This is a genomic window from Ruegeria sp. ABM4_193, from assembly GCF_056158705.1.
On the sequence record NZ_JBSWTT010000003.1, the window covers coordinates 288357 to 346027 of the forward strand.

Annotated in this window: 54 protein-coding genes (2 of these 54 cut by a window edge); 19 read left to right on the forward strand and 35 right to left on the reverse strand. The window is 56.3% G+C overall.

Translation table 11 applies throughout. The annotated features are described in order from the left end of the window. Positions 1–27, reverse strand: partial view of a xylulokinase gene (gene xylB / locus ACXADZ_RS19580; protein ID WP_475199094.1) — the start only. It extends 1410 nt beyond the left edge of the window; 27 of the gene's 1437 nt are visible here — the first part of the coding sequence; the start codon lies at positions 25–27; its stop codon lies beyond the left edge, outside the window. A gap of 108 nt (positions 28–135) precedes the next feature. On the opposite strand from xylB, the gene ACXADZ_RS19585 reads away from it, so the two are divergent. From ACXADZ_RS19585 to ACXADZ_RS19615, 7 genes are all read left to right on the forward strand, one after another. Continuing rightward, on the forward strand, positions 136–1161 hold the full coding sequence (locus tag ACXADZ_RS19585) for a LacI family DNA-binding transcriptional regulator (RefSeq protein WP_171095549.1): 1026 nt from the start codon (positions 136–138) through the stop codon (positions 1159–1161). 95 nt (positions 1162–1256) lie between these two features. Beyond that, positions 1257–2561: an ABC transporter substrate-binding protein gene (locus ACXADZ_RS19590; protein WP_475199096.1), complete on the forward strand. Its 1305-nt coding sequence runs from the start codon at positions 1257–1259 to the stop codon at positions 2559–2561. Positions 2562–2669: 108 nt separating this feature from the next. Further along, positions 2670–3536, forward strand: a complete 867-nt coding sequence (locus tag ACXADZ_RS19595; protein ID WP_170534370.1) for a carbohydrate ABC transporter permease — start codon at positions 2670–2672, stop codon at positions 3534–3536. Between the two features lie 12 nt (positions 3537–3548). After that, the gene (locus tag ACXADZ_RS19600) at positions 3549–4379 is read left to right on the forward strand and encodes a carbohydrate ABC transporter permease (RefSeq protein ID WP_171095543.1); all 831 of its coding nucleotides are present in this window, start codon (positions 3549–3551) and stop codon (positions 4377–4379) included. Between the two features lie 12 nt (positions 4380–4391). After that, entirely contained in the window at positions 4392–5396 is a 1005-nt protein-coding gene (locus tag ACXADZ_RS19605) for an ABC transporter ATP-binding protein (RefSeq protein ID WP_475199103.1), read from the forward strand. Beyond that, positions 5393–6166, forward strand: a complete 774-nt coding sequence (locus ACXADZ_RS19610; protein ID WP_475199105.1) for an L-iditol 2-dehydrogenase — start codon at positions 5393–5395, stop codon at positions 6164–6166. The genes ACXADZ_RS19605 and ACXADZ_RS19610 overlap by 4 nt, the downstream gene beginning before the upstream one ends. Beyond that, positions 6166–7659 (forward strand): mannitol dehydrogenase family protein, encoded by a 1494-nt coding sequence (locus ACXADZ_RS19615; protein ID WP_475199107.1) that lies wholly within the window; start codon positions 6166–6168, stop codon positions 7657–7659. Before ACXADZ_RS19610 ends, ACXADZ_RS19615 begins: the two co-directional genes overlap by 1 nt. A gap of 134 nt (positions 7660–7793) precedes the next feature. Here the strand turns inward: ACXADZ_RS19615 and ACXADZ_RS19620 are convergent, their stop codons facing one another. The 8 genes from ACXADZ_RS19620 to ACXADZ_RS19655 all read right to left on the reverse strand — a co-directional run bounded on the left by ACXADZ_RS19620 (position 7794) and on the right by ACXADZ_RS19655 (position 16996). Beyond that, positions 7794–9407: an FGGY-family carbohydrate kinase gene (locus ACXADZ_RS19620; RefSeq protein ID WP_475199110.1), complete on the reverse strand. Its 1614-nt coding sequence runs from the start codon at positions 9405–9407 to the stop codon at positions 7794–7796. Positions 9408–9439: 32 nt separating this feature from the next. Then, positions 9440–10120 carry a class II aldolase/adducin family protein gene (locus ACXADZ_RS19625; RefSeq protein ID WP_475199114.1) on the reverse strand — a complete coding sequence of 227 codons (681 nt, stop codon included), beginning with the start codon at positions 10118–10120 and terminating at the stop codon, positions 9440–9442. Continuing rightward, on the reverse strand, positions 10113–11540 hold the full coding sequence (locus tag ACXADZ_RS19630) for an FGGY family carbohydrate kinase (protein WP_475199117.1): 1428 nt from the start codon (positions 11538–11540) through the stop codon (positions 10113–10115). Before ACXADZ_RS19630 ends, ACXADZ_RS19625 begins: the two co-directional genes overlap by 8 nt. 61 nt (positions 11541–11601) lie before the next feature. Next, positions 11602–12450, reverse strand: coding sequence for a sugar phosphate isomerase/epimerase family protein (locus ACXADZ_RS19635; RefSeq protein WP_475199119.1), 849 nt, complete (start codon positions 12448–12450; stop codon positions 11602–11604). Between the two features lie 2 nt (positions 12451–12452). Next, the gene (locus ACXADZ_RS19640) at positions 12453–13445 is read right to left on the reverse strand and encodes an ABC transporter permease (protein ID WP_171187363.1); all 993 of its coding nucleotides are present in this window, start codon (positions 13443–13445) and stop codon (positions 12453–12455) included. Then, on the reverse strand, positions 13442–14449 hold the full coding sequence (locus tag ACXADZ_RS19645) for an ABC transporter permease (RefSeq protein WP_171095523.1): 1008 nt from the start codon (positions 14447–14449) through the stop codon (positions 13442–13444). The genes ACXADZ_RS19640 and ACXADZ_RS19645 overlap by 4 nt, the downstream gene beginning before the upstream one ends. Then, positions 14442–15947, reverse strand: coding sequence for a sugar ABC transporter ATP-binding protein (locus ACXADZ_RS19650; protein WP_475199123.1), 1506 nt, complete (start codon positions 15945–15947; stop codon positions 14442–14444). Before ACXADZ_RS19650 ends, ACXADZ_RS19645 begins: the two co-directional genes overlap by 8 nt. Before the next feature lie 62 nt (positions 15948–16009). After that, positions 16010–16996 carry a substrate-binding domain-containing protein gene (locus ACXADZ_RS19655; protein WP_171187358.1) on the reverse strand — a complete coding sequence of 329 codons (987 nt, stop codon included), beginning with the start codon at positions 16994–16996 and terminating at the stop codon, positions 16010–16012. A 137-nt stretch (positions 16997–17133) separates the two neighbouring features. Here ACXADZ_RS19655 and ACXADZ_RS19660 point away from each other — a divergent pair, with 137 nt between their 5' ends. Further along, a complete protein-coding gene (locus tag ACXADZ_RS19660; protein WP_475199127.1) occupies positions 17134–18162 on the forward strand; it encodes a substrate-binding domain-containing protein in 1029 nt (342 codons plus the stop codon). Positions 18163–18378: 216 nt separating this feature from the next. Here the strand turns inward: ACXADZ_RS19660 and ACXADZ_RS19665 are convergent, their stop codons facing one another. The 4 genes from ACXADZ_RS19665 to ACXADZ_RS19680 form a co-directional block, all read right to left on the reverse strand. After that, positions 18379–21498: an efflux RND transporter permease subunit gene (locus ACXADZ_RS19665; protein WP_475199130.1), complete on the reverse strand. Its 3120-nt coding sequence runs from the start codon at positions 21496–21498 to the stop codon at positions 18379–18381. A gap of 8 nt (positions 21499–21506) precedes the next feature. Continuing rightward, positions 21507–22607, reverse strand: a complete 1101-nt coding sequence (locus tag ACXADZ_RS19670; protein WP_171187352.1) for an efflux RND transporter periplasmic adaptor subunit — start codon at positions 22605–22607, stop codon at positions 21507–21509. A 116-nt stretch (positions 22608–22723) separates the two neighbouring features. Beyond that, a complete protein-coding gene (locus tag ACXADZ_RS19675) occupies positions 22724–23329 on the reverse strand; it encodes a TetR/AcrR family transcriptional regulator (RefSeq protein ID WP_475199131.1) in 606 nt (201 codons plus the stop codon). Positions 23330–23388: 59 nt separating this feature from the next. Next, positions 23389–25110: a GMC family oxidoreductase gene (locus tag ACXADZ_RS19680; RefSeq protein ID WP_475199133.1), complete on the reverse strand. Its 1722-nt coding sequence runs from the start codon at positions 25108–25110 to the stop codon at positions 23389–23391. A 458-nt stretch (positions 25111–25568) separates the two neighbouring features. On the opposite strand from ACXADZ_RS19680, the gene ACXADZ_RS19685 reads away from it, so the two are divergent. Next, complete coding sequence (locus ACXADZ_RS19685; protein WP_475199136.1) at positions 25569–27491, forward strand: DUF3604 domain-containing protein; 1923 nt, start codon at positions 25569–25571, stop codon at positions 27489–27491. A gap of 188 nt (positions 27492–27679) precedes the next feature. Here the strand turns inward: ACXADZ_RS19685 and ACXADZ_RS19690 are convergent, their stop codons facing one another. The 4 genes from ACXADZ_RS19690 to ACXADZ_RS19705 all read right to left on the reverse strand — a co-directional run bounded on the left by ACXADZ_RS19690 (position 27680) and on the right by ACXADZ_RS19705 (position 30172). Beyond that, entirely contained in the window at positions 27680–28432 is a 753-nt protein-coding gene (locus ACXADZ_RS19690) for a sulfotransferase-like domain-containing protein (protein WP_475199140.1), read from the reverse strand. 3 nt (positions 28433–28435) lie between these two features. Beyond that, positions 28436–28858 carry a hypothetical protein gene (locus tag ACXADZ_RS19695; RefSeq protein ID WP_475199144.1) on the reverse strand — a complete coding sequence of 141 codons (423 nt, stop codon included), beginning with the start codon at positions 28856–28858 and terminating at the stop codon, positions 28436–28438. Then, positions 28849–29271 (reverse strand): hypothetical protein, encoded by a 423-nt coding sequence (locus tag ACXADZ_RS19700; protein WP_475199146.1) that lies wholly within the window; start codon positions 29269–29271, stop codon positions 28849–28851. Before ACXADZ_RS19700 ends, ACXADZ_RS19695 begins: the two co-directional genes overlap by 10 nt. A 139-nt stretch (positions 29272–29410) precedes the next feature. Continuing rightward, the gene (locus ACXADZ_RS19705) at positions 29411–30172 is read right to left on the reverse strand and encodes a sulfotransferase-like domain-containing protein (RefSeq protein WP_475199148.1); all 762 of its coding nucleotides are present in this window, start codon (positions 30170–30172) and stop codon (positions 29411–29413) included. Positions 30173–30307: 135 nt separating this feature from the next. Here ACXADZ_RS19705 and ACXADZ_RS19710 point away from each other — a divergent pair, with 135 nt between their 5' ends. Continuing rightward, entirely contained in the window at positions 30308–31222 is a 915-nt protein-coding gene (locus ACXADZ_RS19710; RefSeq protein WP_475199149.1) for a LysR family transcriptional regulator, read from the forward strand. Between the two features lie 16 nt (positions 31223–31238). Here ACXADZ_RS19710 and ACXADZ_RS19715 read toward each other — a convergent pair whose 3' ends face one another. The 6 genes from ACXADZ_RS19715 to ACXADZ_RS19740 all read right to left on the reverse strand — a co-directional run bounded on the left by ACXADZ_RS19715 (position 31239) and on the right by ACXADZ_RS19740 (position 38632). Beyond that, positions 31239–32357: a CaiB/BaiF CoA transferase family protein gene (locus ACXADZ_RS19715; protein ID WP_475199153.1), complete on the reverse strand. Its 1119-nt coding sequence runs from the start codon at positions 32355–32357 to the stop codon at positions 31239–31241. A gap of 209 nt (positions 32358–32566) precedes the next feature. Next, positions 32567–33013, reverse strand: a complete 447-nt coding sequence (locus ACXADZ_RS19720; RefSeq protein WP_475199155.1) for an aminotransferase class III-fold pyridoxal phosphate-dependent enzyme — start codon at positions 33011–33013, stop codon at positions 32567–32569. Positions 33014–33346: 333 nt separating this feature from the next. Further along, positions 33347–33679: an aminotransferase class III-fold pyridoxal phosphate-dependent enzyme gene (locus tag ACXADZ_RS19725; protein WP_475199157.1), complete on the reverse strand. Its 333-nt coding sequence runs from the start codon at positions 33677–33679 to the stop codon at positions 33347–33349. Positions 33680–33842: 163 nt separating this feature from the next. After that, on the reverse strand, positions 33843–34952 hold the full coding sequence (locus ACXADZ_RS19730; protein ID WP_475199158.1) for an alcohol dehydrogenase family protein: 1110 nt from the start codon (positions 34950–34952) through the stop codon (positions 33843–33845). A 30-nt stretch (positions 34953–34982) separates the two neighbouring features. Then, complete coding sequence (locus tag ACXADZ_RS19735; RefSeq protein ID WP_475199160.1) at positions 34983–36194, reverse strand: M24 family metallopeptidase; 1212 nt, start codon at positions 36192–36194, stop codon at positions 34983–34985. After that, complete coding sequence (locus ACXADZ_RS19740; protein ID WP_475199161.1) at positions 36194–38632, reverse strand: FAD-dependent oxidoreductase; 2439 nt, start codon at positions 38630–38632, stop codon at positions 36194–36196. The genes ACXADZ_RS19735 and ACXADZ_RS19740 overlap by 1 nt, the downstream gene beginning before the upstream one ends. A gap of 110 nt (positions 38633–38742) precedes the next feature. On the opposite strand from ACXADZ_RS19740, the gene ACXADZ_RS19745 reads away from it, so the two are divergent. Then, positions 38743–39939, forward strand: a complete 1197-nt coding sequence (locus ACXADZ_RS19745; RefSeq protein ID WP_475199163.1) for an aromatic ring-hydroxylating oxygenase subunit alpha — start codon at positions 38743–38745, stop codon at positions 39937–39939. On the opposite strand, the gene ACXADZ_RS19750 is transcribed toward ACXADZ_RS19745, so the two are convergent. The 3 genes from ACXADZ_RS19750 to ACXADZ_RS19760 all read right to left on the reverse strand — a co-directional run bounded on the left by ACXADZ_RS19750 (position 39936) and on the right by ACXADZ_RS19760 (position 42559). Next, positions 39936–40574, reverse strand: a complete 639-nt coding sequence (locus ACXADZ_RS19750; RefSeq protein WP_171095493.1) for a cupin domain-containing protein — start codon at positions 40572–40574, stop codon at positions 39936–39938. The two genes, ACXADZ_RS19745 and ACXADZ_RS19750, sit on opposite strands and share 4 nt — an antisense overlap. 216 nt (positions 40575–40790) lie before the next feature. Continuing rightward, complete coding sequence (locus ACXADZ_RS19755; RefSeq protein ID WP_475199165.1) at positions 40791–41438, reverse strand: glycine-rich domain-containing protein; 648 nt, start codon at positions 41436–41438, stop codon at positions 40791–40793. A gap of 359 nt (positions 41439–41797) precedes the next feature. Further along, entirely contained in the window at positions 41798–42559 is a 762-nt protein-coding gene (locus tag ACXADZ_RS19760) for an IclR family transcriptional regulator (protein ID WP_475199167.1), read from the reverse strand. 106 nt (positions 42560–42665) lie between these two features. Here ACXADZ_RS19760 and ACXADZ_RS19765 point away from each other — a divergent pair, with 106 nt between their 5' ends. Together ACXADZ_RS19765 and ACXADZ_RS19770 are read left to right on the forward strand one after the other, a co-directional pair. Further along, positions 42666–43196, forward strand: coding sequence for a 2,4'-dihydroxyacetophenone dioxygenase family protein (locus ACXADZ_RS19765; RefSeq protein ID WP_171187328.1), 531 nt, complete (start codon positions 42666–42668; stop codon positions 43194–43196). 5 nt (positions 43197–43201) lie between these two features. Further along, positions 43202–43936, forward strand: a complete 735-nt coding sequence (locus ACXADZ_RS19770) for an SDR family NAD(P)-dependent oxidoreductase (protein ID WP_475199169.1) — start codon at positions 43202–43204, stop codon at positions 43934–43936. Positions 43937–44201: 265 nt separating this feature from the next. On the opposite strand, the gene ACXADZ_RS19775 is transcribed toward ACXADZ_RS19770, so the two are convergent. Both ACXADZ_RS19775 and ACXADZ_RS19780 read right to left on the reverse strand, forming a co-directional pair. Then, a complete protein-coding gene (locus ACXADZ_RS19775) occupies positions 44202–44942 on the reverse strand; it encodes an SDR family oxidoreductase (protein WP_475199170.1) in 741 nt (246 codons plus the stop codon). Positions 44943–44979: 37 nt separating this feature from the next. Beyond that, positions 44980–45975 carry a quinone oxidoreductase family protein gene (locus tag ACXADZ_RS19780; RefSeq protein ID WP_475199171.1) on the reverse strand — a complete coding sequence of 332 codons (996 nt, stop codon included), beginning with the start codon at positions 45973–45975 and terminating at the stop codon, positions 44980–44982. A 91-nt stretch (positions 45976–46066) separates the two neighbouring features. Between ACXADZ_RS19780 and ACXADZ_RS19785 the strand changes: the two genes are divergently transcribed. After that, positions 46067–46903: a LysR family transcriptional regulator gene (locus ACXADZ_RS19785; RefSeq protein WP_475199173.1), complete on the forward strand. Its 837-nt coding sequence runs from the start codon at positions 46067–46069 to the stop codon at positions 46901–46903. A gap of 3 nt (positions 46904–46906) precedes the next feature. Here ACXADZ_RS19785 and ACXADZ_RS19790 read toward each other — a convergent pair whose 3' ends face one another. The 3 genes from ACXADZ_RS19790 to ACXADZ_RS19800 form a co-directional block, all read right to left on the reverse strand. Next, entirely contained in the window at positions 46907–47602 is a 696-nt protein-coding gene (locus ACXADZ_RS19790; RefSeq protein WP_475199175.1) for an SDR family oxidoreductase, read from the reverse strand. Between the two features lie 110 nt (positions 47603–47712). Continuing rightward, positions 47713–48222, reverse strand: coding sequence for a nuclear transport factor 2 family protein (locus ACXADZ_RS19795; RefSeq protein ID WP_171647943.1), 510 nt, complete (start codon positions 48220–48222; stop codon positions 47713–47715). A gap of 59 nt (positions 48223–48281) precedes the next feature. Next, positions 48282–49235: an alpha/beta hydrolase gene (locus ACXADZ_RS19800; RefSeq protein ID WP_475199177.1), complete on the reverse strand. Its 954-nt coding sequence runs from the start codon at positions 49233–49235 to the stop codon at positions 48282–48284. Here ACXADZ_RS19800 and ACXADZ_RS19805 point away from each other — a divergent pair. The 3 genes from ACXADZ_RS19805 to ACXADZ_RS19815 all read left to right on the forward strand — a co-directional run bounded on the left by ACXADZ_RS19805 (position 49234) and on the right by ACXADZ_RS19815 (position 51227). Continuing rightward, entirely contained in the window at positions 49234–49449 is a 216-nt protein-coding gene (locus ACXADZ_RS19805) for a hypothetical protein (protein ID WP_475199179.1), read from the forward strand. The genes ACXADZ_RS19800 and ACXADZ_RS19805 overlap by 2 nt on opposite strands. Positions 49450–49601: 152 nt before the next feature. Continuing rightward, positions 49602–50519, forward strand: coding sequence for a sugar kinase (locus ACXADZ_RS19810; RefSeq protein WP_475199181.1), 918 nt, complete (start codon positions 49602–49604; stop codon positions 50517–50519). Positions 50520–50522: 3 nt separating this feature from the next. After that, positions 50523–51227, forward strand: coding sequence for an SDR family NAD(P)-dependent oxidoreductase (locus ACXADZ_RS19815; protein WP_171095469.1), 705 nt, complete (start codon positions 50523–50525; stop codon positions 51225–51227). A 153-nt stretch (positions 51228–51380) separates the two neighbouring features. On the opposite strand, the gene ACXADZ_RS19820 is transcribed toward ACXADZ_RS19815, so the two are convergent. From ACXADZ_RS19820 to ACXADZ_RS19835, 4 genes are read right to left on the reverse strand one after another with little or no spacing between them, the layout of a single operon-like run. Then, positions 51381–52325, reverse strand: coding sequence for an ABC transporter substrate-binding protein (locus tag ACXADZ_RS19820; RefSeq protein ID WP_171187307.1), 945 nt, complete (start codon positions 52323–52325; stop codon positions 51381–51383). A 47-nt stretch (positions 52326–52372) separates the two neighbouring features. Further along, positions 52373–53380: an ABC transporter permease gene (locus tag ACXADZ_RS19825; protein ID WP_475199184.1), complete on the reverse strand. Its 1008-nt coding sequence runs from the start codon at positions 53378–53380 to the stop codon at positions 52373–52375. Next, positions 53377–54903 (reverse strand): sugar ABC transporter ATP-binding protein, encoded by a 1527-nt coding sequence (locus ACXADZ_RS19830; RefSeq protein ID WP_475199186.1) that lies wholly within the window; start codon positions 54901–54903, stop codon positions 53377–53379. Before ACXADZ_RS19830 ends, ACXADZ_RS19825 begins: the two co-directional genes overlap by 4 nt. A 41-nt stretch (positions 54904–54944) precedes the next feature. After that, complete coding sequence (locus tag ACXADZ_RS19835; protein ID WP_475200131.1) at positions 54945–56498, reverse strand: UxaA family hydrolase; 1554 nt, start codon at positions 56496–56498, stop codon at positions 54945–54947. 84 nt (positions 56499–56582) lie between these two features. Here ACXADZ_RS19835 and ACXADZ_RS19840 point away from each other — a divergent pair, with 84 nt between their 5' ends. Next, positions 56583–57320, forward strand: a complete 738-nt coding sequence (locus tag ACXADZ_RS19840) for a GntR family transcriptional regulator (RefSeq protein WP_171095461.1) — start codon at positions 56583–56585, stop codon at positions 57318–57320. Beyond that, positions 57317–57671, forward strand: partial view of an aldo/keto reductase gene (locus ACXADZ_RS19845; protein ID WP_475199188.1) — the 5' end (the start) only. It continues 698 nt past the right edge of the window; the window shows 355 of its 1053 coding nt (coding positions 1–355); the start codon lies at positions 57317–57319; its stop codon lies off the right edge, out of view. The genes ACXADZ_RS19840 and ACXADZ_RS19845 overlap by 4 nt, the downstream gene beginning before the upstream one ends.

Here is a 57671-nt window from a genome sequence, read left to right on the forward strand (position 1 = left end):
TGTTCCGATATCAATCCCGAGATACATTCAGACCTCTTGCACCGCTCATGTCTGGCTATTGATTTTTTGTCGCGCGCAAAGAATATGTAAAAATATGATAAGATCAAGGCGGCTGGAATCCTCAGGCAGACTGGAATGACCAAGATAAAAAACATGGAAGAGTTCGCGGCCCTCAGCGGGATCTCGCGACCCACAGTGTCCAAGTATTTCCACGACCCCGACAGCGTACGCCCGACAACAAGGGCGCGCATCGAAGAGGCGCTGGAACGGTTTGACTACCGCCCGAATATCTATGCTGTGAACCAGAACCGGAAACTGACGAAGAACATTGGCATCGTCGTGCCCTATCTTGCCGATCCGTTCTTCGCTGAAATTGCCAGGTATCTGGAACAATCCTGCATTGCGGCGGGCTACCGACCGTCCCTGTTCAGCTCACACGGGGAACAAAAACTAGAAAACGAAATTCTGGACGGGCTGCAATCCATGAAACCCGCAGGGGTTTTGCTGGCACCATTGGGGCGCATCTCGGACCGATCCGCAGTCGAAAAATTCTGTGCCAATGTGCCAACCGTCCTGTTCGACAGTAATCTTGATGGTCTGGGGGCAGCTTTTGTTGGTTCGGACAATTTCAGCTTTGTTTCGCAGACCGTGGAATACATGACACGGACAGGCGAGCCGCCTTCATTCTTTGAAATGCGCACACCTGCAAACCCAAACGCCAACAAACGACGGAAAGCCTATATTGAGGTTATGGAACGCCTGGGGTTCGAGCCTCATATCATCAAAGTCGATGGCAAAGGCTGGGCTTTTGAAGAGATTGGGCATCGGGGCGCTTTAAAAGTTCTGGCAGAGCGTGGGCTGAAGACAAACTCGGTTTTGTGCAGCAATGACCGGCTGGCGATTGGCTTTCTTGCGGCCTGTTTTGAACAGGGGATTCGGGTGGGGCGCAAAGATGATTGCACGCTGCGCGTGGCCTCGAATGACGATCATCCCTTTGCAAAATTTACATGCCCGTCTCTGACGACTGCTGCACATGACTACGACAACGTTGCCGGGCGCAGCGTAGAGACATTGTTCGAACTCATTGAAAATGGTGGAGAATTTGAGACACGCAGTGAAACCCTTTTTCCCGCAAGGCTGGTTCTGAGGGATTCTGCATAAGCGAATTATTTTAACGCGCGTAAAGTTTTTATTGACGTCGCGACAATTTACGATCTAGGCTCCCTGCACGACATCCAAGCTCAGGGAGGACAGGGATGTATCTGAAGCACGCACTTCGTGCGGCGACTGCATTGACTTTCGTCGCCACGGCAGCGGCCCACGCGCAATCCATTACCATCGCCACTGTGAACAACGGCGACATGATCCGGATGCAGGGCTATACCGACAAATTTACCGAAGCGACCGGCATTGATGTGGAATGGGTGACACTGGAAGAAAACGTGCTACGCCAGCGCGTGACCACCGACATCACCACCAAGGGCGGTCAGTTCGACATCATGACCATCGGCATGTACGAAACGCCAATCTGGGGCGCGAATGGCTGGCTGGTCCCGTTAGAAGGCATGTCCCCCGAATATGACGTGGACGACATCCTGCCCGCGATGCGTAACGGCCTCAGCAACGACGGCACACTGTATGCAGCCCCGTTCTACGGCGAAAGCTCGATGGTGATGTACCGCACCGACCTGATGGAACAGGCCGGGCTGGAGATGCCTGATGCGCCGACGTGGCAGTTCATCCGTGAAGCTGCGGCAGCCATGACCGACCGCGACAACGACATCAACGGCATCTGCCTGCGCGGCAAGGCCGGTTGGGGTGAGGGCGGCGCGTTTATCACCGTGACCGGGAATTCCTTCGGTGCCCGCTGGTTCGATGAGGACTGGAAACCTCAGTTCGATCAACCCCAATGGAAAGAAGCGCTGACCTTCTTCGTCGATATGATGAATGAGTCTGGCCCAGCGGGATATGCGACCAACGGGTTCAACGAAAACCTCTCGCTGTTCCAGCAGGGCAAGTGCGGCATGTGGATCGACGCCACCGTTGCGGCATCCTTTGTGACCAACCCGAATGACTCGACCGTGGCTGACCAGGTTGGCTTTGCACTGGCACCAAATTCAGAAGGTGTCGACAAGCGTGCCAACTGGCTGTGGGCTTGGGCGCTGGCCATCCCTGCGGGCACGCAGCAGGAAGATGCGGCCAAGCAGTTCATCGAGTGGGCAACTTCGAAAGATTACATCGAGCTGGTGGCCGAAAATGAAGGCTGGGCCAATGTGCCTCCAGGTGCACGGACCTCACTGTATGAGAATCCGGAATACCAGAAGGTTCCATTCGCCAAGATGACGCTGGATTCGATCCTTGCGGCTGACCCGGACAACTGCTGTGCGCAACCGACGCCCTATGTTGGTATCCAGTTCGTCGCGATCCCGGAATTCGCAGGCATCGCCACGCAGGTGAGCCAGGAGTTCTCGGCAGTCTATGCCGGACAACAGACAGTGGACGAGGCGCTTGAAAAAGCGCAGGCCTTCACCGCTGAAGAAATGGAAGCCGCAGGGTACTGACGTCTTCTCCCCGCGGGTGGGCAGCGCTCTGCCCCCCCGCCTCAACCCTTCCACAACCCGCGTTTTTCTCGCAGGCTAAGTTACGCCTGAACAGAGAGGTCTTGCGTCATGGCTACTCAACATTCCCGATCCGTTGCTCGCCTGATGATGGCACCCGCAGTGGTCCTGCTGCTTGGCTGGATGCTGGTGCCTCTGACGATGACGCTGTATTTTTCCTTCAAGAAGTACCTGCCCCTGCGTGGCGGTGATCTGGGATGGGTCGGGTTCGACAACTATGTCCGATTTGTCTCCTCTAGCTCTTTTTGGCCAGCGGTACAGGCAACGCTGATGATCGTTGGCGGTGTTCTGGTCATCACCGTTGTTCTGGGCATCCTACTGGCGATGCTTCTGGATCAACCGATGTGGGGCCAAGGGGTTGTCCGCATCCTCGTCATCGCACCTTTCTTTGTCATGCCCACCGTGTCGGCGCTGGTCTGGAAGAACATGTTCATGGACCCGGTCAACGGCCTGCTGGCGCATCTGTGGCGTTTTTTCGGGGCCGAGCCGATCTCATGGCTGTCCGAGGCGTCGATGACCTCGATCATCATGATCGTCTCGTGGCAGTGGCTGCCCTTTGCAACATTGATCCTGTTGACCGCGATCCAGTCGCTGGACAGTGAGCAGTTGGAAGCGGCAGAGATGGACGGCGCACCGGTCCTGAAACGCTTTTACCACATCATCCTGCCGCATCTGAGTCGCGCGATCACCATCGTGATCCTGATCCAGACGATTTTCCTGCTGTCGATATTCGCCGAGATCTTCGTGACCACTGGCGGCGCATTCGGCACCCGCACGCTCACCTACCTGATCTTCCAGCGTGTGCTGGAAAGCCAGAATGTCGGCCTCGGATCCGCCGGAGGTGTCTACGCCATCATCCTTGCCAATATCGTTGCGATTTTCCTGATGCGCATCGTCGGCAAAAACCTGGACGCGTGAGGAGGTAAGACCATGGCCCGCGCCGTCACAACCCGCCGCAAATCGCTGAACACTGCCCTTGCCTGGGCCGTCGGACTGCTAATCTTTTTCCCGATCCTTTGGACCATCCTGACCAGCTTCAAGACCGAGGCGCAGGCAATTGCCAGCCCACCGATTTTTCTGAACTTCAACTGGACGCTTGAGAACTATGCCATCGTGCAGGAACGATCTGATTATATGCGGTTCCTGTGGAATTCGGTCATCATCGCAGGTGGGTCGACCGTATTGGGTGTGATCATCGCGGTGCCCGCAGCCTGGGCAATGGCTTTTGTTCCGTCCAAGCGCACCAAGGACATCCTGCTGTGGATGCTGTCCACCAAGATGCTACCTGCGGTCGGCGTGCTGTACCCGATTTACCTGCTGTTCATCCGTCTGGGCCTGCTGGACACGCGTGGAGGGCTGGTCGTCGTCTTGATGCTGATCAACCTGCCGATCATCGTCTGGATGCTCTACACATACTTCCGCGAAATTCCGGGAGAGATTCTGGAAGCCGCGCGGATGGATGGCGCGACACTGAAAGAGGAAATCCTCTACGTCCTGACACCCATGGCTATCCCCGGCATCGCCTCAACGGTGCTGCTGAACTTCATCCTCGCGTGGAACGAGGCGTTCTGGACGCTCAATCTGACGGCCGTTGATGCGGCACCGCTTACGGCTTTCATCGCCAGCTACTCCAGCCCCGAGGGCCTGTTCTTCGCCAAACTCAGCGCGGCCTCGACCATGGCTATCGCACCGATCCTGATCCTTGGCTGGTTCAGCCAGAAACAACTTGTCCGCGGCCTGACCTTCGGCGCTGTGAAATAAGGAACACGACACATGGGACGCATTCAACTCAAGTCCGTGACCAAAAGCTTCGGCGACGTGCAGGTCATCCCGCCGCTGGACCTAACCATCGAAAATGGCGAGTTCACCGTCTTCGTCGGCCCCTCGGGTTGCGGTAAGTCCACCCTTCTGCGCCTGATCGCGGGTTTGGAGGATATCACCTCAGGCTCCATCGACATTGACGGTTCGGACGCCACAGACGTGCCGCCCGCCAAACGTGGATTGGCGATGGTGTTCCAGTCCTACGCGCTCTACCCGCATATGACAGTGCGCAAGAATATCGCTTTTCCCTTGCGCATGGCCAAGCTGGATCAGGCCGAGATCGACAAACGCGTCGAAGGTGCTGCAAGCGTTTTGAACCTGACCGACTATCTGGACCGCCGCCCCGGCCAACTGTCCGGCGGTCAGCGCCAGCGCGTTGCAATTGGCCGGGCAATTGTCCGTGAACCGGCGGCGTTTCTGTTCGATGAACCGCTATCAAACCTCGACGCCGCATTGCGCGTAGGTATGCGGTTGGAAATCAGTGAACTGCACGAACGTCTTGCAACGACGATGATCTACGTGACCCACGATCAGGTCGAAGCCATGACAATGGCCGACAAAATCGTTGTTCTACAGGCCGGTGTGATCGAGCAGGTCGGCAGCCCGCTGGAGCTATACCGCACACCGCGCAATCTGTTCGTAGCTGGCTTCATCGGCTCGCCAAAGATGAACTTCATCGAAGGGCCAGAAGCGGCAAAACACGGCGCTCAAACCATCGGAATCCGGCCAGAACATATTGCTGTCTCAGAAACGGAAGGTGAATGGTCTGGGGTTGTAAGTGTTTCAGAGCACCTTGGATCCGACACCTTTTTCCACGTTCACGAAACCGGATTGGCGGAAACGATCACCGTCCGTGCGGATGGCGAGGTTGGGTTCCGCCATGGGGACCGCATCCACCTGACACCACGGGATGACGTCATTCACCGGTTTGACGCAAAAGGTCTGCGGATCGAATGAAACGGCTGGCAGGCAAAACCGCCCTGATCACAGGGGCCGCGCGTGGCATTGGATTGGCGTTTGCCAAAGCATATGTGACAGAGGGCGCCCGCGTAGCGATAGCCGACATTGAAATCAAGCGTGCGCAGGACGCAGCCGCCGGGATAGGCGAGGCCGCCTTCGCTGTCGAAATGGACGTAACCAGCCAACAGAGCATAGACGCGGCTGTTGCCAAGACAGCCTCGCGTCTTGGCCCCATCGACGTTTTGATCAATAACGCAGCCATCTTCTCAGCGGCACCAATCGTCGAGATCGAGCGCTCAGATTACAACCGTGTTTTCGACATCAACGTCGCGGGCGCCCTGTTCACAATGCAAGCCGTTGCGCGCCATATGATCGAGCATGGAACCAAGGGACGGATCATAAACATGGCATCGCAGGCAGGGCGCAGAGGCGAACCTTTGGTCGCTGTCTACTGTGCCAGCAAAGCCGCCATCATCTCCCTCACGCAATCCGCGGGACTGAACCTGATCTCTCATGGGATCAACGTGAACGCCATTGCCCCAGGTGTTGTCGACGGCGAGCATTGGGACGGTGTCGATGCTTTCTTCGCAAAACATGAGGGCAAACCGCTTGGTCAAAAGAAACGCGAAGTGGCGGCATCCGTTCCGTACGGCCGGATGGGTCGCGCCGACGATCTGACCGGGATGGCGGTGTTTCTAGCCTCGGATGAGGCCGAATACATTGTCGCACAAACCTACAACGTCGACGGCGGAAACTGGATGAGCTGATGGACCCTCTGGCGAACGCAATTCTCCCGGTCAGGTTACAGCGCAACACCCTGCCAGACCTGCCAGAAAGTGTTGGGACGCCCGCGTATGAACGCGCTGACCTTGCGCCGGGCATCGTTCACATCGGGCTTGGTAACTTTCATCGTGCGCATCAGGCTTGGTACATTCACCAACTGATGCAGCAAGGTCTGGCCTATGACTGGGCGATCATTGGGGCCGGTGTACGAAACTATGACGCCAAGATGCGAGAACGCCTGCTGGAACAGGACTGCCTGACAACGTTGATCGAGCTGGATCCCAACGGGATAACCGCAGAGGTAATTGGTTCGATGATTGATTACCTGCCGATTGAACCCGGCAATGGTACTTTGATCCAATGCATGGCTGAGCCATCCACGAAAATCGTGTCAATGACGGTAACGGAAGGCGGGTATTTTCTGAACGCCAACACCGGTACGCTCGGCCTTGATCACGAAGATATTCGGCATGATGCGAAAAACCCGGATCAACCCCGTACGGTTTTTGGCGCAATCGTTTCGGCCTTGAAAAAACGCCGGGACACAGGCCTCAGACCATTCACCGCGTTAAGTTGCGACAACCTTCAGGGCAATGGGGCAATCCTGCGAGAATGCGTTGTCGGGCTGGCGCGCCTGTCTGACACTGATCTGGCCGACTGGATTGACCGAAACGGCGCGTTCCCCAATTCCATGGTGGATTGCATCGTTCCGGCAACCACAGACCAAGTGATATCGCAGTGCCGCGCGCTTGGCATCGACGACCGCGTGCCAGTCTCTCACGAAAACTTCCGCCAATGGGTGGTCGAAGATGATTTCTGCGCAGGACGACCGCCACTCGAAAAGGTTGGGGTAACGCTGACCCGCGATGTCCACAGCTACGAGACAATGAAACTGCGCATATTGAACGGTGGTCACCAGCTGCTTGCGAATGTCGGTGAAATTCTAAATGTTTCGACAATATCTGATTGTATGTCGGACCCAGACATCCTGGCATTTTTTCGGAAAGTTCAAGCAGATGATATTTTGCCGTTTGTCGAAGCCGTTCCCGGAACGACCCCGAAAGAATACCTAGAGCTGGTTGAGAAACGGTTTGCAAACACTGCAGTTCATGACACGACGCGCAGGGTTGCGTTCGACGGATCGGCTCGGCATCCGGGTTTTCTGCTTCCATCGCTGCGCGATGCGACAGCATCTGGGTCTTTCGCAAACGGGCTTGCACTTGCCGAAGCTTTCTGGTGCCGGATGTGTGCGGGTATTCGTGAAGACGGCTCGGAGATTGAGCCCAACGATCCGCAATGGGACACTCTTCACAAAGCTGCTTTGGCCTCTAAAGCCGATCCGGAAGCATGGCTCGAACAGCGTCAGTATTACGGCGACCTTGGGCGCGGAACGCGATTTGCCGAAGTCTTTGCCATGTGGCTGAACGCGATTTGGCAGAATGGGAGCCGGGCAGCTATAGCTCGATACATCGCATGATTGATCCGGTCACTTAAGGCGAACTGGCAGCCGTGTTTCGGGGTATCGGTTTCGATTTCAGCACCATTTCATCAGTAAAGTGGTCAGAACTTGGCAATACAATTGGCCAACGGGAAAAATTGCAAAAACAAACCCTACGTCAAAGCAGCAGCTTCGCGTGCTGCAGTTTGAAAGGCTTGATAGGTTTGAAACCGTCTTTGATGAAGATCTGAAATCCGTCCGCCCGAGGGCCGATAAACATCAGAAACGCGTGACATCTCTGACATACATTTGGACAAACTCGCACCGTGCTGTCCGGCTGCGCAGGCCCCAAGGATCGCCGCGCCTAAAAGAACCGGCTCTTCAGTTTCCGGGCCAGAAATTGAGATGCCCGTTGTATCCGCCAAAAGTTGCCGCACGGCCTCTTGTCGGCTGGCCCCTCCGGAGACAACTATGTTCGAGATTTTGGCACTGTGTTCCGCCTGCGTTTCGATGATCTGCCGCAGCCCGTAGCCCAACCCACAGAGACCGGCGATATAGAGGCTGACAAGACTGTCCAGCGATGTGTCCATGTCCAGCCCTGCAATCACCGCGCGTGTGCGCGGATCGGCAAACGGTGCGCGGTTGCCGAGGAACTCGGGAACAACATGCAGGTCACGGGCGAGGTCAACAAGATGGCCAGAGCTGTCGACCATTTCCGTTGCCTTCGTCATCAGCCAGTTGGGAACGGAAAGGCCGGCATTTTTGGCGTGATCTGCCGCTTGCCGGGCTGCGGGGTGCATCGCAATCAGCCGTTCTATTCCAGCGCCAGCAGCGGACTGACCACCTTCATTCAGCCACATGCCCGGCAGCATTGCCGAGTAGTACGGCCCCCAGACACCAGGAACAAAAGTAGGATCGGCGGTTGTTGTCATTGTACAAGAAGATGTCCCGAACACATACGCCATGTTTTCGATCGCAGGACCAAGCCCCTTTGCGCCCACCGTTCCGACACCGCCAGCATGAGCGTCGATCAACCCGGCGGCCACGGGGGTACCCGCGACAAGACCAAGCGCTTTGGCCGCATCGGCAGTAAGACCATTCGCCAAAGACTGCCCTGGGTCGATAATTTCATTGCCAATGCGACGAAAGCCTTCTTCCGCCAGTTCGCCTAAACCTGTTTGTTCGAAAAAGCTTTCATCCCAACCGCCGCTTCGCGCGACATAGGTCCATTTGCATGTCACCGTGCAACTTGACCGCGCCGTAGATCCTGTGGCCTTCCATGTCAGGAAATCCGTCAGGTCAAAGAAATGCTCGGCAGCAGTAAATGTTTCGGGCATGTGGCGTTTGAGCCAAAGAAGCTTCGGCGACTGCATTTCGGGTGAAACAGCTCCGCCCACATAAGCCAGAACAGCATGCTTCGTTGCGTTTATTTCATCCGCCTCTGCCATGGCACGATGATCCATCCAGACGATGATGTCCCGCGCTGCGTCCCCGCTGGATCCGACGGGTAACGGTGTCCCGTTTTTACCTACAACGACGAGAGAACATGTGGCATCGAACCCGATGCCGGCAACATCCTTCGGGTCGACGTTGCTCTGGGCCACTGCTGCTTGCACAGCCTTGCAGACTGCGGACCAAGCTTGCGTCGAGGATTGTTCGACAATATCCGCGCCTTCTTGAAACAGCGCAAGTTCACACACACCGCAGCCTTGCAGGTGACCTTCTGAATCGAATATTCCTGCGCGCGCACTGCCGGTCCCGACATCAACCCCCAAGAAAAATCGCATTGTACCCGTCTCTTCCGCTTTCTCTGGCGTTGTTAGTTGCGTGGCCTCGCAACATCGTTGCTGCCCTCGGACTCAGGTCCAAAACCATACTTCATACGCTGCATCTGATCGATAACACGTGACATTTCATCGTCCGACAATACCGGTGGTTCCCCCAACGGCAACGCCTGCACGTAAAGGCGCGACAAGGTCTCGACTTCAGTCGCCAGCCAAAGAGCTTCGTCCAAAGTCTTGCCAATCGCGATCTGCCCGTGTTGGGCCAATAGACACGCGGTTCGGTCCTTAAGCGCAGTCAGCACCGCGTCAGACAAATCCTGAGTCCCAAAGGTTGCGTATTCTGCGCAAGGAATCGTTGTGCCCCCGGCCACACCCACCATGTAGTGAAACGCAGGAATTTGACGATGGTGACAGGCAAGCGTGGTTGCGTAGACCGAGTGACAGTGCAGCACCACATCGATATCCGTGCGCTTTTGCAAAATATCACGGTGGAACCGCCATTCCGACGATGGCCTGCGCCCGACATAGGTGCCCTCGAAATCCATCTCGACCAGATCTTCGGGTTTCATCTTGCCATACGGCAGAGATGATGGCGTGATCAGGAACCCGCGCTCGAAACGGGCCGACAAATTGCCTGCCGTACCCTGATTAATTCCGGTGGCATTCATTTTTAGGCATGTCTCGACCATGCGCTCGCGCAATTCTCGTTCAGTCATTGAGGCGGGCTCCTTGTCCGTTTGCGGCCTTGCGCCACCGCTTCGCGTATTCTGCCAGACCAGGCATCACAATAGGGGTTACCGGATCAAGCGCCAGGGGTGGCGGTGAAGATCCAGAGTGTTTGCAAGCCAGTTGCAACGCACCGGCGACAACACCATGCGTTTCATGTGACGCTTCGGTCCGACGTTCCGGGCGCAGAGCAGCAACAATGGGCGCATAAAGCGGCTCATTCAGAAAGGTCCCATCCAGAATAAGCCTGTCCCCACCGTTCAACACATCAGAACATGTCACTGTCAGCAACGCCGAATGAAGCACTGCCTGCGCTTTGCGTTCTACCTCGCCTGCCGGACGCGCCCCAACGAAGTGCCCTTGCTTTGCCGAGCCGGGAAACTGCCCTTCGTTTTCTCCAAAACTTGGTATCGCCATGGTCCCGCGTGTAATCATTCGCTCCAAGACCTTGCGATCGGCGGCCTGTTTATCGGGGTCTGGTCCTGCTATGGCCGAGAATTCGCGCCCACCCATCGTCAATGCACCTCCGACCGGGTCGCCATCCATATCGGCGTTGATTGTTGTTCCGCGCGTTTGATCAAGACTTGCGATGTCTGCTTCGCGCGACAATGCAACCACCCAAGTACCCGTGGAAACAAGTGTAAAGTCAGCAATCTGAGCAGCCAGATACCGGAAGAAATTCGCGGAAGAGTCATGCGCGCCAGTCAGTACAACCATGTTTTGAGGCATCCCGAAACGCTGCACCAGAGTGTTGCGAACCGGTCCAAGCGGTTCCCAGGCCGCCCGAAACTCTGGGATCAATCTCTGCCAGCCATGGTCTTGAACTATTGGTGTCCAGCGGCGGCGCGGGACGTTCCACAGATGCGACTGCGCGCCCATCGCAGAGTATTCCGAAGCCGCAACACCGGTCAGCCACCATCCCCAGAATTGCGCAATATTCAGAAAATATCGGGCCTTTCCGAACTCAGTTGGGCAGGCGCGTTCCATCCACAGCAACTGTCGGGCGGAGTGAGTGGAGGCCATCATTATCGGACTGCCACGGTCCTCGAACGTTCCCGCCTTTCTGCGATATTCCACATCAATTTCGGGTGGACATGCCTGTTCATAGTCGATCATGGGCAAGACGCATCCGGCGCCGGTGCTATCCGGATCGGAACTCACAAGCACACCGCCCGAACCGTGACCAACAGGAACAATCGTCCGAATTGGGTGCCGTTGGCAGAGCTCGGAAAGCGTACCGATAAGCCAGGCTGCGGTACCATCCAGGTCGTGAAACCGCCAAATCTGGCCATCCAGCACAGTGTTGGGGGTCGACCAATTCTCCAGCAAAGTGCCATCTTCGCTGGCGACCCAAAGTTCGACATTGGTTTTACCAACGTCAAGAACCGCGATATCACCCTTGCCCGTCAACGTCTTACCACGGGGGTTGTGGGACGGCCTCTCTCATGTCCGGGTGAACCTTGCACCGCAGTCATATGAGCCGGTATTGGGCGGCCTTGTTCCTGAGGAACGGCAAACCCTTGTCCATAACATCCTTGAAAGAAGGGGCAACGGGTCGCCAAATCGCCAGTCCGTACCCGATCTGTGGCGGCATATTGATGAAACTCTCCATTGCGAGCCCGCCCTTGAACCCAATCGCCGCCAATGTGGCGTAGATCTCGTCCCAATCGCAGGTCCCCTCACCCGGTGTGCCGCGGTCGCTTTCCGACAAATGAATGTAACGCAAGTGTTCGCGTGCATCGAGGATACCATTGCCTGCGCCCTTCTCTTCGATATTCATGTGATAAGTGTCGAGATGGATGAAAATATTATCGGCACCTACTTTCTCGATCATCTCGACCGCCTGCCAACCCGTATTGATCAAGTGGTTCTCATAGCGATTCACGGGCTCGATACCAAAGGCGATGCCCAGGGTTTTTGCGTGTTTCGCGGCGCCCTCCAAGGCGCGTGCGATATTGTCATACTCGGCCTGAGTGGGCGGCACACCTGTGCGTTCCCCAATGCCACCATACGTGACACCAGACAGAGCTTCTGCGCCCATTTCTTTGACTTTGTCCATAGCATTGACAAGGTGCCCGATTGCGCCATCCGGGTTGACCGAGGCCCAGTTTTGTTCGGGCAGCCCCAGCGAGCAGACAGCCCGCATCTCGTATTTTTCAAGTAAGTCACGCGTATGGGCCGCGTCGACAACGCCTGTATCCAGCAGGGCAATCTCGATGAAGTCCATCTGATAGGCGGCCGCGCCGGGTATTGTCCGCTCGGCCCCATCGCGATCCCAGTGCATCGTCCACATGCTGGTATGTACGCCGAAACCTTCCATAATCATGTCCCCCTTCGTCGTTTTAATTGCCATCGCGCGCCAACCCACCGCAACGCCATCACGCCAATCAGAAACAGACCCCAGACAGCCGTAGACAGATGCTGGTTGGCACCGATCAGGTTCAGACCTGATGAAAGAGCCTGCAGAATAATCAGGGCCAGAACCACTGGCAGCACGCGCCCGAACCCTCCGAACGGATCGATCCCGCCCAGAAAACACGCCAGAACAGTTACCAAAAGCAACGCCTCACCATGGCCGACACGGACTGAATTGAAGCGCGCTGCCATCAGGATGCCCGCCACAGCGCAGATCATGCCTGAAATGGCATAAATCAACACAAGGGTACGACGTGTCGGCAGCCCGGAATACTCAGACGCCTGAATGTTCGAACCGATCATGTAGACCGAGAACCCGTGCCGCGTGCGTTTGAGCATGATGTGCCAAACGAGCGCGGCCAACAGGAAGATGATCATCGGAACCGGAATGCCCAGAAAACTGCCGTGACCCAGTACATTCATATATTCCGGGAAACCCGAAATATCGCCGCCGCGCGTCAGAAATTCACCCAGACCACGCAGGAAAATCATCATGGCCAGCGAAACCAGAATGGGGTGCGCGCCCACATAAGCCACCACGACCCCCATAACAGCACCAGAAGCAGCCCCAGCCAGCAAGGCAAGCGCTGCTCCAAGAACGAAAGCCCCTGGCCCCGCTTCGGCCCCTCCGAACGCGATGAGAACCCACGCCAATGCGAGCCCCGAGATGTTGGCCTGAAAGATGATCGCAAGGTTCAATCCGCCAGACAGGATCGGCACAAGCATAGCCAATGTCAGCAAACCCAATACCGGCATCTGAAAAGCCATCGAGCGTAAATTAGCGCCCGTCAAAAACAACGGTGTCGCTAGGGAAAACGCCAGAAAGACCAAGCCGAGAAAGACAAGCAATGGTAAGGTTTCGGCCCCAAGTGCCGCATGTATCCGTTCGCGCAGGTTCATCCCGTTTCTGCCTTTGCAACACTAGTGGCAGCACGCGGACGCCACCCAAAACTCAGGTTCGATGACGAAATCGCCAACAGGATGGCAGCGCCGATAATCATCTGGAACGCAAAGGGAGAGATCCCCAGAAGGTTCAGACCGTTTTGCGTGATCGCGACAAACATAACCCCCAGAATGCATCCAAAGACGGTGCCACGACCGCCGCCTAATCGGGCGCCGCCAAGCACAACCGCGGCCAACACGTCCAACTCTCGACCGTAAAGCGCATTTGGCACCACCTCTTGCGCAATGTTTACCTGCATCAACCCACCGATCCCGGCCATCATTCCGCACCATCCAAAGGCCACGATCTGCATTTGCCAGATATTCACACCCGCACGCCGAGCGCCCTCGGGATTATCGCCAAAAGCATAAAGCTGGCGACCAAGCGTAGTCAGGCGAATGAGACCCCAAGTCGCGACCACACAGACAATCATGACAGCAACCGAGAGATTCAGTTCTGACCAGGTCCCGTCCGCCGCCTGCCTTTCGAAGATGAAGATGCGGTCGGTCCACCAATCCGGCAGGTTGTAGATGTTTCGGCCTTTGGTGAAGAACATCAGCAATCCAAAGAACGCATTGAACGTGGCGATGGTGATAACGATGGAAATCACCCGAAATCCGTGGATCAAAAGCGCGTTGACCAGCCCGAGACCGATCCCGAGCAGAGCTGCAACGAAAAAACCAATCGCCCAATTGCCGCCGCCAATGCTCATGAAAACCTGAGCTGCCACGTATTGAACAACCGAAGCAGCCACCGCAAAGGAAATATCGATCCCGCCAGCAATAAGGACAACCAGCAAGCCGACCGCCCAGATCAGATTGACTGCGTTATTGTTCAACAGCGACGTGACATTTCCCATTGTCAGGAATGTGTCGGTGCCAAACGACAAACCGAAGATCATCAAAAGCAGGACGACGCTGAGGCGCGCTTCGACGGGGTGTGTTCGAAAGTGGTCACGCATAAATACGTGCCTCTAGTTCAGACACGCTGGTGGTGCGTGGATCGTATTCGCCCACAATCTGCCCATCCGCCATGTGAAGAACACGATCCGAATTGAACATCGCTTCGGTCACTTCGTCCGAGATCAGAAGGATCGCCAGTCCCTCATCAGCCAACTGACGCACGATCTTAAATATGCCGGCCCGCGCCCCGACATCCACACCGACAGTCGGACTGTCCAGGATCAAAAGCCGTGGTTCGGTTGCCAGCCATTTTGCCAAAACAACTCTTTGCTGGTTGCCTCCTGATAATGTCGAGACAGCATCTTCCGGCCTTCCAATTTTCACGGCAAGTTCTCTGATCCAGTGCCCCACAAGGTCGGATTGGCGTTTGGGAGACAACAAGCCAAGGCCATTGAGAATGCGGTCAAGCACAGAAATAGCGGTATTGTCCGCAATGGATTGCGGCTGGATAAGTCCTAAAGACAGGCGGTCTTCGGACACATAGGCAACACCGCGTGCGATGGCCTCGCGAATTGAGGCAAAGCGGACCGGAGTACCCTCCAACCGGATTTCGCCCACATCCAACGGGTTCATTCCAATCAGTGCGTGGGCAAGTTCTGTTCGGCCAGCTCCGATCAAGCCGGTAAGGCCAAGCACCTCTCCGCGTCGGATGGTCAGGGAGACATTCTGGAATTCGCCTTGTCTGCTTACCCCTTCAACTTCCAGCACGGGTTCCGCCTGTGCGCGGTCCTGCGCATTGACTGTGTGCTCCAACAACGCCCCGGTCATCAGTTCACCAAGACGGGATTGTGTCATGTTTTCCGTAGAATACACGCCGACAAGCTTACCGTCGCGCAGAACTGTGACACGCTCAGAAATGTCGATAACTTCGGCCAGACGGTGACTGACAAAGACAACAGCGATCCCTTGTGAGGATAGCGTGCGTACCACCTCTAGCAATGCATCTGTTTCGGTTTGGGTCAGCGAAGCTGTCGGTTCATCCATGAACACCAGCCGGGCTTCACCCATCAATGCACGGGCAATGGCAACGATCTGGCGTTGCGCGATCGGTAGGTCTCCCAGACGGGTATCAAGGTTCAATGGTACATGCAATCGATCAAGAACCGATTGGACATGGCGTCTGTAGTGGCTTCCAAAAGTCAGGCGCGGTATCAGCCCGACCATCTCATCAAAAGCGATGTTTTCCGCCACTGTCATATGCGGAAACAGCGCAAGATCCTGCCATATGACGGCAATCCCCAACGCCCGCGCTTTTGTTGGAGAAATCGTAGTGAAACTGTGGCCGAACAATTCCAATTCAGCACCGGGATCAGCTGTATAAACCCCTGTAACGATCTTGATCAGCGTTGACTTTCCGCAGCCGTTTTCTCCGGCAAGGCAATGCACCTCGCCCGGCCGCACTTCGAAATCGACGGATTTCAGCGCTTTTACCCCGCCGAAGGTTTTCGAGACGTTTCGCAGCCTCAACGCCGGGGCCGTATCAGGATCAGTTTTCATTGTGTTCTATGCCTTAGTGGAGACCCACGTGTCGCAGGTCTCCAAACCGTCGAAACACGACCTCAGAGACCTTTCGCAGCCAACTCGTCGACTGTGCTTTTGTTGATCTCCAATAGGTTGTCCGTGATGATGTTGCGGGTCGCTTCATCCGGGCTAACAACACCCAAACCTTCAATCTCGGTGCCTTCGGTGATTTCCTCTCCATTCACAAGCATATCACCCAAGGTGACAAAAACACGGCCCGCTTCGGCTGGATTCCACATAAACCCGCCGGATATGACATCATCTTTCAACAGTTTCTGACCCTGACCCGGCGAGAACGGACCAAGCACATGGACTTTGCCACCCAGACGACGTTCTTCAATCGCGCGCCCCGCTCCAATCGGACCTTGGCTTCCAAAAGCAAGGAACCCGCGCAGATCTGGGTTGGCTGCGATCAGATCAAGTGCGGTGGAACGGCTGTCATCGACACTTTCTGCTACGCCATAGCGATCACCAACCGGCTGCAACTTGTCAGAACAGTTTTCGGCCAGCCAGGCGATACCTGCATCCGCCCACGCGTTGTGTAGTGGTACGGTCAGTGACCCGACATAAACAGCGTAGGTGCCCGGCTCTTCGGTTTTCTCGCACAGCAATTTGGCATGTGCCTCTCCAAACCCATCTGCCGAGGCCAGCTCGAAATTCCAGTCCACATTGTTAAGGCCCGGACCTTCATGTGCAATCACCTTGATCCCGGCATCCATGGCCTTTTGCAACACAGGTTCGAGCGCGGCTTCATCATTCGGCACCACCCCGATCACATCAACGCCCTTTGCGATCAGATCTTCGATTGCACGGACCTGAAGGGCTGGGTCGGCAGAAGTCGGACCAATCATTTCGGCACTGACACCCAACTCACCGGCGCGCTCTTTGATGCCTTCTTCCATCGCGTTGAACCAGGGAATCCCTCCGATCTTTACTACGATTCCCATCGTGGTCTCGGCAGCAGCCGAAGTCGCCGTAAGGGCAAGTGTGCAGACAGAAGCTGCGAGTATCATTTTTGTCTTCATAACTTCCTCCCTAATTGGCCAGCGCCAAACAGCAGCACCCGGCCTATAAATAATTGCACCATCGGTTGTTCTTTGTTGCGCAATCGATGGTGCATAAGCTATATTGAAACCGCTAATTTTGTCAAAGGGATATATTTTTGTCGAAAACCGATACAAATAAGCAGGTCACGATCTACGATATCGCGGACCGCGCAGGCACTTCGGCAAGCACGGTCGGGGCAGTACTAAACGGATCCTGGCGCAACCGACGCATCAGCGAAGAGCGTGCAAACACCATCCGAAAACTGGCAAGCGAGATGGGGTATGCACCAAATATGCAGGCGCGTGCGCTGCGCAGTGTCAGATCAAGCATGATCGGTATGATCATCCCAATGTATGACAACCGCTATTTCGGAGCCATCGCAGAGCGCTTTGAAACAGCGTCGCGCGCCAGGGGCCTGCTACCGATGACATCGTGCACGCATCGCGAACCTGAACTGGAATTGGCCACCGTCAGGCAAATGCTGTCCTACAACGTGGATCACATTGTGTGCACCGGCGCATCCGATCCCGATGGTATTGCCGAGATTTGCCGTGCGCAGAACGTGCCAACGATCAACCTTGATCTGCCGGGAACTGCTGCACCTTCCATAATATCCGACAATTACAGCGGCGCATATAAGCTGACCGAGGCATTGATCGAGCGCGCTGATGCGAAAGGGCTCAACTGGCAAGATGAGTTTCTGTTCGTTGGGGGACGTCCGACTGACCACAACACAAGTGAACGGATACGTGGCTTTAAAGACGCGTTCACACGTGCTGGTGCGCGTCCGATAGAAGAGAACATCCTGGCTTGCGGCTATGCAGCGTCGAAATCCAAAGCTGCATTTTCGGCAAAAGTGAAAGCTTCGGGCCGCATGCCGACGGCTATGTTCGTAAACTCTACGATTTCATTGGAAGGTGTCTTCGAGTGGTTGGCACAGAATGACAGAGCCGCGCTGGACACAATTCTATTTGGAAGTTTCGACTGGGATCCATTTGCGCAATATATGGCACAAAACCTGTTCTCGGTTCGCCAGGATGTCACCGCCATGGTGGACACCATGTTCCAGGTTATCGACAACGCAGCGCCATACGGTTCCGACGTGATCCACATACAACCGATTGTAATATCTGAAAGTACATAAACGAGCCGGAACCCCGCCCTTTGCTTCCGCAGCTCACTTGAGAAAGTGACGTGATCGGCCTTCGCATTGCACTTTGTTCGCCTTTCGTATGTTTCAAAATTTATGTCCGTGAACTTTTGTCGTTCAATAAACACGATGCGCAATTCCGCAACCTAGGCTTAGAACACATTGAGTTCTGCCTCGTCGAAGCGTCCACCCGCCAACGAAACGAACAAACTAGCGCACCCTAACGGTCTGTATCAGCCTTTCCCTCAGCGTCTGAAACGCAGCATAGAGTACGGGGATCATCAGCAGGCCCAATGTGCTATCCACCACCATGCCAAATAGCACCGGGTAACCGATGGACACGCGCGCCTCTGCACCGGCACCGCTTGACAATACCAACGGCAGAACTCCGACGATGAAACACAGACCCGTCATCGTCACAGGACGAAACCGGATTTCGGCAGCTTTGATCGCCGCCTCGTGAATATTGGTGCCGGAACGCCTTTCCTGATTGGCGAACTCAACAACCATGATGGCCTTTTTGGCCGCCAGGCCGATGAGCAACACCATCCCAATCTGCGCGAATATGTTGCTTGTCAAAAACGGAAACAGCGCCAATGGAATAAGCGCGCCCAGCAATGCAAAGACGGCCGACGTGATGATCGACAAGGGCAATATCCAGCTTTCATACAGAACCACCAGAAACAAGTAGGCCAGTATCAAGGCAGACAACATGATAAATGGCACCATGCCATGAGATTCTACTTCTTGCTGCGTCACACCAGACCACTCGATCCCAAAGCCGTCCGGTAGTGTTTTGCTTGCAATCTCCTGAATTGCTTTGATGCCCGCACCTGAACTGACCCCTTCGGCCAATTGCGCGCTGACAGACGCCGCAGTGAACAGGTTGTACCGGGGGATCGTGTCTGGCGCGAGTACCGGTTCACTGCTCAGAAAATTTCGCAAGGGCAGCGACTCGCCCGAACTGTTTTTGACATAGATGTTGTCCACATCCTCCAGTGTTTGACGGAATGGCGCATCAGCTGAAAGGACGACCCAATAGACCCGATCGGACACGATAAAGTTGTCGACAAAAAACGAGCTGAGATTGGCTTGTAGCGCCGTGAATATGTCAGACACGCTTACGCCAAGTGTCTCGGCCCGGTCCCGATCCACTGACAGATGATACTGTGGTGTCTGACCCGAAAAACTACCATGTGCGCGGGTAAATTCGGGTGCGGCATTCAACGCGGTCACAAATGCGTTCATCACCGCATCCAGTTGCACACCGTCCCCTTTTTCATACTCCAAAAGCTCGACCGAAATTCCGCCCGCCGATCCTAGCCCGTGGATTGTTGGGAACGGAAACACATAGCTTTCCGCCTCTGGCAGGGTGGCCAGCTGTTGGTCCAGGTCTCGCATAATCGCATCCCAGTGCAGATCCGGGCTGGTGCGTTCGTCCCACGGCTTAAGAGTAACAATCGCCATACCGACATTCGACCGGCCACCTGCCAGCATGCTCGCCCCGGACACCGTGGTGACAGTGTCCACTCCGGGCGCTTTTTCGATCACCGTACCGGCCTTGGCCATAAAGGCCTGTGTACGCTGTAGCGAGGCGCCATCAGGAAGCGTCATGGCCGAGAGCAGAACACCATTGTCCTCTTGCGGGATAAGGCCGGTTGGCACCGTTCTGAACAGATAAATTGTCGCCCCGATACAGGCGGCGAAGAAAAGCAGTGACACCGCGATGTATCTTAACATCCACGACACCAAACGCATGTACTGCCGCCTACCCCATGAAACCGCCAACGGCACAAAACGCAATGGACCAATCGGTTGCATACCTGATTTCAGGACCATCGCGCACAGCACCGGGGCCAGGGTCAGTGCATTCACCGCCGACAGCACAAAAGCAAAGATAATTGTCGCCGCAAACTGGTAATAGATCGTTCCGGTCAAGCCGGGGAAAAAACAGACCGGTGTAAAGACTGCCGCCAGCACAAAAGTGGTTGCAATGATCGGGCGATTGACTTGTGACATCGCCTTAAGCGTAGCCTCGCGCGGTTCAAGCCTTTCTTCGGTCATGATCCGTTCTGCGTTCTCGATGATGATTATCGCGTCATCGACCACAAGTGTGATGGCGAGGACCAAGGCAAACAACGTGATCATGTTTGCACTGAATCCAATCGCATAAATCAGTGCGATTGCGCCCAGCAGAGAGACAGGAATCGCAATTGCGGGAACAATGGTCGCCCGGATACTGGCCAAAAAGAGAAACGTGACCGCGATCACCAATCCTGCGGTCAGCGCCAGAGTTTTAAGAATATCTTCGATTGAAACACGCACGGCGTCAGTGACGTCATAGGTGATCTCATACGAGACTCCTTCGGGAAACTTTTTTGACAGTTCACCCATCAGGTTGTGGACGCTGTCTGAAATCTCAAGCGCGTTGGCGGTACTCTCCTGATGCACCGCAATGGCCGCTGTGTCCTTGCCATTGAGTTGCGAAGAGCCGCTATAGGTGGCCGAACCGAGCTCGATCCGCGCTAAGTCCTCCAGTCGGGTTATCGACCCGTCATCGCCAGTGGAAATGATGATCCGGCCGAACTCTTCCGCGCTTCGCAACAGGCCCTCTGCACGCAGTTTAAACTGGAAATCCGTGCGCGCATCGCCAAATGGCGGAGCGCCAACCTGACCAGCTGCTGCGACAACATTTTGGTTTTTAATCGCATCGGCGATCTCTGACGCGGTGACGTTCAGCGCGGCCATACGAACCGGGTTGATCCAGATCCGCATACTGTATTCCAGTTGACCGAACTGCGTGACCCCACCCACACCTTGCAGACGCTGTAAGGGATCATGCAGGAAATCGGCCGCATAATTACTCAGATACAGCTCATCACGCGAACCGTCCGGCGAGGTCAGGTTGATCACAAGGATCATGTTGCCGGATTGTTTGGTGACCTCGATGCCTTGTTGCTGAACAACGGACGGCAGTTCTGCGCTTGCCAGCGCGATGCGGTTTTGCACCTCGACCGCAGCAACATTGGGATCTGTTCCCAACTGGAACGAAACACTCAGAACATAGCTGCCATCGTTCGAGCTTTTGGACTTCATGTACAACATGCCATCGATTCCGTTCACACGTTCCTCGATGGGAGTGGCCACGGATTCCTGTATCACCTGCGCATCCGCGCCGGGGTACTTTGCAGACACATAGATCTGCGGTGGCGTAATGTTCGGATATTCCGAAATAGGCAAAAGACGCACACAAACCGCGCCGAAGAGAACCATCAAAATCGCGATGACTGCAGCAAAATGCGGGCGATTGATGAAATAGTGAGAGACCAAGCCAAGCCCTAACTCTGACTATCGACCGGTTTCACGAGAAGGCCGTCATGAATTTTCTGCAACCCCTGCACGACCACGCGATCTCCGTCCTTCAGGCCGGATTTTACCTGGGTTCTGGTTGCCGTCTGAGTGCCAATTTCGATGTCAATACGATGAACCGTGTCTTTGCTATCGACAGAGAACACGAAGTAGCCTTGCTTATCGAATTGAACCGCATTGCGCGGCACGGTCAACACCCTGGAGTCGTCCGGCCCGCTGAGCGTGACGTTGACAAACTGCCCGGGAATAAGAAACCCATCGGGATTTGAGAATGTGGCCCTCAACTCAATAGTATCGGTGTCCTGACTGACACTGTCGCCCACATACGTCACCTTGCCTTCTGTCTCGTAGGCCTGACCGTCGGCCAAAGTGATCCGCGTCGCAAGCTTGATACCTTGGGGGGAGATTGATCCATTGCGGCGTTCGCGCAGCAATACAGGCTCACTGACAAAAAAGCTAACCAGAATGGGGTCAACACTTGTGACGGTCGCCAAAACGCCGCTGTCGGTATTGACGATATTCCCTGCATCAATCGCCGACAAACCGATCCGCCCGTCCAAAGGGCTGATGATGTCCGTAAGGTCCAGCGCGATCTGTGCGATCTTCAAATTGGCCTGCGCCTCATCCACCGAAGCCTGACCCTCGTCATAGGCCGCCTTGGCCGTGTCCAGAACGGACTGGGGAACATCGCCTTTCTCAAAAAGCTTCTGCTGCCGGTCGAGTTCCGTCTTGGCGCTGAGCGCAGAAGCCTGGGCACTTTTCAAAGCAGCCTGCGCGCCTTCAACACTGGCCGCATATTTCCTTTTCTCAATGCGGAACAGAACGTCGCCCTTTGTAACGGCCCCCCCTTCGATAAAGTTGACCTCAAGCAGAACGCCTTCCACCCTGGCCTGAAGGTCGACACTCTGATCAGCAACCACACGACCCACGAAGTTATCCTGCTTCTGCAGCTCCTCCAGTTTTGCGGAAGCTACCACCACGCTGGGCGCCGGTGGGTCAGATTGCGCAGCTGCGGGACCCACCAATCCAAGGGCGATCAGAACACTAAGTAACTGGGCTGTTTTTTTCATCCGATGCTCGCTTTTCCGCAAGTACATGGCTGCCAGTATACTATTTATGGCTGAAGGCGGCACTGCAACGGAATTCTGGTTTGGCTGAATTGCCGAACCGGAATATGTCACGTGCTTCAGAATACTGAACCGGTGGCAGCAGAAACAAATATCGATCGCATGTCTTTGACAGATGGCCGGGATCCTTTCAGGTATCCCTGCAACAGGAACCGAAAGGCTCCGTCCAGACGCATATATAGTCGCTCTTGTTCTGTCCGATCCACTGCCAAAGGTGCCATCATCCCGATTAAAAGCACTTCGATTTCTGTCACAACGGGCTCAAAAGTGTCGTCAAACATGGCTTGATTGCGGATGTCGTACCAAAGCCTGTGCAGTTCGGCCTCTTGCTGGATCGTCTCGGCGAGAGCATGGCAAAACGCTTTCATCGCCTTGTCCGGCGCCTCGATCCCTTCAACGGCCGAGGTCATCAACTCCACAAAGTGGAGCTTGTATTGACGGACACAGAAAACAAGCAATTCGTCTTTGTCTTCAAAATAGTAGTGCAGGCTACCCAGCGACATATCTGAATGCGCGGCGATGTCGCGCAGTGTGGTGCGCGCATAGCCATAGATTTTCAGCGCGTTGATCGCGCTTTCGGCAATCTCGCGTTTTTTCGCATCGCGTTTGCGGAGCTTATGGGTTTTGCGGTCCGCAAGCTTGTTTATCGGTTCTACTTTATTCATCCCAAACCACCTTGGCCGTTCCGTGGCATAGGCCCACCCGCTGGGGTGGACCAATCCGTTTATGCGCGGATCAGATCCGAGGCTTTTTCACCAATCATCACACAGGGCGCTTGGGTATTGCCGTTTGTGATTTTCGGCATGATCGAGGCGTCGGCAACACGCAGGCCGGAAATCCCGTGCACGTTCAGTTCGGCATCAACAACTGCCATTTCATCCGAGCCCATCTTGCAGGTGCCCACCGGGTGATAGATCGTCTGTGCATTACCTCGGATCCAGGCACGTATGTCGTCGTCCGATTGCACTGCAGCCCCAGGAAAGCGCTCTGCGCCGCGGAATTCATCCATTTCAGGTGACATCAATATCTTACGAGCGATCTTCACACCTTCGACCATTACATCGAGGTCTTTCTCGTCTGCAAATGCGTTTGGATTGATGTTGGGTTTGTCTGCCGGATCGCTGGAAGCCAATGTCAGTTCGCCGACAGAGCGGGTTCCCACAACCCCCGGAAGCAATGTGAAACCTTCAGATCCATCGCTGGGGTTTCCAGCACCATCTGAAATGAACCAAGTGGGCGCGAAGTGGAATTGAAGGTCCGGTACAGGGGCATCATCCATAACCGTCAAGTAGCCGCCGGCTTCACCGATGTTCGAGGTCAAAAGACCCATACCCTTCTCCATCAGCAAAGCGCCTTGAGCTTCGTCTGTCGCATGGGCCAGTGTCACCGGCTGAGTACACTCGTAAGCCACTGGTGCCATGTAATGATCCTGCAGGTTCTTACCGACACCAGGCAGGTCATGCACAACGTTTATGCCGATCGCTTCTAACTCGGCCTTGGGGCCAATACCGGACAGAAGCAAGATTTGCGGTGACCCATAGGCACCTGCCGAAAGGATCACTTCTGAACCAGCTTTTGCTTCAAGTATCTCATCACCAGCTTTGAAACGTACGCCCGTACAGCGATCATCTTCGATGATCAGGTTCTGAACATGCGCTTCGGCCTGGATCACGATGTTGTCGCGCTCCAGCGCTGGGTGCAGAAACGCACCTGCAGTCGAATTGCGGAAACCACCTTGCTGGGTCACCTGATACAGACCAAACCCTTCCTGTTCCGTGCCCACATTGAAATCTGTACGCTCAGCATACCCCGCTTCGAGTGCCGCTTTTACCATCGCCTGGCTCAGTACATTCGGATCGCGCTGGTCCGCTACGTTCCAGGGGCCGCCAACGCCGTGGTTTTCGTCTGCGCCACGTTCATTGTTTTCTGATCTTTTGAAGATCGGAAGAAGATCTGCATAACTCCAGCCCGGATTGTCCTTGCCCCAATCATCAAAACAGGCAGGGTTGCCCCGTTTATAGATCATCGCATTGATAGAAGTGGATCCGCCAAAAACCTTGCCGCGCGGGCTGTAATAGACCTTCCCGTCTGAATGTTCCTGCGGGACCGTGGTGTAGCCCCAATCAAGATCGCTGAGGAACAGATTGGGGAAAGCTGCCGGAATATGGATGAACTGGTTTTCATCCGCAGGACCGGCCTCTAACACCAAAACAGTTTTGTCTGAATCTTCGGAAAGTCGCGCCGCCAATGCGCATCCAGCCGCCCCTGCTCCGATCACAATGTAGTCGTAGATTTCTGCGGATTGTGCCCTGGCATAACGCGCCCCCAAAGCCAATGGCGCAGTGACCGCCACACCCAAAGCGGCGCTCTGACGCATAAACGCGCGGCGCGAAAGGTTCCCTGCACTGAAGGATTTTTGCAGTTTTTCAAGCTTTTCTTGCTTCACGATTTCCTCCCAAAATCTCAGCGTCACGGCTTCGAATCCGGGTGACGCGCAAAAAGTGAAACACATTTTCTGGACATCTCTACAGTTTTTTAGTTCAAAATTGACAAGGTGCCATCTGCTTGCGCTGCAGTTTCCTGTGTCTGTTGGAATGATCGAACGAAACTTTTGTGGACCTGCCTTGATCGCCTGGTTTGGACCTTCAGCGGATACATCGCCCAGAACCTTAGAGGTCCGAAACAGAACTGACGGGCTGCCCGTACGCAGACCGTTTTCTACTGCGCGTGTTCAAGAACTGTTCTAATTTCTTGACGTTTTCCACGTATCTCGCAGTCCTAAAACCAGCAGGTTCAATATTTCCGCAAAAAAGAAAACCAATATGATATAGAGAGATACGAATATGATTTCTTGCAGTGCAATTTAACGACGCAACCGGGCAATCTTGATTTGGGAGGTCAAAAATGCTTCGTACGTTTGGATGTTCTATCTCGCTTTTACTGGCATCAACGACGGTCTTTGCCGACGCCGTTCCCAGCAAAGAAGCGGCGGAAGGATTATTTTCAGATCAACCGTATTCCCCATATGCCGAGCGCTCTTTTCCCGAACGCCCGTTATGGGGCGACACGCATCTTCACACTGGGCTTTCGCTGGATGCAGGAGCTTTCGGAAACACTCTGCTGCCGGATGAAGCGTGGCGTTTCGCAAAAGGCGAGCAGGTCATTTCTTCGACGGGGCAACCGGTAAGGCTGGCCCGTCCGCTGGATTGGATGGTGCTGACGGATCATACCGACCTGATGGGTTTTGCGCCGGATCTTCAGGCGGGCAAGCCAGGCGTATTGGCTGATCCAAAGGGATTGGAATGGTACGAGGGCTACAAGGCAGGGGGTGAAGAGGCTGGAAAAACCGCCTTCGACATCATCACCAACTTCTCGCAAATGACATTGCCCGAGGTTCTGTTAGAATCTTACAGCCCCGGTGCCGACGCATTTGCTTTCACTTGGGAACACATTGTCCTGGCCGCCGAGAAACACAACGATCCCGGCAACTTTACGGCTTTCATCGGGTTCGAGTGGACATCGGTGCCCAAGGGTTTCAACCTGCACCGGAACGTCATGCTGCGCGATGGGCCAATCCGAGCCTTGCAAATGGTACCGCCAGTCACGCAGCCGCCTTATGGTGATACGGATCCAAAATCCCTTTACGCATGGCTGGAAGAGTATCAGGAAAAGACAGGGGGCCGCGCTGTTGCTTTTGCACATAACGGCAATCTGTCAAATGGATGGATGTTCCCAACCGAAGACACGTATCACGGCGGTAAGGTCGACGAGGAATACGTGGCAGCCCGCGCGAAATGGGAACCCCATTATGAGGTCACTCAAATCAAGGGCGACGGCGAAGCACACCCCTTCCTGAGCCCCGACGACGAATTTGCGGATTACGAGAACTGGGATGTCGGTAATCTGGACATTACCGAGCTAAAGACTGACGACATGCTGGCTGGCGAATACGCCCGAGAGGCCTTGAAACGTGGTTTGATGCTGGAAGAAAAGTTCGGCGTGAACCCCTACAAGTTCGGAATGGGTGGCGCGACGGACAGCCATACCTCTTTGGCCACAGCTGAAGAGGATAACTTCTTTGGGAAATCGGTGAGTGTCGAGCCTTCGGCCTCGCGCATCCAACATCCATTTATTGCCAATGATCTAGGAGAGATTCCCGGAGACCTGCTTGTTGCTTCCGGATACACCGCAGTATGGGCTACAGATAACACGCGCGCTGCGATCTTTGATGCATTCAAACGGCGTGAAACCTATGCGACCACTGGGCCACGTATTGGCCTGCGATTCTTTGGCGGGTGGGGCTTCGATCAAGCGGATGTTGAAACCCGTTTCCTCGCGAATGTTGGCTACACCAAAGGTGTTCCAATGGGGTCAGACCTTCGCCCTCGCGAGGGTGATGGTGCGCCTTCTTTCCTGATTGCCGCTCTGCGCGACCCGGTTGGTGCAAACCTTGATCGCGTGCAGGTGGTCAAAGGGTGGCTGGATTCAGAAGGAGCCATGCAAGAAAAGGTTTACGACGTTGCATGGTCGGACAACCGAGTTGCCGATGACAACGGTAAGATCCCTGCGGTTGGAAATACGGTCGATGTGGAAACTGCCAGTTGGACAAACACTATCGGCACCGCCGAACTTGTGACTGTTTGGACTGACCCCGACTTTGATCCGAGTGAGAGGGCGTTTTTTTACGTTCGCGCCATCGAAATCCCGACCCCGCGCTGGGTGCTTTACGATAAGCTGCGATTTGGCGCTGAGCTTCCGGAAGACGCAGTGCTTACGCATCAGGAACGCGCCTATTCATCTCCGATTTGGTACACGCCGGCGGAATGATCAGGTCAACACATGAAATTGGATACCGGGGCGGTTACTACGGCCTCGGCTCCTCCTCCAAATCTCTAAGACCTGCAGAACGCTAATCATCCCCTGCGTAGTGTTAGCTCTTAAGAGCTACAGACGTTTTAACCACGTGCGTACCGGATGCCCGTTTCGGTTGCAGTGTTTGTTCTTCCGGTCTTCCACTATACGGTTTCAGAGAGACGCACACGGTATTGATGCATATGCAAGTAATGCGGCAGCATGCGATAATGGATGCGCTGCACGCGTCGTGGCGTGTTGCTGAGATCGACATACTTGCGCTTCTGCGGGACCAGCCCGGTGGATTGCGCCAGATTGGCATGAAACTTGCCGCCTTCGCACCAGCTGTGCTCGGAAGGATCTCCACCAGCTTCCCAGCTCAGCGCTTCTTTGATGAAGGGAATATCAACCGCCTCACAAAACGCACGTGTGACGTCGCCCGGGTTTTCCAGCAGATCATCGCTGTCGATGACAAATGGCCGTTTGCCATGTATTGCGGACAGCAGGTCGAACAGCGCGCGCTGCTCGGGAAAACCAATCTCAAGCTCGTCGAAATCGGGCCATTTGTCATACATCGACGTGATCGTTTTGGCCGGATCACGGATCAGGAAGGCGTGGGCGAAATGCGACAGAAACTCTTCATCCCACATATGGCTGATGTAGTTCGGGAAATCCTTGATGAAGACCGGGCCTTTTTCGGCACGGGCTTTGATGTCTTCCCAAACACTTTCCAGCGAAAGACCGGGCCGGGTCTCGCCTCCTTCGGGAAAACGCGGCCACATCGGGTTTTCCCCGTGATACCAGGCCTCACCAAAAGGTTCATGCAGGCAATCCAGATCGCCGCGTTGTTTCATCATGTGTTCGAACGCGGTTGAGGTGGACCGGGGGATGGCCCAGAGCGCGATGATCTTATGCATGGATCACGTCTCCAAAGTCGCCATCAACTGACCGTGGTAAGATGTTGGAGCAAGGCCCAAGGTCTTGAAAAGGCGCCAGTAGAGCGCCGTGTCGTGACCAATGACCGGTTTCCCCAGCCGTTTTTCAAGCTCGGCCGTATGGTGCACCGGGCGGCGGGCTACTCCGTCCGAGGGGCGGCGATAGTTCGACATGCCGTTGATCAGGTAGGCATCCACATTCGGGGCCTGCTCGGCGGTGTAGTCGAAGCTCTTCCAGATCAGCTCTTCATCAAAGCACCAGACGCACTCATCGACCTCTTCCTGCGTGGCAAACCAGCCCTGATCGAAGAAATTCCCGGCCCAGACCACGTCGAACCCGGCCTCTTTCAGGAACCCGACCGTGCCCATGTACCAGGAATTGGTGTGATAGCAGGCGTTCAGCGCCACCTTCTCGGCACGATCTCGCGCAGCGCCTCGACCATGGCGTAGCCCGCCATGTGGAAGGGCGTTTCGTATTTGTCGCTGAGCATCTCGCAATGCTGGCGGATGCCTTCAACACCCAAACCGCTGGCATGCACCCAATTCGAACCGACCTGCCCGCACACATCGGCATTGTTGATCGCCATGCACTCGACGAACTCCTCAAGCAGGCCAAAGTTCTTTTTCCGCTGATCCAGACCGTGCTGATAGCCTGGAACATGCAGCATACGCCCATGTACGCCGACAGTATCGGGCGCCATACGCAGGAAATCCGACGGGGCAGCGCAATAGTCGAAAGGCGGGCAGGTGAACCCCACCTGATAGGGAAACAGTTTACGCTCTGGGTTTTCCCACCGTTCAGGTTTGGTGAAAGTGTTCATGTGTCATCTATCCTGTGCGAGGCAGCTCCGCTTGTGCATCCTGAAACAATGCGCAGCCGCAAATCTATTGCTTTTTCGGCAAGAACTCTTGCCAATTCTGGAAAGAGTTCCGCTGCATTTTGCAGGTTCAAACCGGATGTCAGGCAGGGGCGTTTACCGTTTCGTCTGCCTTTAGCCGGTGCTTATAAAGATGCTCGTAATGCGGCAGCGCTTGCGCATAGATCTCTTTGATGTGATCCGGTTGATCTTCAACCGAGCCATAGGTCCGTGGCATGGGCTTGAGCCCGCTGGACGCGCTCAGGCTGTCATGCCAGGACCCGTTATCATACCAACCCACTTCGGGCCGCGCGCCGGGTTCCCACGACAAGGCCTCGGGCACGAAGTCCAGACCGACGGCTTTGCACCAGGCCGATACGATACCTTCGGGGTTTTCCAGCAGATCGTCGCTGTCGATCACGGGCGGCGCTTTGCCGTCGCGTTCGGCAATCCGGTCAAAGAGTTTGCGATGTTCCTCGAACCCATACTCGGCCACGACCCAATCCGGGCCGCGCTTGAATATGGACGGGATGGACTTTGAAGGGTCACGGATCAGGAAACTGTGGGTCATCGGGGCGAGAAATTCATCGCTGATATCAGGGGCCAGAAAATGCGGCATGTCCTTGGAAAAGACCGGCTTGTTCCGTGCGGCCTGCAGCATCCGATCATGCACCTTCTGCGTCGTCAGGCCCGGCACGCGTTCGCTGTCTGCGGTCAGGCGCGGCCACGCGGCATCGTCGCCCTTGTACCAGGCTTCGCCGAAGGGTTCGTGGAAACAGGCCATATCGCCCCGCATCCGCATCATCCATTCAAAAGCGGTTGATGTTGTACGGGGCGTGGACCACAGCAGTACAATTTTGTTCATCGCGTTCTCCCTGTTTACCGGTGCATCCATCCTCGCGCGAAGCCGGAAGAATGTTCAGGGCAACGCTGAAGCAGACCGCCGCACAAATCCATTGCTTTTGCTGCCGCGAGGATTATCAATTTGGACATGAGTACGATGCGACGTGTCCCCTCGATGAGCCCGCTCATCGCCTTTGAAGCGGTTGCACGGCTGGGCAGCGTCACGTTGGCAGCGGAAGAGCTGAACACATCGCAATCCGCGATCAGCCGGCACATACGCAATCTTGAGGAACGGTTTTCGCTGGAACTGTTCCAGCGTGACGGTCGCGGGATTGCACTGACGGCGGCCGGCAAAAGCTATCACGCGGCGGTGTCATCGGCCCTGACCAGCCTGCAATCGGCCGAGCATCGACTGACGCAGGCGCAGCGCTCGCTGACCATCGCCTGTTCGTATTCCGTCAGCCATCTGATCATCATGCCCCATTACAACCAACTGCGCCGCCGTGTGGGTGAGAATGTCACAATCAATGTGCTGACGTCGAATTACGAAAGCCAGAGCATGGTCAACGAACCCAATGCCGACGTTGCCATCGGATACAAGTTCAACGGGCCGGGCGGGAAATTGCAAAAAATCCTGCACGAAAGTGTCATCCCCGTCGCCTCGCCCGAGTATATCTTACAGCACAAAGACATCCTCGAAGGACCGATCGAGGGATCGAGCCAACTCCGCTTTCTTGACCTTCCGCAGGGCACGCTCGGTTGGGCAACGTGGAGCGATTGGTTCAGCAATCACAACATCACACCCAACATTGCGCCGGCCGACACGTTCAGCAATTTTGTCTACCTGCTCGAGGCCGCCTCTTCCGGCGCGGGGATCGCGCTCGGATGGCAAGGATTCATTGAGCGCTACATAAAGATCGGCTCTATCCAGACCATCGGCGACCAATGGTATTCCACAAACAACTGCCTGTGGGGGCGGTGTACCCAGCAAGGCCAGAACAAAAGATCCGCCCAGGATTGCCTCGCCTTTCTAACCGAACTTTTCGAAAACGCACCAGTGCGCCAAAACTAAACCAAGCAGCAAAGCATCAGGCCCCATCTTCATGCCGCGGAAGAGTCGGAGCGGTCTGCTCCAGCGACAGTTCCGCATCAGAAAAAACCCAAGGCCCCCGAACACCAGGAACACCTTCAGGGCAAATCTGCATACCGCGAGACTGAATTTGCGGATCCTCAAAAGCCTCTCGGATCGAATTGATCGGACCTGCAGGCACCGTCGCGGCCTCAAGCGCCTGCAGAAGTTCGGCCTTTGCCCATTTGTGCGTCTCAGTCTCAAGCTGTTGGGTCAACACCGCTCGGTTTTCCACGCGCAGCGGATTGGTGGTAAATTTGGGATCAGCGCTGAGATGGTCGAGGCCCAGAACCCCGCAAAGCCTTTGAAACTGGCCATCATTGCCCACTGCCAGGATGAAGTGCCCATCCGCCGCAGGGAGCACCTGATAAGGTGAGATATTGGGATGATCATTGCCCCGGCGTTGCGGGCTTTCCCCGGTGGCCAGATAGTTCATGCCCTGATTGGCCAGCAACGCGACGGCACAATCCAGAAGGGACATGTCGATGTGCTGACCCTTGTCGGTGCGGTGGCGTTGCTCAACAGCAGCCAGAATTCCGATAGTACCGTAGAGGCCAGTCAGGATATCCGTCACCGCCACACCCACCTTTTGAGGCTGACCAGCTGGATCGCCTGTTATGGACATAAGACCTGACATTCCCTGAAGAAGAAAATCATACCCTGCGCGTTGTGCGTAAGGTCCATCTTGCCCGAACCCCGTGACCGAGCAATAGATGAGCCGAGGGTTCAGATCTTTGACCTGATCGTAAGACAACCCATATTTGGACAGCCCGCCAACCTTGAAATTCTCGATTAAAATATCCGCATCCGCGATCAGCGCTCGCACCTGTTGCTGCCCTTCCGGGGTTCGGAAATCGCAGGTGATGCAGTCTTTTCCACGATTTGCAGAATAGTAGTACGCTGCGGTCTTATCCCCATCTCGCTCGATGAAGGGCGGGCCCCATTTTCGGGTGTCGTCGCCATCGGGGCTTTCGACCTTGATGACCTCGGCACCCAAATCGGCCAAGGCTTGTCCCGCCCATGGTCCAGCCAAAATGCGGGCGAGTTCTACGACTTTCAATCCATCCAATGGGGCCATCGGTTCTTCTCACTAACTAGGTGCGGCAAGACACATCCCTGCCCATGCACACGGATTCATGACCTATACCAATACCGCCGCACGTATCCTGCGCCACAGTTTTTTGCCCGCAGGGCCGGAACCTGATCCGGTCGTGTGAAATCAATGCTCGGCAATTGCTGCGACAGCGGCGCGGATTGCATTCTGCCTTTGTTCAAAATCCTCATCGGTTAGCGCAAGGTGGGGGTAAAACTTGTCCGCGACTCTGAATATTCCCTGCTCACGCAGAGCGGCTTCGAATAAGACCGGTATCCAACGATTTGATGGGAGATTTCCGCCGCTTCCAACGAACCAGAAAGCACCCCCATCAGTCTTTTGCCATTGGCATAAAGCCGTTCATAGGTTCCATCCCGGCGCAGTGTTTCCATCGTGTTGCGACCGGCCACAGCGGCCAATGGGTTGCCGCAAAGGGTCCCAACCATCATCAACCACTTGTCTGGTCCCACGATGATTTTGTCGAAGTGGTCCATAAAATCCTCACGCCGTACAAGCGCCGCCAGCGGGAAACCACCACCGACGACCTTGCCAAGCGTGCACAGGTCGGGCGTGACACCGTAATTTTCCTGAGCACCGCCATAGGAAAGGCGGAAACCGGTCACCACCTCGTCAAATAACAAAACGGTTCCATACGTGTCGCACTGGTCGCGCAGCAGCTGTAAAACCCAGGCTGGGGTGGGATGAAGCGTTGCAGGGGCTCGACTATAATCGGCGCGATCTCGTCACCCTGTTCTTTCAGAAGGCTGACCAAAAACTCGGGATCGTATACGGGGCCACCGGCATCTGAGCACGCACAGCTTCGGGGATACCCGCGCTGTCGGGCATTGCTTGTGGGAAGTTGATCAGCTTTTCCGGGCAAGGCTCATCTGCCCCTCGGCGGACATTCCGCGATAGGCGTCTTCGAACTTCAGGATTTTGTCGCGACCGGTTTAGGCGCGGGCCAGCCGCATCGCTTACATATCGGCTTCGCCACCTGACGTGAGAAAGCGAACCTGCTCAACGCAGGGCAGCGCGTTGCAGATATCTTCGGCCAACTCGACCGCCGCTGTATTGTTGGCGAAGAAAGTCATCCCTTTGGGCAGTTGCTCCAGCACAGCTTCCAGCACTTCTGGGTGCCCATGCCCCAGAAGCACTGGGCCTGAACCGACCAGATAATCGACATACTCACGCCCATCCTGATCCCAGATGCGGCTGCCGCGCCCTTCTTTTACAAAACCGCTGTGGTCGTAGTTTCCCAACCCACCGGCGGGCATCACCATTTGCGCGCGAGCAACCCAATCGGTCATAACTTACATACCGTTTCTCTCTTTGTTTAAAAGTCGGTCGACCAGCAGGCACCCGCCTCCGCCAACCCCCGCCCAGTTTGCCGACCAAAAGAGATTGCGTATCCATTGCGTAAGAAGATCGGTGTGAACTCCAAATCCGTGACCTGAGCAATGCGCATCTCTGTTACTCCATCTTGACCACGATGTTGCCGGTATGAGCCTTGGCAATGAAGGCTTCTTGTGCCTTGTGCAGATCCCGTAGCGGATAGGACGCGGCCAGCAAGGGCCGCAGCGCCCCGGTAGAGATCAACTGAACAGCGCGCGAGAACAGACCCGGCGGCGTGATCGTGGCCCCGGTCATCTGGATGTCCTTATAAAACAGCTGGCGCAAATCAAACTCGACCATCGGCCCGGCAATGGCCCCGGATGTGGAATAGCGCCCACGTTGCCTCAGCGCGTTGATCAGCGGCATGAACATTGCCCCGCCCACCACATCCAGTGCCACATCGACCGGGCCGCCCGCCGCGTCGCGGATGCGGGTCTCAAGATCAGCCTCGTTTCGGTCAATGACTGCAGAACAGCCCAAATCCAGCAGGTCTTGCGCCTTGGTCGCTGAGGCAATCCCGATTACCCGCGCCCCGCGCGCCAGACAGAGTTGGATCGCCGTTGTGCCGACCCCGCCCGATGCGCCCGAGATCACCACCCACTCGCCCGGCTGCGGTGCCGCGCGCCAGACCAGATGTTCGGCAGTTGTCAGCACGGTGGGGAAAGTCGCCAGCTCAGCGTCAGACAGATCGCTGGTCACCGGAATGGCGTTTTCAGCACGCACCTTGGTATAATCGGCAAAGCCGCCATCACATTCCGAGCCATAGTACCACGTGTTTTCTGGCAGGTGCCAATCCCCATGGCCGTGCAGCCAGGGGTCAATCAGAACCCGCTGACCAACGCGGGATGGGTCCACGCCCGCGCCCACAGCTGCAATGCGCCCAGCCACATCCGCGCCCTGAATGCGCGGGAAGGTCAGTGGCGCGTTGGACCAACTGCCGGTATCCTCATCTGCGCTGTCAAAGCCGCCCTTGCCGCCGTCTTCAGTGATGCCATCGGTCACGGTTTTGGAATACCATGCCGTCCGCGTATTAATATCAGTGTTGTTCAACCCGCAGGCCCCCACCTTGATCACCACCTCACCCGGACCGGGTTGCGGGGTTGGCCAATCCTCATGGTATTCCAGCTTGTCCAACCCGCCATGGCCGACCAGCACAACCGCGCGCATTTTCTCGGGAACAGTGCTCATCTTCAGGGTCCTTGTTGCAGAAGCAAAACATCAGTTCAGCAGATTTTCGTCGTAAGGATAGTCGTCAATCTGTTCGAGGCCGCTTGCGGTGACCAGGAACTGATGTTCGATTTTGACGCCGCTGCCACCTCGGTCGGAACCGACATAACCCTCGACGCAGATCATCATGTTCTCTTCGATGATCCCGTCATAGCCGATATCGTCCCAATCCTGCGGGTAGGGCACATAGGGGTATTCATCGCACATCCCGACGCCATGCATGATGCAGGGGTAGCGATGCGCATGGAATTCCTCGGGGTGGCGGAAACTTTTGTCGACCAGCTCCTTGAAGGACACTCCAGGGCGCACATTGGCTTTGTTGTGCTCGATCTCGTCCACGGCGCGCTTGAACAGATCGCGGTATTCCTGCGGGGCCTTCCCATCGCCACAGTACCATGTGCGTGAGATGTCGGACATATACCCAAAGGGGCCGACCATGTCAGTGTCAAAGCCCAGTAGTTCGCCCTTTTGTACACGACGCTCTCCGGCCTCTTGTAGCCAAGGATTGGTACGCGGTCCCGAGGCCAGCATCCGCGCCTCGGACCACAGGCCGCCATGCGCGATGTTGATCTGGCTCAGGATGCTCCACAGTTCGTTTTCCGAGATGCCGGGCTGGAAGGCCTGGTGCATCTTGGCAATCCCAAGCTGCGCCACGTCAATGGCATAGCGGCATAACGCAATCTCTTCCTTGCATTTGATCGAACGGGCTTTTTCCAGAAAGCCGGGCGCATCCACAACCTCGAAACCGGCCTGCATCAACCCCTGTACGGCAGAGGCATCCAGACGGTCGAGCGCCACGCAGCAGCGCCCTTTGCCCGCAAGCCGACCTTTGACAAAATCCACGAATTTGCGCGTGTTCTCCACCTGATCAAACCCCGCAAGGAACGGTGCAAGACCGAACATGGGGACATATTCGGTGACATGATCCAGATCCTTGATAAACGCGCCGCTGAAGACCACCGGACCGTCTGCAAAGATCATCAGCATCATTAGTGGGATGCGTGCCTGGAACTGCATGTATTCGTGATAGTTCACCGCGTAGCGCATGGTCAGCGGGTTGGTGACGACGGCCAGGTCCACGTCCCGTTCTGCCATGGCCTGGCGAATGCGATCCATGCGGTAGTTGTTCAGCCTGGTCCAGTCGATGTCCGGTGCAGGCAGGACGGCCTTGGAATATTCGCCAAGCGGTTCACGGTCCATCATCAGGCTGTTTCCAAAGTTGCTGCGACGTCACGCAGACGCAGGTTTTGCGGGTCAAGAACCGCATCTGGCAGCACGATGGCTTTGTGCATTTCACCAAACACGATCACCTCAAGCTCGGTCCCCGGCTGCGCGGCCTGTGGTTTGACAAAGGCAAAGGCCAGATTGCGCCCTGTGACCGGACCAAAGCCGCCCGACGAGATCGAACCGACCTTTTCGCCGTTCAGATAAACCGCCTCACCGCCCAGCACATCGGTACCCTCCATCTGGATGTCCAGATAGGCGATGACCGAAGAACTGCCGGTCTCGGCCAGCTTGGCCAGCGCCTCTTTGCCGACAAACGCCTTGTCGAACTTCACAAAGCGCATCTGGTCGGTGTGCACGGGGCTGGCATCATTGGCCAGTTCATGCCCACCGCGATAGGCTTTTTCCATGCGCATCATTTCCAGCGCCTTTGACCCAAACGGCACCATGCCATGGGGCTGGCCCGCATCCCAGATCGCGTCCCACACAGCGCCAAGCTGATCAATGGGCGCGTGCAGCTCCCATGCCAGTTCGCCCGAGAAGGACAGGCGCAGCGCAATCAGGTTGACCCCTGCAACCGACATTTCACGCGCCTTGAGCCAGCCGAAGTCGGCGTTTTCCAGCGACGCATCGCTGAGCGGGGCCAGCACCTCGCGGGCTTTGGGACCCGCCACGGTCAGAATGCCCCAATCGTCGGACAGGTTGCGGATGCTCACATCCTCGGACCCGCGCTGATGCACGGTGATCCAGTCCCAGACGCGGCGCTCGGACGGGCCGCCGGTCACAAACCAGAACCGATCCTCGGCCAGCCGCGCAATGGTTGCCTCGCCCTCGATCGTGCCTTGTTCGTTCAACAGCAGCGTCAGGCAGGTGCCGCCCACCTTTTTGGGCATCCGGTTGGCGCAAAGCCGGTTCAGATACGCCTCAGCCTCGGGGCCGGTGATCTCGAACTTGGAAAAGGCCGAGAAGTCACCGATGCCAACGCCTTCATGTACCGCGCGGGCCTCGGCCAGGGCGGCCTCCCACGATGGGCCACGTTTCCAGGACTCGGGCTCTTTGCCACCCCATTCGGGTTTGCCGTAAACGCGGGGACGCTCCCAGCCGCCAGCCTCTTCGAATACGGCATGCAACGCCTTGGTCCGGTCATGCACGCCAGAGTTTCGGATCTCGCGGCAGGTTTCATATTGCAGCTGCGGATAAGGCAGCGACAGGCGCGTCATGTAGTTCTCGCGGCAGCGCTGATAGGTATAATCCTCGTCCACGCGGCTATGGAACCGGCGCGGATCAAAGCCGCGCATCGAGATATCGGCCGTGCCATGCACCATCCATTGCGCCAGCGCCCGGCCCAGTCCCGGCCCCCAGGCAATGCCCACGGTCGCACCGCAGGCCAGCCAGTGATTGCGCAAGCCCGGCGCAGGCCCGACCAGAGGATGCCCGTCCGGCGTATAGGTGATTGCGCCATTGACGATGCGTTTGATGCCGCGCTCCATCAGGCAGGAATAGCGTTCGAAACACTTCTCCAACCACGGCATAATACGCTCATAGTCGGGTTCAAACAGTTCGTTCTCGCTGTCCCAGGGGCAGCCCTCGCGCCATTTGGCCAGCGCGTCATGGGTGTCATACAGCCCGATCAGCGCCCCACCCTGTTCGCGGCGCAGATAGCCGGTAAAGTAATCATCGCGGGTGACGGGGATTTCATGACCCATCGCCTCGAACTCGGGCACCGCATCGGTGACCACATAGTGGTGCTGCATCGGGACAATCGGCAGGTCCAGCCCGCTGAAGGCCCCGATCTGGCGTGCATGGTATCCACCGGCATTGACCACATGCTCACAGATGATGTCGCCCTGCTCGGTCACCACCTTCCATTCGCCCGAGGGCATCTGCTGCACATCCGTCACCCGGTTGCGGCGCAGCACTTTGGCCCCCCGCATCCGCGCGCCCTTGGCCATCGCCTGACAGGTGCCGGATGGGTCAACATGGCCATCGTCGGGCGTATAAATCCCGCCGATGATATGCGACGTGTCATAGATCGGGTTCAGCTTGGCGATTTCTTCGGGGGTAACCCAGCGACACTCCTGCCCGCGGGCCAGTACCGCGTCACGCGTGTGCATCAGCCAGGCACGGTGATCCTCGGTTGCGGCCACGCGCAAGGACCCGCAATTGTGCCAGCTGACGCCGTGCTCGGTCTCATCCTCGATGGTTTTATACAGATCCACCGCATAATCGTGACAGATCCCCAAAGCATGGCCCGCCGTCATGCGACTGACCAATCCCGCCGCATGCCAAGTGGCCCCGGACGTCAGTTCCGCCTTTTCAACCAGAACAACATCTGTCCAGCCTTCCTTAGCCAGATGATACACGACGCTGGCACCCATATTGCCACCGCCGATTACAACGACCCGAGCCGATTCCATTACAGTTCTCCGCGTTTCCTGCCGGAGACACTTCCGCATCGGAAAAATTTTGTCCACATTTTTTTCCTGCAGTATATCTTTTTGCCAATAACTTGATTCGGAGGGCCACAATGGACGGTGCAGTCGTAAGAGAATCCAACCAGGATCGCATGCGGCGCATTCTGGGCGAAGACGGGTACGCGCAGCTGTTTCGCAACATTGACGAAGCCGCAGGCCTGCCAAACGCGGCATACTGGTCGCCCGAATGGTTCGAGATGGAGCAGGAACTGATCTTTCGCCGCTCCTGGGTGTTCGGCGGCGCGCGCGCGGAAATCCCCGAACCCGGCGACATGAAGCCCATCGACATCGCTGGCACGCCGATCGTTCTGGTCCATGGCCGCGACGGCGTGATCCGGGGGTTCCAGAACGTCTGCCGCCATCGCGGCATTCAACTGGTCACCGAACCCTGCAAAAAGGCCACGCTGACCTGCCCCTATCACCGATGGGCCTATGGGCTGGACGGCAAGCTGCGGTCCCGGCCGCATTTCGACGGGCCCAATTCCAGCGGCACGTTCAAAGACGGCGGCGGCGACAAGCTGGACCTGATCCCGGTCCGGGTAGAAGAGTTCTTTGGCTGTCTGTTCGTCAACGTTTCGGGCGACGCGGATCCGCTGGATGTGTGGATGGCCCCGGTTCTGGATCAGCTCAAAGGCTATGATCTGTCAGCCATCCGCTGGGCCGGGAAGCGCGATTTTACGGTCGAGGCCAACTGGAAGCTGGTTTACGAGAATTATATGGAAGGTTACCACGTTTTTGCCCTGCATCCCCGCCTGCTGGACTTTGCCCCAATGGACGTTCGGTGGTCCGGAGAATGGCGTGGTTCGACCTTCGTCAATGGCTACCGGTTCCCGAAACTAGAAGAAGGCCGCGGCCAGGGCCTGCCCCATTATCCCGGCCTGTCCGAGGAGGATCGCATGCAGGGACAGTGGTTCCTGACCATGCCGCATTTCGCAGTCGAGGTGTATCCCGATCAGTTTACTGTGTTGGTCGCCTACCCCGAAGCGCCGGACAGATGCCGAGAGGAACTGCACGTTTTCGTCATCGGAGATGAGGCCGCAACCGGCGACAAATACCGCAAGGAACGCGAAGACCTGATCCAGATGTGGGACGATCTGAACGTCGAGGACATATCGGTCCTCAAAGGGCTTCAAAATGGCCGCCGCTGCTTTGGATACGACGGCGGCCGTCTGTCACCGCATTGGGAAGGACCAACATTGGCCTATTCCCGCAAAATCATTGAACTGATGGCGGATAGCGAGACGATTTAACGGGACTTCATGATCACGGGCGTGTTGGTGTGAACGATCTGCAAATCGTTCTCACCATTGTTAATGTATTTATGTGGCTTATCGCCGGAAAACCCAAAACTGTCGCCTTCTTCCAGCACAAAAACATGGCCATCTACTTCCAGAGTCAACTGCCCGGACAGGACATAGCCCACCTCTTCGCCCTCATGGCTCAACGGGTTGTCGCCGGAATGACCTCCTGGAGAAAACTGCATCAAAGACATAACAATCTGACCGTCGATGCCGGGCGACATCAAATACACGGAATGATCCAGATACTCGGTGCCGGCAAGGCGTGAAAAGTCAATTCTACGGCGAAATCCCTTGCGAACGACATACTCGTTTTCCACAGGATCATCATTGGGCGAAGGCGGGAACAACCAGCCTACCTCGATCCCCAAAGCTGCACTGATCCGCTGTAACGCGTCCAAAGAAGGCTGCTTCTGCCCCCTTTCAACAAGGCTCAGAAACCCAACCGACAAAGACGCCGCTTCTGCGCATTCGGCCAGCGTCATACCCATCGCGCGGCGCACCCCACGGATTTCGTGGCCAACTCCAGCATTGGCATTCGCCGCTTCGGTTTGAGACGTTGAATTCGACTTTGTTACGCGCGCCATAAATCAGTTCCTGGACCTTCCGCAAAACTCTGGCAATCGACGCTTACACTGCAAACAAGGAAATGGCTATCCGCGCCTCCCAACACCCTCAAAACAAACTCTGACTGGGTAGATCAAGAACGTGATTTTGGGGGGTAACGGATTGGGGGCTAAGCTGCTGTCCGATGGCCGAGCCTTGGTCCGGTTCAAAATCAATCAGATTGAACGTCTTGCAGATCAGTCACCACAGCCACCGCCGTCTCCCGAGCCACAGTCGCCTGCATCTTCGTTGGCAAAAGGGTCATGACTTTCAAACACCAGCGTCAGCTCACTTTTAGAGCTCAGGCTATTGAGGGTGATTGCAAAGCAGACCAGCGGCACGCTCAACCAAAGCGCTCCAAACCATAGATCGCCGCTCTGAATGATGGAACTGGCGCCGGTGCAAATGAAGACGATCAAGAAAACCAGCATTATGAAAGTTCCAAACTTGTTTTTCATCTTCCAGATGCCTTTCGGCGGAGTTCCGAACAGCTCTTTGTAGGCTCTGACTGTTGCCTTGTAGTCGTCCAGATGTCTGGGGCCTTGACCGCCGGGGTTGTGGTGCACGGGTTTGCCCAGCTTTTTGCAGAAGACATCCCAATAATCGCGACTGTGCTGCATATGCAGGTGCCACACCAAATCGACCGCCTTCGAGGGGACATTCCGCTCTGATCGCGTGGCACAAAGATACATGAATTTCTTGTATTCAGTGATCGCAACGGCAGCAGTATCAGGAGAGATGCAGTTTTCGGCCATCAATTGATCAATGAATGGCGCGCCTGTCGCATCATCAGGCATTTTATGCGACTTAATCAGCTCCCATAGCTGAGTATTGAGAGAGGTCATCGGAGCCTCCTATGTTTTCTCTTTTTTGCGATTTCTGCCTAGCGCACGAATATGACAGGTTTGTGACACGAGCGGGAACGTGTAGGAAATGCAAAGACCTTGAACGGTTCACGACCAATCTGACCTACCACCGGCATTGGGGCCCAGCGCTTTCAGAGCAACTCTGCACCCCTTCAGTCCTCAGGATTTCGCGCGTGTTTTCGACGCCACAAGGAATACGTTCCTGCGAACCAGAGTCATAACTGTCGATCCCTCACAGAAACAAGTTTTCGAAACGAGAGTGTCGGCGCTGATAAACGTCTGTCGACACCCCGGTCCAGCGGCACCACGCAATAGGAAAACACGGAATAAGATGCGCTTCAATGGTAAACCTCACCAAGGGACAATTCCTGAACGCAGTCCAATAAGGCAGTGGTGTAATGAGATTTATCGTCCCTCAGCCGAAAAAGCGGTACGGATATACTGACGGCGGCAATCGGGCAGGCGTTCTCGTCCAGGATGGCCGCGCCAAAACAAGCGATACCGACTTCATTCTCTTGACTGTCAAAAACGAAGCCTTGGGCACGGCATTGATCGATCTGCGCGCGCAATTTGATTGGATCAGTTGTCGTAAACGGGGTGATCGGCTGCAAGGTCGAAGCTTCCAATAGCGCTGAAAGCTTTTCGTCCGACAGCGCCGAAAGATAGGCTTTGCCGACCCCACTGGAGTGAAGCGGAACAAAGGTGCCTATTGTCGAGTTCATGCGCACCGTCTCAAGGCTTTCGATTTTGTCGATATAGACCAGTCCCTCACCGCTTGGCACGGCGAGGTGTACGGTTTCGCCGGTCTGATCCCTGACGCGCACCAGGGCATCCCGGGCTCGGTCCCGAATGTCCGACGATGCCAAGGCAAGACGGGCAAGATTGACCAGACGTGGGCCGGGTTTGTACCTTTTGTCTCTGAGTTGCACGATCAGCCCTTCGGCTTCCAAACTGTTTAACATGCGGTACAGAGTCGGGCGTGTAAAAGCACATTCTTCCAAAAGATCGGCCAGGGTCGGCGGGTTTTTGCGGTCACAAATGTGCTGCAACAGCCCGATGCTGCGCGCAAAGCTTTGGGTTCCTTGGACCTGTTTTACCATTCCGGCCTCTCAGATTGACGGCACATATCAACGATGTATATTTCCATATAATGAATCTGTTGTCCACAATGTGGTCATTCTAAATTGCTAAAGAAGGTAAGCCGAGATGCCACTGACCAATACAGACGAAAACCCGATGGTGCCCTATAAACACCCGATGCCGCAGGATGCCCTGCCGGAAATCGTGGTGCCCAACGCGCTGGCCGAAAATGACCCCCGTATGTGGGTCCAGCAGACCGAGACGGTGTTTTTCCGCCCACTGTGTTTGAACGTAAGTCAAGGTTATTGGATGAACCTTTTGAAGGTGACCAAGGCAGGCGTTCTGTCCCGCCATCGCCATCCGAACCCCGTACATGGCTTTGTTCTGAAAGGCCGCTGGCATTATCTTGAGCATGACTGGGAAGCCACTGAAGGGTCTTATGTTTATGAGCCTCCGGGTGAGACCCATACTCTGGTTGTGCCGGATGATGTCGAGGAAATGATCACTTATTTTCAGGTCAATGGGGTGATGTACTATTGTGATCCTGATGGAAATCACCTCGGTTACGAGGATGTTTTTACCAAGATCGACATGTGCCGTGCGCATTTCGAGAAAGTCGGCCTCGGCGCAGACTACGTGAAGAACTTCATCAGGTAACACCCATGAGCAACGTATCTTACGACTTTACAGGCCGTACCGCTGTGGTGACAGGCGGGGCAGCCGGGATCGGGGCGGAAATCGCACTCCACTATGCGGCAGTAGGCGCCAACGTGGCGATCTGGAATTTGTCAGAACCCGACGACGCCCCTGAAGGCGCGATCTCATGCAAAGTGGATATCAGTAACCCAGACCAAATCGCCGCAGCCGTTGCAAAGACCAAAAGCGCCTTCGGCGGCATTGATTTTTTGTCGCACAATGCAGGTTTCGCCGGTCCGACCCTGAGCGTAGTGGAAAGCGAACCGAAAATCTGGGCGCGCGTCGTTGAAGTTAATCTGACCGGAACATTTCACTTGGCTCACGCCATTGTTCCACTCATGCAAGAGGCCGGCTTTGGTCGGATCATCAACATGGCATCGCTTGCGGGCAAGGAAGGCACACCCAACGCCTCGGCCTATTCGGCGTCCAAGGCGGGCGTCATCGGGTTTACCAAGTCGCTGGCCAAGGAACTGGCCCAGACTGAAATCCGTGTGAATTGCATCGCACCTGCCGCCATCAAGACGGCGATCCTGGATCAAATGACGCCAGAATTCGTGCAGATCATGGTCGACAAATCCCCAATGAAACGTCTGGGCTGGGTTGAAGAGGCTGCACGCATGGTGATGTGGCTAAGCTCGGAAGATTGCACGTTCAACACTGGTGCCGTCTTTGATCTTTCAGGCGGAAGAGCGACCTACTGATCGCGTACATCCGCAATTTCACGCCCGGCCTTATGGAAGTGGCCGCACATGTATTGGCAGCGCAGCACGGCCCATAGTTTTTGCAAGCCCGCGCGCGCAACTGAAAGTCTTAAATCCGTTTTTGGCACCATCGGATTTGTCGGTGTTGTTTCGGGCTCTGGCACCTTGGCCAGTGAAATGGCGATCCGGGCGAGCAAGTCCCAGGAACCTGCTCGACCCGTTTCCAATATCCCCAGCCATACAATTTGCCGCCGTTTTGACCGGATCAGCTGCGCACCAAGTGCCCACCATCCACGTCCAGAACGGTGCCGGTCAGAAAGTTATTTGTCATGGACAGGACAACAGCTTGTGCGACTTCTTCCGCGGTTCCTACGCGGCCGACAGGCAGGCTGCCGCCGACTTGCGCGTACATGGCCTCTCGAGCCTCTTCTGGCATTGCAGCATAGGCTTCCGTGTCAACCATACCGGGACTGATGCAATTCACACGGGCACGGCCCGACAGTTCTAGCGCCAGCCCTTTGGCTAAAGCTTCAACCGCCGCGTTTACCGCAGCCAGACCTGTTGTCCCGGCAGACGGGCGGCGGCTGAGCACACCGGAAAAGAATGTGATGGAGGCACCTTGGGTCAAAGCAGGCAGGACCTCACGCGCGGCCACATACGGGCCGATAAACTTAGCCTCGAACATGCTACGCAATGCGTCAGTGGGCAGCTCTTCATAGGCCCCATGCGCAGCGCTTGAGGCCGAGATCACCAAGTGGTCCACCGTCCCGAGATTGGCGGCCCAGGATTTCACGCCTGCCTCATCCGTAGTGTCTACGGGCGCGATCTGCACAGAACCCCCGACCTCTGCCGCCGCCGCCTCAAGTTTGGCCAGACTGCGACTGGCAAGTGTGACTTTTGCCCCAAGGGCGACTGCCATCTTGGCCGTAGCCTTACCCATACCACTACTGCCGCCGATGATGACGACGTGTTTGCCTGCAAGGGCGGTTTCAAAAACCGTACTCATTGTGTTGGTTCCTTGTCTTTAGGGTTACCTGTTCGGGTCAGTTGATGCTCAGGACAAGCTTGCCCGTCGTCTCGCCTGCTTCCAGACGGCGATGGGCCTCAGCAGCTTCGTCAATCGGCAACATGGTGATCTGAGGACGCAGAACGCCGGTTTCCAGCAGGTTGAACACGGTCGCCATATCAGCGCTGAAGGCATCGGGGCGGTTCAGGAAATACGTGTAGATATCGCTCACCCGCACTGAAACGGATTTCTGGAAATGCTTTGTCAGATCTTCGGCAAAGCCACCTGCGGGCGGTCCTGCAAGGAACCCAAACAATACGGCCGTACCTAGCGGTGCCAGCGCGTCGAGGTCCGATTTCAGTGTTTCGCCCGAGATTGGATTCAACGTCAGATCAACACCACGTCCTTCAGTGATCTCCAAAACTCGCGCAGCGACGTCTTCTTGGCGGTAATCAATAACGTGATCAGCGCCCTGCTCATAGGCGTAGCCAAGCTTGTCGGTGCTGGCAGAGGCAATCACGGTCATACCCAGATGTTTGGCGATTTGCAGAGCCATTGTACCAACACCGCCCGCCGCCGCGTGAACCAGCACGGATTTTCCTGCCACTGCACCACCGAGATTGACCAGCATATGATAAGCGGTCATTGCATTAACCGGGATCGCGGCAGCGGTTTCAAACGTGATGTCGTCAGATAGCCTGGTCACGTAAGGTGCCCCAATCACGGAATGCGTGCCATAACCGCCCGCACCGATCGGCCCCATCCAAGCCACACGTTCGCCTATGGCAAAGCCTTCGACCCCTTCGCCCAGCGCTTCAACAACTCCGGCGCCTTCGACGCCTGGTACGTGCGGCAGGGCAGGCATCATACCTTCTGGCATCTCTCCCCGTCGGATGATCGTGTCGATAAAGTTAACGGCTCCGGCATGGTTACGGATCAAGACGTCGCCGGGGGCTGGCTGAGGAACGGCGCGGTCGGATTTGCGCAGAACATCGGGCCCACCGTTTCGCGTGATTTCGATTGCATAGGACATAACGTGTCTCCTTCTGTTGCGCAGAAAGTAGAGACCGTCAGTCGTAATGATAATCGTTGATTTCAGGAGTTATTATCTCAAAAATAGGATTATGATCTACAACGACCTTGCCCTGTTCACTCTTGTCGCTGACCATCTCAGCTTTTCCAAAGCTGCGGACCAACTTGGTATCCCTCTGAGCCGGGTCAGCCGAAGAGTTGCCGAATTGGAAAATCATCTCGGCACCAAACTGTTTGAGCGTACGACCCGCCAAGTACGTCTGACAGAAGAAGGCCGCCGCCTTCTGGATCGCTGCCAGGAGCCATTCGAAGCACTGCAAGAGGTTGCGGGATTTGCTGACGAAACCAGACGCCAGACTATACGCATCACGGCCCCGCCCCTGGCCGCCCGTGCAACGATTGGCCCACGTTTGCTGGAGTTTGCGCAGCAAAACCCACATGTGCAGCTGGAAATGACACCCACGAACGTCATGTTGGATTTTTTCAGCGACAATATCGATTTGGCCTTTCGGGTCGGTCCACTGACGGATTCCAGCCTTGTCGCAAAACGCCTTTGGTCGGTTCCTTACTGTTTTTGCGCCGGGTCGGGTTTTATTGAGGAGAACGGATTGAAGGGCGCGATTTCTCGGCAGGTTTTTCAAAGCTTACCTGCCCTGACCGCTGGCCAGCCTTGGGTTTTGGAAAACGGCGACAAACTGCAACCCAGCAACGTCGCCCACAGTTTAATCGACCTTGACGTCATCGCACTCGCCGCGCGTCGCAATCTGGGCGTTGCAATGCTGCCTCTGGACATGATGGGGGGAGATTTGCACGAGCTTGAGGTTCAGGATGCGCGACCTTTGACACGAGAAATGTTCGCCGTTTATCCCAGCCGCCGCCTGCTGCCCGCGCGGGTCAGAGCATTGATTGATTTCATGGCACCGGGATAGCGCCTACCATTCGATTGGCGCCCCATCGCGAAAGAAACCGCCTGTCGGGCCGTTGTTCGGCAGAGTTGCCGCCCAAACAATACCCCTCGCCCCCTCAGACACCGGGCGGCCACCCCCGCCCATGTCCGTGGCAACCCAACCGGGGCAAACGGCGTTGACAAGAATACCTTCGTGTTTCAGCTCGGCTGCGGTTTTGATGGTCAGCGCATTCAATGCTGCCTTGGATACACCATAACCAGCCGTACCACCGGACATGTCGCTCAGCGCGCCTGAACCAGAAGACACATTGACGATCCGGGCACTCTCGCCACGTCGCAAAAGAGGAGTCGCTGCGATTATGGTATCCCAAGCACCAAAAAGATTGGTGTCAAAGGCACGCCGCACGCGATGCAGGTCGGCGCAATGCGCCTGCTGATCCGTGTCGTAATCCACACCTGCGTTATTGACCAAAATATCGAGACGCCCGTAGCTGGGTTCAATCTTCAGAATAAAGGCGGCGGCGACAGAGTCCGGGTTCGATACGTCCAGCTGAAAGGCTTCCACCCCGTACCCGATCTCATCTGCGGCCCGATGTCCTTTATCCAGATCTCGAGAACCGAGCAGAACTTTTACCCCATGATCTCTGGCCAATTGTCTGGCGACTTCTTTTCCGATGCCTCGGTTGGCGCCGGTTACAAGTGCGATGCGTTGGTTGGTCATGCAGATCCCTATGACTTTGTGTCAGCCGGCATATCTAAAATAGATCGTGGCAATGCAGCCAGCACCGGTCCACTCCTAAAAGTGGAACGGTGTGGCAGTCCTTCAATCTATCAATTTCCTTGATTTGCACGCTCGGCAGCAATGGCGACAAGGCCGCGATCTCCGGTTTCCCAAAGCGCCGTCATGGTCAGAGAGGTTACAACCCAGCGGTCCCCGGATTTTTCCAGCGCATAATCATAGCGTCCGCCCAGAACCCACAAACCATCCTCAATGCGGTGGGTTGCGGTGAAATCAGCCTGCGCCGTGGCTTCGGATTCGGCAAGTGACGTGATGGCATGGTTGGTGACCATGTGGTGGGTGCTTTCAAACCCAGGCAGGAATGCAGACCAACCTGCGACAAGGTCGTCGGCGGGTTGGGTGACTGGGTCACCGCCCCAAAGGCTGGTGTAATCGGTCGTCACCGTATCGGCAAAGGCACCGCGCACACGGGCCCAGTCGTGACGGTCAGCACCCGCTGCGATATCGGTGATCGTGGTTGAGATGGTGGCCTGCTGATCGGCGAAGGCTGCGCTTGCGATCATGGTGGCAGCTGCAAGTGTGGTTGTAAGGTTTTTGGGCATCGGTCTACTCCGGGGTAAAGGGCAGGCGCCGAAGTCAACTTCGACGCCTGATAAGGTGTTCAACTATCCAGACCAGCGCGGAAGTGATCGGCCACGGTGTCCGCCGCACGGGTCACATCCTCGGGGTTGTCGTAGAAGTCGAACTGCGTGACGTTTTCCAGCCACTGAGCCGTCGCCTTGCCCGCAAACCCTGCAAGGAAGGTCTGTACGCCCTGCGGGATGGCCGCGCTTTCCGAGTGCACAATGGCCAGCGGTTTGTCCAAACGCTGCGGATTGTCGGCAGGGTGATAGGTCAGCCAACCTTCCCAGCCTGCATTGTTCCACTTGTCGTCATATTCGGGGATGCCACCACGGTCGGCCTCATAGTAATACCCACCAATCGGCATCAGAACACCTTCGGCACCTTCCGGCCCGGCCGCAGGAATGATCTGCCCACCCGCGGCTTCGGCAGCGTGGGAGACTTCGATCAACCCGGCAACGCCTTCTTTGCCCCCATAGACGGCTTCAACAATCTCTTCATTCTGAAGCCAGGGTGCGACAAGGCCGACGCGCTGCACCAACGGATTTCCGGAAACGGCATCGACCATGTAACCGGCCGAGGCACAGATCCCGAGCCCGTTGATGTGATCGGCATCCACTTCGGGCAGGGTCGCAACATATGCAAACGCTGCCTTGATGTCCGAGGTTTTGGCCTCGGGGCTTTCAACGTAGCGCACATTGTTGGGCAGGTCGCCCGACTTGCCCCAGCCACGGAAATCGAAGGTGAAGGCGGCGAACCCGCGCGACGCCATTTCTTGGGCGTAGTTGGCAGGCATCTGTTCCTGCACCGATGTCCAGGCCCCGGTGACAACAACTGTGGGCAAAGGCGCGTTACCGCGTTCTTCCGGCAAATACAGCGTGCCGGTCAGGATAGCCCCTTCGTTTTCAAAGGTTACAGTGCGGGTTTCGACCTGCGCAATCGCGGCAGTCGAAGCCATTAGTGCAGCGGCGGTGTTCAGGGCGAGGGTTTTCATGGCGGTATCTCCCAAAATCTGTCTGGTTGGGCTCAAGCCCGATGACATGAAAGATACGAAGGCGGCGGATGCGATACTTGCACCGGTCTGCCTGGTTTTTGAAAGATTCTGCTTCAGCCGTTTCGCCCATCACCCCGAAGCGAACTGGCCTGATACCTTGGCATGGGGACTGGATGTCGAAATGTATGTGGTCTGGAGACACCTGCACATGTAGGGCGATGGCGAAATGAAATTTAGAGACCCTGTAATCGCGAATTTCCGCACCGGGAAGAGTCGGGGTATTGGCGAAAGTTATCCGACCGAATAATCCTCCCTAACGCCTTGGTCGGCCCGACCGGACTGACCCTTTTTGAGAACGAGACGACCATGACCCCCGATATTCTATGCCTTGGCGAACCGATGCTGGAGTTCAACCAGCAGCCCGACGGGAATTACCTGCCCGGACATGGCGGCGACACGTCGAACTGTGCCGTCGCTGCAGCCCGCCAAGGCGCGTCCGTCGGCTTTGTGACACATCTCGGAGCCGATACGTTCGGCAATTCATTCATGGATCTGTGGAAGGCGGAAGGCATCGGCACTTCAACCGTACGCCAAGTGACAGACGCCCATACCGGCGTTTACTTTGTGACCCACAGCGCGAATGGGCACGAATTCAGTTATTTCCGGGCTGGTTCCGCCAGTAGCCGGATGAGAGCAGAAGACCTGCCCGTCAAGGCCTTGCAGTCGGCAAAAATCCTGCATGTTACGGGCATCAGCCAGGCGATTTCGGACGTTGCCGCCGATGCCGTGTTCGCCGCCATCAAGATAGTGAAAGAAGCCGGCGGTCTGGTCTCGTACGACACCAACCTGCGCCTGAAACTTTGGCCGATCGAGCGCGCCCGCGCCGTGACCCATGCGGCGATGGCGCAGTGCGATATTGCGCTTCCGGGTTTGGATGATGCAGAACATCTCACCGGGCTGTCTGATCCGGATGCCATTGCAGATTTCTACCTGAACCTTGGCGCAAATATCGTCGCCTTGACCCTTGGGGCAGAGGGCTCATTGGCAGCCACCCCGAATAAACGCGAGCGCGTCAAAGGCCGCCGGGTCGAAGCTGTGGATGCCACCGCTGCTGGCGATACGTTTGACGGGGCTTTCCTGTCGCGTATTGTTGCCGGAGACGACCCATTCACCTCGGCCCGCTACGCGAACGCTGCTGCTGCCCTGTCGACCCAAGGATACGGCGCGGTTGCTCCGATGCCGTACAAGGACGCGGTCGAGGCGTTTTTGGCCGAAGGGGACTGACCCATGAAACACGCTGTTGTCATTGGTGGAACGCGCGGGATAGGCGCCGGGATCGCTGACACGTTGCGACAAAAGGGGTGGCGTATCACAGCTACGGGCGTTGGTGCAGACGAAGTGAGCCGCCACGCGAAGCTGAATCCAAATGACACCTGCACGCAGCTTGATGTACGCGACACCATTGCCGTGAACACCTTCTTTACCAATATGCAACGCTTGGACGGATTGGTGAACTGCGCCGGAATACTGGCGCGAGGCGCAGAATATGATCTCGAAACCTTCGAGAAGGTGATCGACATTAACCTTACCGGCACCATGCGCTGCTGCCTGGCTGCGCATCCTTTGTTGGCTGCGTCGGGTGGGTCAATCGTGAACACCGCATCGATGCTCAGCTATTTCGGCGGGCCCCTTGTTCCGGCCTATTCAGCGTCTAAAGGCGGTGTAGCGCAATTAACCAAAGCGCTTGCCGGAAAATGGGCCGCTGACAGCATCCGCGTCAACGCCGTAGCACCGGGATGGATCGAAACGGAAATGACCGAAGCCCTACGTGCCGATCCGGCCCGCAACCAGCCGATCCTGGGCCGTACACCGCTGGACCGTTGGGGCAAACCTGCTGAGGTCGGAGCCTTGGCAGCGTGGTTGCTGTCGGATGAAGCCGCTTTCGTAACCGGTGCCGTATATCCCGTAGACGGCGGCTATTCCGCGATGTGATGATCTGTGCCGCTGAGTCATCCCAGCGTTGGACCATACTGAAAACCGGAGCGATCTTTCAATTGCCCATTGGAGGAACATTCGAAAGCGGTATTTTAGAGCCTCGCTCCGGCCCACCTAAACAGGCAGGCCGGACAAAGTGTGTGGTTCTGCTTAGTCGTACAAAACGGCCGAGATCTTCGGGTCGTCAATGTTAGAGGCGTCGTAATAATAGAAGCCTGTGTCGATCAGCGCCGGAACCTCTTCTCCGTTCAGGGCCGCAACCGCTGCCTTCACCGTTTCATAACCGATGCCCACCGGGTTTTGCGTGATTGCACCCGCCATCAGGCCGCTCTTGATTGCGTCTTTCTGGGCTTTGCCGCTGTCATAGCCAATAATCACCAGACCTTCGGTGCCCAGTTCCTGAACGCCGTTTACCACACCGATGGCCGAGCCTTCGTTGGTGCCAAAGATCCCATTCAGATCAGGGTTTGCCGTCAGAATTGCTTTGGTGACTTCGGTCGACTTCAGGTGGTCGCCCTGGCCGTATTGAACCGTCACAACTTCGATATCCGGGTACTTCTCGGCCATGCGATTGACGAAGCCGTCGCGACGATCGATGCCGGTGCGGCTGGTCTGGTCATGGGCGACAACCGCCACCTTACCCTTGCCACCGATTTTTTCGGCCATCTTGTCTGCGGCCAGCCCGGCTGCCGCTAGGTTATCCGTCGTCGCAGTTGAAAGCGGAATGTCGCTGTCTACACCGCTGTCAAAAGCGATGACCGGAATGCCCTTATCGTTGGCCTGTTTCAAAAGCGGGATCGCGGCCTGACTGTCCAGAGCGGCAAAACCAATAGCCTTGGGGTTATTTGCCAAAGCTGCGGCCAGCATGTCGATCTGGCGGTCCACCATGGTCTCGTTATCCGGGCCTTCGAAGGTGATTGTGACGTCAAACTCATCTGCCGCCTGTTCCGCGCCCGACTTCACCGCTTGCCAGAACTGATGCTGGAAACCTTTGGACACCAGTGGGATGTAGATTTCTTCGGCTGCCGCCATCGAGGCGGGTCCTGCAAGGGTGGCCGCGCTCAGCGCACCCAGAATGAAACGACGTGAAAACATGTTTTCTCCTCCAGTTGGTCGTTTTGGCCTTTTGTTTAGTTGTTTGGTCACCCCGATTTCTTGCGTCGCGCCATGTCGGCATAGACGGCCAGGATGATGATCGCGCCGGTCACGACGGTCTGCCATTCCTGCGCGACGGACAGCACGCGCAACCCGTTGGTCAGCACCGCCATAATCAAAGCGCCAATCAGCGTACCCAGGATGGTCCCGCGCCCGCCGGACAAAGACGTACCGCCGATGACCACGGCTGCAATCGCCTCCAGCTCGTAGCCCAGCCCAAGTGCCGGCTGCGCCGAATTCAGACGCGAGGCGATCAGGATACCGGCGATGCCGCAGATCGCTCCGGCCAGGGCGTAAATGCGCATCTTCCACATGTCGGTGTTCACGCCGGACAGGCGCACCGCTTCTTCGTTAGAGCCCAGCGCAAAGGTGTAGCGACCCAGAACCGTGCGACCCAGAATGTAAGACGCTGCAATGGCCACCAGAAACAGGATCAGCACACCGTTGGGAATGGGCAGCGATGGAAAGACCCCTCCGATCAGTGACCCGCGCGAAATCTGGTCAAAGCCCGGCGTGTCGTTGAAGTAGATTGGTCGCGTCCCCGAAATCACCAACGACAGACCTTTGAGGATCAGCATCATCCCCAACGTGGCGATGAAGGGAGGGATCTTCATCTTGGCGACGAAAGTGCCGGAACACAGCCCACAAAATGCGCCTGCTGCAATTGCTGCAATAACACCCAACAGCAGCGGCATCCCGAGATAGGTCAAAACCACGCCAGCGATGACTGCGCAGAACGTCATCAGCGTTCCGACCGAAAGGTCAATTCCTCCGGTAATGATGACCAACGTTGCCGCGACGGCCAGAACCCCGTTGACCGACGTCGCCTGAAGAATGGCGATCATGTTCGATGTCTGCATGAAGTTGGGTGATGCGATTGAGAACCCGATCAGCAGCACAATCAGACTGGCGAAAGCCAACAGCTTTTGATACGCGCCGCTGTCCGCAAGCCCCGCAAGTGGCTTTTTCTTTTCGATATCGGTTGCTGTGGTCATTGAACTGTCCCTGTTACCTGCATCGCCGCCTTACGTTGCGTGGCCAGATGCATGATGTCTTCTTGAGTGGTGTCTTTGCCGCCGGGCAGTATTCCGGTCAGTCGCCCCTCGCACATCACCGCGATGCGATGGCTGAGGCGCATGATCTCGGGCAGTTCGGATGAGATCACGATGATCGTCTTGCCCTGCCCCGCCAGTTCTTCCAGCAGCTTGTAGATCTCGGATTTCGCGCCAACGTCGATGCCGCGAGTGGGCTCGTCAAAGATCAGTATGTCGCAGTCGCGCAGCAGCCATTTGGCGATGACCACCTTCTGTTGGTTCCCGCCTGACAGCAGTCGAACTTCCTGCACATCCGACGGCGTTCGAATGCCCAATTGCTGGATGTAGCTTTTGGCGGTGTCGCTGATTTCACCATCGTGCAGAACCCCGCCTGCGCCCGTGAACAAGTCCATCGAGGCAAGCGCTATGTTGTCGCGCACGTTCATGCCGGTGGCGAGGCCAAAGTGCTTTCGGTCCTCGGAAAGGTATCCGATCCCCGCTTTGACGGCGTCAGTTGGTGACTTAATCGACACCACCTGACCATGTACCCGAATTTCGCCGCTATCCTTGGGATCGGCCCCGAAGATAGCCCGTGCAACCTCTGTACGACCTGCGCCCATCAGACCGGCAAAGCCCAGAATTTCACCCTTTTGGACCGAGAAGCTGACGTTCTGAATCTCTTTGTCGCGGCTCAGCCCGGTGACCTGCAAAGACATCTCGGCGTCTCCCAGATCAGGGACCTCCAGCGGTTCTTCCTTGACCTCGCGCCCCACCATCATGGCGATGATCTGGCTGATCGGGGTTTCAGCGGCCCCAACCGTTCCGACATATTCCCCATCGCGCATGACCGTTACGCGATCCGAGATCTGCTTGAGCTCGTCCATCTTGTGGCTGATGTAGACTACGCCCACGCCCTCGGCCTTGAGGCGGCGAATGATCACAAACAGCTCGGCGATCTCGGCGTCATTCAGGGCAGCCGTGGGTTCGTCCATGATCAGCACCTTGGACCGAAACGATAGTGCCTTGGCGATCTCGACCATCTGCTGTTTCGCGATGGTCAGACTGCCCACCAACGCCTTTGGATCAAGGCTGAGGTTCATCGAAGCAAAGATTTCGGCGGTCTGCGCATTCAGCGCAGCCTCGTCCAAACGACCAAAGCTCTTGCGCGGTTCGCGCCCGATAAAGATGTTCTGAGCGACGGTCAAATCGTTCATCAAGCTCAGTTCCTGATGGATGATCCCGATGCCCAGATCCTGCGCTTCGCGCGGGGTTGTCGGGCTGACGTCGCGCCCTTCGATCTTCAGCGTCCCGCCATCGCGCTGATAAATACCCGACAAGATCTTCATCAGCGTACTCTTACCAGCGCCGTTCTCACCCATCAGCGCGTGAACTTCGCCCGGTTCAAGATCGAACTGCACGGATTTCAGCGCGTGCACGCCGGGGAAGAATTTATCAATCCCCGTCATTTCGACCAATTTTTGCATTTGCCCTCCCATGTGCCCCTCTCCCTTGGGCCCAGCGCGCACTACATCACCGCGCCGATTTGCCAGGGGACGAATTCAACGCCCCCAAAGCCAAGTTCCTCGCTTTTGGTTTTCTGACCCGAGGCGACGCGGATGAGCATTTCGAACAGCTCTTCACCCTTGGCCTCGATGCTGATCCCGTCGGTCACGACGTCACCGCAGTTCAGGTCCATGTCCTCGGCCATGCGCGCGTACATTTCGGAATTGGTGGCCAGCTTGATACAGGGCGTTGGTTGGTACCCTGAAACCGAGCCGCGCCCGGTGGTGAACACAATCAGGTTTGCGCCCGAAGCGACTTGGCCGGTTACCGAACATGGATCAAAACCGGGGCTGTCCATGAAAACGAACCCGTGTTTGTCCACCCTCTCACCAAATTTATAGACGTCGCGCAGAGGGGCTGTGCCCCCTTTGGCGACCGCCCCCAGCGATTTCTCCAATATTGTCGTGAGGCCACCGCGCTTGTTGCCAGGGCTTGGATTGTTGTCCATCTCACCACCGTTGCGGGAGGTGTAATCCTCCCACCAGTGGATGCGGTCGATCAGCTTTTCACCGACCTCCACGGTCTCAGCACGGCGCGTCAGCAAGTGCTCTGCCCCGTAGATTTCCGAGGTTTCAGACAAGATCGTTGTACCGCCGTGGCGCACCAGCAGATCCGAGGCGTATCCCAAAGCCGGGTTTGCCGTGATCCCTGAATACCCGTCCGATCCCCCACACTGCATACCCACCGTGATGGCACTGATCGGCGCAGGCGCGCGTTCGGCCTGATCAGCCAACTCGGCGATACCGCGCAGCTCCTCCAGCCCCCGTTCGATGGTTCGCCGGGTTCCGCCCTCGTTCTGAATTGTCATGTAACGCAGGGCGCCGTCAGCGCGGATTGGTCGCCCGCCGACAAGGTCGGCCACTTGCATGACCTCACACCCCAGACCAATCAGCAGAATGCCTGCGAAATTCGGATGCTGCGCATACCCGGCCAGCGTCCGGAACAGGGTGGCATAGCCTTCATCGCTGGCGGACATGCCGCAGCCGGTTCCGTGCACAATTGGGACCACACCGTCAACATTGGGAAAGCTGTCCAACAGCCCGGATTTTTCCGCCGCCTCGGCAATGAAACGCGCCACAGATCCCGAGCAATTCACGGTGGTCAGAATCCCGATGTAATTGCGAGTGCCAACTTTGCCGTCGGACCTGTGGTAACCGTCGAACGTCCGCTCTTCGGTCAAGGCAGGCAGCGGAGCGTTGGCGCTTGCGTGCGCATAGTCCTGCTGATGCGCCCCCATGCCAAGGTTGTGCACATGGATATGCTCGCCCGGCGCGATATCGCACTTGGCCTGACCGATAATCTGACCGTAACGAATGATATTTTCCCCGGCTTGAACTGAGACCACGGCGATCTTGTGACCACGAGAGACTGATGCGGTCAGCGGCACGGGAACCAATACGGGCTGCTCGCCTGCGTTCAGATCGCGCAATGCAATGACAACATTGTCTCGCGGGTTGAGCTTCACGACATCACGCGTCGCCCCTTCCAAAACATTTATGCCGCTATGTGCTTGCATCTCTTCCCCGCTTGCTTGGCTCATGTTGCTAATCTCAAATTCACTACTTGTCAACTAACATGTTAGAATGCTAAATTACCAAACATGAGCAAGCAACAAGACATAAACGCTGCACTGCTGCCTGAGATCACGACAATCGAAGGGCCGCTTGCGCAGCGTGTTCACCACTCACTGAAACAGGCGATTCTATCGCTGGATTTTCCACCCGGCGCGAATCTCAGGAAGGCACCTGTGTGTGAAAGGCTGGGTGTTTCGCGCGCGCCTGTGGCCGACGCGATTGCACGTCTGGCGTCGGAAGGGTTGGTGGATGTGGTGCCGCAATCGGGCACCCGTGTGTCCTACTTTTCGATGGATGAAATCCGCGAAGGCGTCTTCCTCCGCGAAGCGCTGGAACTTGCGACCGTTGCAAAGGTTGCCCGCGACCTGACCGACGATCAGCGCAAAAGACTAAGCCGCAATATGCGCCTTCAGGAACTGCTGATCGAGGACGAGGATATTCCGGGCTTTTATCAGGCCGATGAAGAGTTCCACGGCCTGCTGATGGAATTCACTGGCTTTCGCCGACTCGCGGATGTCGCACAGACCGTTTCATTGCAAGTCAGTCGCGCTCGTATGCTGCTGCTGCCCACCCCCGGCCGGATCGCCGAGACTTTGGCAGAGCATCGGGCCATTTTCGAGGCAATCAGCAATCGCGATGAACAGGCTGCGCAGGATGCTATGCGCACTCACCTTGGACAATTGATGCCACGCATCGAACTGCTGGAACAGCAAAAGCCTCATTTGTTCAACCTTACACCACAACTGCACAGTGAGGCAGGATGACAGTTTCTCAGACAGAATTGCTGAACAATCGGACCGCGCGGCCTGTTCCATTGACCCGCATGGGGTTTGGCGGGGCGCCGTTGGGAAACCTGTATCGCAAAGTCTCGGATGAGGACGCGCAGGCGGCATTGCTGGCCGCTTATGACGCCGGCATCCGGTTTTTCGATACCGCGCCCCAATATGGTCTTGGTCGGTCAGAGCAACGGTTTGGGCAGGCGATTGGCCGGTTTGGTCGCGAAAACATTCAACTGTCGACCAAAATTGGCCGGCTGCTTTTGGATTGCGAACCGCATGAAGTGACACCCGAAGCTTTCGTCGATGTGCCGCAGAAACGGATCGTGTTCGACTACA

Bases quoted from the DNA above. Each gene is read 5' to 3' on its own strand.
- ACXADZ_RS19585 (WP_171095549.1), top strand. From the start codon at position 136: ATGACCAAGATAAAAAACATGGAAGAGTTCGCGGCCCTCAGCGGGATC.
- ACXADZ_RS19590 (WP_475199096.1), top strand. From the start codon at position 1,257: ATGTATCTGAAGCACGCACTTCGTGCGGCGACTGCATTGACTTTCGTC.
- ACXADZ_RS19595 (WP_170534370.1), top strand. From the start codon at position 2,670: ATGGCTACTCAACATTCCCGATCCGTTGCTCGCCTGATGATGGCACCC.
- ACXADZ_RS19600 (WP_171095543.1), top strand. From the start codon at position 3,549: ATGGCCCGCGCCGTCACAACCCGCCGCAAATCGCTGAACACTGCCCTT.
- ACXADZ_RS19605 (WP_475199103.1), top strand. From the start codon at position 4,392: ATGGGACGCATTCAACTCAAGTCCGTGACCAAAAGCTTCGGCGACGTG.
- ACXADZ_RS19610 (WP_475199105.1), top strand. From the start codon at position 5,393: ATGAAACGGCTGGCAGGCAAAACCGCCCTGATCACAGGGGCCGCGCGT.
- ACXADZ_RS19615 (WP_475199107.1), top strand. From the start codon at position 6,166: ATGGACCCTCTGGCGAACGCAATTCTCCCGGTCAGGTTACAGCGCAAC.
- ACXADZ_RS19620 (WP_475199110.1), bottom strand. From the start codon at position 9,407: ATGCGATTTTTCTTGGGGGTTGATGTCGGGACCGGCAGTGCGCGCGCA.
- ACXADZ_RS19625 (WP_475199114.1), bottom strand. From the start codon at position 10,120: ATGACTGAACGAGAATTGCGCGAGCGCATGGTCGAGACATGCCTAAAA.
- ACXADZ_RS19635 (WP_475199119.1), bottom strand. From the start codon at position 12,450: ATGGAAGGTTTCGGCGTACATACCAGCATGTGGACGATGCACTGGGAT.
- ACXADZ_RS19640 (WP_171187363.1), bottom strand. From the start codon at position 13,445: ATGAACCTGCGCGAACGGATACATGCGGCACTTGGGGCCGAAACCTTA.
- ACXADZ_RS19645 (WP_171095523.1), bottom strand. From the start codon at position 14,449: ATGCGTGACCACTTTCGAACACACCCCGTCGAAGCGCGCCTCAGCGTC.
- ACXADZ_RS19650 (WP_475199123.1), bottom strand. From the start codon at position 15,947: ATGAAAACTGATCCTGATACGGCCCCGGCGTTGAGGCTGCGAAACGTC.
- ACXADZ_RS19655 (WP_171187358.1), bottom strand. From the start codon at position 16,996: ATGAAGACAAAAATGATACTCGCAGCTTCTGTCTGCACACTTGCCCTT.
- ACXADZ_RS19670 (WP_171187352.1), bottom strand. From the start codon at position 22,607: ATGAAAAAAACAGCCCAGTTACTTAGTGTTCTGATCGCCCTTGGATTG.
- ACXADZ_RS19675 (WP_475199131.1), bottom strand. From the start codon at position 23,329: ATGAATAAAGTAGAACCGATAAACAAGCTTGCGGACCGCAAAACCCAT.
- ACXADZ_RS19685 (WP_475199136.1), top strand. From the start codon at position 25,569: ATGCTTCGTACGTTTGGATGTTCTATCTCGCTTTTACTGGCATCAACG.
- ACXADZ_RS19690 (WP_475199140.1), bottom strand. From the start codon at position 28,432: ATGCATAAGATCATCGCGCTCTGGGCCATCCCCCGGTCCACCTCAACC.
- ACXADZ_RS19700 (WP_475199146.1), bottom strand. From the start codon at position 29,271: ATGAACACTTTCACCAAACCTGAACGGTGGGAAAACCCAGAGCGTAAA.
- ACXADZ_RS19705 (WP_475199148.1), bottom strand. From the start codon at position 30,172: ATGAACAAAATTGTACTGCTGTGGTCCACGCCCCGTACAACATCAACC.
- ACXADZ_RS19710 (WP_475199149.1), top strand. From the start codon at position 30,308: ATGCGACGTGTCCCCTCGATGAGCCCGCTCATCGCCTTTGAAGCGGTT.
- ACXADZ_RS19715 (WP_475199153.1), bottom strand. From the start codon at position 32,357: ATGGCCCCATTGGATGGATTGAAAGTCGTAGAACTCGCCCGCATTTTG.
- ACXADZ_RS19725 (WP_475199157.1), bottom strand. From the start codon at position 33,679: ATGACCGATTGGGTTGCTCGCGCGCAAATGGTGATGCCCGCCGGTGGG.
- ACXADZ_RS19730 (WP_475199158.1), bottom strand. From the start codon at position 34,952: ATGAGCACTGTTCCCGAGAAAATGCGCGCGGTTGTGCTGGTCGGCCAT.
- ACXADZ_RS19735 (WP_475199160.1), bottom strand. From the start codon at position 36,194: ATGATGGACCGTGAACCGCTTGGCGAATATTCCAAGGCCGTCCTGCCT.
- ACXADZ_RS19740 (WP_475199161.1), bottom strand. From the start codon at position 38,632: ATGGAATCGGCTCGGGTCGTTGTAATCGGCGGTGGCAATATGGGTGCC.
- ACXADZ_RS19745 (WP_475199163.1), top strand. From the start codon at position 38,743: ATGGACGGTGCAGTCGTAAGAGAATCCAACCAGGATCGCATGCGGCGC.
- ACXADZ_RS19750 (WP_171095493.1), bottom strand. From the start codon at position 40,574: ATGGCGCGCGTAACAAAGTCGAATTCAACGTCTCAAACCGAAGCGGCG.
- ACXADZ_RS19755 (WP_475199165.1), bottom strand. From the start codon at position 41,438: ATGACCTCTCTCAATACTCAGCTATGGGAGCTGATTAAGTCGCATAAA.
- ACXADZ_RS19760 (WP_475199167.1), bottom strand. From the start codon at position 42,559: ATGGTAAAACAGGTCCAAGGAACCCAAAGCTTTGCGCGCAGCATCGGG.
- ACXADZ_RS19765 (WP_171187328.1), top strand. From the start codon at position 42,666: ATGCCACTGACCAATACAGACGAAAACCCGATGGTGCCCTATAAACAC.
- ACXADZ_RS19770 (WP_475199169.1), top strand. From the start codon at position 43,202: ATGAGCAACGTATCTTACGACTTTACAGGCCGTACCGCTGTGGTGACA.
- ACXADZ_RS19775 (WP_475199170.1), bottom strand. From the start codon at position 44,942: ATGAGTACGGTTTTTGAAACCGCCCTTGCAGGCAAACACGTCGTCATC.
- ACXADZ_RS19780 (WP_475199171.1), bottom strand. From the start codon at position 45,975: ATGTCCTATGCAATCGAAATCACGCGAAACGGTGGGCCCGATGTTCTG.
- ACXADZ_RS19785 (WP_475199173.1), top strand. From the start codon at position 46,067: ATGATCTACAACGACCTTGCCCTGTTCACTCTTGTCGCTGACCATCTC.
- ACXADZ_RS19790 (WP_475199175.1), bottom strand. From the start codon at position 47,602: ATGACCAACCAACGCATCGCACTTGTAACCGGCGCCAACCGAGGCATC.
- ACXADZ_RS19795 (WP_171647943.1), bottom strand. From the start codon at position 48,222: ATGCCCAAAAACCTTACAACCACACTTGCAGCTGCCACCATGATCGCA.
- ACXADZ_RS19805 (WP_475199179.1), top strand. From the start codon at position 49,234: ATGGCGGTATCTCCCAAAATCTGTCTGGTTGGGCTCAAGCCCGATGAC.
- ACXADZ_RS19800 (WP_475199177.1), bottom strand. From the start codon at position 49,235: ATGAAAACCCTCGCCCTGAACACCGCCGCTGCACTAATGGCTTCGACT.
- ACXADZ_RS19810 (WP_475199181.1), top strand. From the start codon at position 49,602: ATGACCCCCGATATTCTATGCCTTGGCGAACCGATGCTGGAGTTCAAC.
- ACXADZ_RS19815 (WP_171095469.1), top strand. From the start codon at position 50,523: ATGAAACACGCTGTTGTCATTGGTGGAACGCGCGGGATAGGCGCCGGG.
- ACXADZ_RS19820 (WP_171187307.1), bottom strand. From the start codon at position 52,325: ATGTTTTCACGTCGTTTCATTCTGGGTGCGCTGAGCGCGGCCACCCTT.
- ACXADZ_RS19825 (WP_475199184.1), bottom strand. From the start codon at position 53,380: ATGACCACAGCAACCGATATCGAAAAGAAAAAGCCACTTGCGGGGCTT.
- ACXADZ_RS19830 (WP_475199186.1), bottom strand. From the start codon at position 54,903: ATGCAAAAATTGGTCGAAATGACGGGGATTGATAAATTCTTCCCCGGC.
- ACXADZ_RS19835 (WP_475200131.1), bottom strand. From the start codon at position 56,498: ATGCAAGCACATAGCGGCATAAATGTTTTGGAAGGGGCGACGCGTGAT.
- ACXADZ_RS19840 (WP_171095461.1), top strand. From the start codon at position 56,583: ATGAGCAAGCAACAAGACATAAACGCTGCACTGCTGCCTGAGATCACG.